This window comes from Pseudomonas sp. AC211, assembly GCF_979258055.1.
On record NZ_OZ409830.1, the window covers coordinates 286,176 to 342,582 of the forward strand.

A 56,407-nucleotide genomic window follows, 5' to 3' on the forward strand; every position below is an offset into this window, starting at 1 on the left:
AAGCGTAAATAGGCGTCTGCCCTGGCCCTCTCCCCCGGCCCCTCTCCCGCGCGCGGGCGAGGGGTGACGTCTCCCGGCGAACTTCGATCAGCTCCCTCTCCCGCCTGCGGGAGAGGGTTGGGGAGAGGGCAGCGGTTTAAAGCGTTACGTTCAAATCCAGCCGCTCCACCGCAACCCCACTCACCAACTCATCAAACCCGCCAGCCGCCACGCCATCCCCTTCCACCAACACCCCCTGCACACAAAACCCCTCCTGTTCGTCCACCACAATCAGCAGCGCCTGGCTAACCACGCCATCGGCCAGATCGGTGCGCGCCAGTCCGAGCAGTTGTGACCACACTCGCGGCCCGGCACCAATAAACAGGTTGGGTCCGTCCAGCCCCAGTTGCTGCGCCACGTGAAAGCCGGCGGCGTTGCTCACGCTGTTAACGAACTCGAAGGGTTTGGGTTGTTTGTGATGGGCGCAGACCGCTTCCAGCAACGCGATCATGGTCGGGCGCGCCGGGTGGCGAGAGGCCAGGTACAGGCCGCAATCGCGGCGCACGTGTTGCTTGATCGCGGCGGCGGCGAGCAGGGCCTGGAAGATCAGGCGGTCGATGCGCCGTGGTGGGGTGCTTAGCCATTGGCTTAGCGCGGCTTTCAGGTCTTTGTCAGTGACGCCCGACGAGCCGCGAATTTCACTGGCTGCAATTACGTTCATTGCGGTTCTCCAGCGGCGCAGCACTGCATAACAAGGGTGGCGTTGTTGCCGCCGAAGCCAAAGAAATTGGCCAGCACAATGGCGTCTTCCGCCAAGGCAATCGGCTCGCCGCTCAGGGGCAGGCTCGCCGCGTCGGCGTAGTCCAGACCGGGCAATGCCGCGTGTTGCAACGCGTGCATCAGCAGCAAGGTTTCGCTCACGCCGCAGGCGCCGAGGGTGTGGCCGAGCCAAGGTTTGAGCACGCACAGCGCCGGCATGTGTTCGCCATACAGGCTGAGCATGCCGTTGCCTTCGGCGTGGTCGTTGGCTTGGGTGGCGGTGCCGTGCAGTTTCACCAGGGCCACCTCGCTTGCGCTGCGGTCGGCGCTGCGCAAGGCCTGCTGCATTACCCAGTCGATATGGCTGCCGTCTTCGCGAGTGGTGGTCAGGCTGGTGGTGTCGCACGCGCTGAAGCCGCCGAGCAGACGAGCCAGCGGTGCGTCGCCAGGCTGCAACGCGAGCAGGGCGGCGGCGTAGGTTTCGCCGAGCACCAGGCCGTCGCGTTGCGGGTGGAACGGGCGGTAGTCGCCGCTGGGACTGAGCAAGTCGAGGGCGCCGAAGCCTTGCATGGCCAACGCGCTTGGGGTTTCAAAGGCGATGACGACGGCGCGGGAAAATTGCCCGCCTGCCAACAAGCGAGCACCGTACAGCAGGCCATTGGCCGCGCTGGTGCAGGCGGTGTTGAGGGTGAAGGCGTCGGCAAAACCCCAGCGCTCACGCAGCTGCTCGGCGACGCGGTCGAGCGAGGTGGAGTTGTCTGGCAGGAAGTCGCCTTGGGCGCTGGCCTGCGCTTCCAGTTCGGTGATGTCGAGGCTGGTGCTGGCGACGATCAGCAAACAATCGTCCAGCGCGCTATGGCCGTGGCCGAGGGTTTCGCTCAGCAGCCGATCCATCCGCGCGTCGAAATCTTCGGCGTTGCCGGCTACGTGCAGGTAGGTGCGCGGTTGCTGCAACTCATGCAGCAAAAACGGCTGGCCTTGCGGGTGCACGCCTTGGCTCAGGGCCTGGCTGGCGCTGGCCAAGGTGTCGCCGAGCGCGCATTGCAGGGCGCCGCGTTGCAGGTAAACCGGCGTCACTGCGCTTGCCTGATATAGGCGGCGATAGTGGCGATGGTGTTGAGAATGCGCCGGCCGTCTTTCGCCCCTTCAATGCGCACGCCGTAGTGCTGTTGCAGGGCAAGCGACACTTGCAGCGCATCAAGGCTGTCCATTTGAATGCGGCTTTTGGGGCCGAACAGCGGCTCATCGTCGGCAATGCTTTGCCAGTCGATATCGTCTTCCTTGTCGCATTCACGGATCAGCAATTGCTTGAGCTGTTGTTCTAGTAGTGTGTGGTCCATTGCGTGTGCTGCACTCGCTGCTTGAACAGATACAGCCCCACCGTTCCCAGCACTGCGGCAAGCAGCAGCAGGCGAAAGCAGTAAGGCGCGATGTCGGCCAGTGAGCCATGGCCCACCAGCAACGTGAGAAAGGCGTCCAGCGCCCAACTCATGGGTGAAACGTTGGCCACCTGGGCCATGGCCGCCGGCATCACGCTTTTGGGCACCATGATGCCGCCGATGGCCGCTAACAAAATATTCATACCGCCGCCTAGCAACAGCGCTTGTTCAGCACTGCGTGCCAACGCCGCCAGCAACAGGCCCAGGCAACTGGTGGTCAGCGCAATGCTAAGCGCGAGCACGCCATACGCCACGCCGTTGCCCGGCAAGCTCAGCGGCTCCAGGCCCAGCAGTGGCAAGCCGTACACGCCCAACGCCAGCAGCGCGGCGAATTGCAGCAGGTTCAGCGCCATATATGGCAGCACTTTGCTCAGCACCAACGTGCTCAGGCTTAACCCTAGACAGCGCAAGCGCAGCAGCGTGCCGCTTTGTTGTTCGCGCTGAAAGCCACCGGCCATCGGCAGCACGACGAAGAACATGCCGAAAATCAGCCACGCCGGCACGCTCATTTGCGTGGCGTTGGCCTGGGCACTGAGGTCGCCGTTGGCTAACTGCTGCTGCTCGTCGATCTGGCTTTGCGTGCGCTGCTGCACCAGCGCCAGGCGTTCGGCGGCGCTCAGTTGCGGGTCGATGGCGCCGCTGTCTTGCAGGTAGGCGAGCAGCCGGGTTTGCGCCAGCGCGATGCTCACGGCGCTGTGCAAACGCTGGCGCGACAAGCGATCAAACTGCGCTGGGAAACTAAGGCTCGGACCCTGGTGCGGCGCAGTCAGCAGCGTTTCGGAAAAATCGTCGGCCAACCGCACGGTCGCGACGCCCGTTGCCGGGCCGGAGCCGATCTGGCTATCCGGCAATTGCGCCTGCAAAGCGGTGCGAAAGAAGGCGCTGGCCTCGCTGGCTTGCGGGGCGTCCAGGCTCAGGTGCAACGGCGGCAGGCGGTCTTGCATATAGCTCGACATCGCGCCGGCCATCAGCAGCAGAAACAGCGCCGGCATGATGAACAGCACGGCCAGGGCGTGAGGGTCGCGTGCCAGCAGCAACGCCTCTTTACGAATCAGCGCGAGCAGTCTCATAGCTGGCCCCCGTTCAACCGCAGGTACAGCTGCTCCAGCGAGGGACGACCGAAACGCATCACAGTGGGCAGCGGAATTTGGCCGCTGACGAACTGGCTGATGGCGGCAAACTGCTCGGCATTCAGCGCCGCGATGCGCACGCCATGGGGCAGCACTTCGGCGCGCAAGTGCAGCGCGATCAGCAGCGCTTCGAAGCCTTCGGGAATGTGCTGCGGCCACTCCACCAGCAGGCCGTGGTCGGCGCCGAGCAGCGTGGAGGTGTCGAGGTCCAGGCGCACCTGGCCTTCGTGCAGCATCACAATACGCTGCGCCACGCGCTCGACTTCTTCCAAGTAATGGCTGGTGTAGATCACCGCTTTGCCGCTGGCGGTCAGTTGCTCCACGGCGGCCAAGAGTAGTTGCCGGCTCTGGGCATCGACGCCAACCGTGGCTTCGTCGAACAGATACACCTGGGCCGGTTGCAGCAAACCGATGGCGAAATTCAACCGTCGTTGTTCGCCGCCGGAAAGGCTATCGGCGCGGCGATTGAGCTTGTCGGCCAGGCCGGTGCATTCCACGCACATCGCCAATCGCTCACGACGCTCACTGCCGCGCAGGCGGTACAGGTCGGCAAACAGATGGAGGTTTTCGCCGACCTTCAGGCCCGCATAAAGCGCCAACTGCTGCGGCACCAGCGCCAGGCTGCGCGGGCCATCCCAAACGATTTCCCCTTGCTGCGTGGCAAGCACGTTGCTGAGCAGCGAGAGCAGGGTGGTTTTGCCGGCGCCGTTGCTGCCCAGCAGGCCCAGGCATTGGCCCGCTTGCAGTTGCAGGTCGATGCCGGACAAGGCCGCGCGGGTGGCGCCGGGGTAGCTATAACTGAGGGAGCGCAGTTCAAGCACGGACGAGCACCAGCAGCAGTTTGCCGTCCAGCAGCAGGTGGTCGCCCGCGTGAATGCTGAAGCCATACAAGGCGCCGGCCGGGCTGAGTGCTTCCTGGGTGGCTTCGACTAACAACTGGCCGTCGCGAGCACTCGGTTCATGGTGCAGGTGCAGCTGTGAGAGCTTGCCGACCAAGGCCATTTCGATGGCACTGTCGTCGCCGTATAAGGCACCATGCGCGCCGCACAATTGGGCGGCGGCTTCGAATAATAAGCACGGTGAAGCATCGGCACCGAACGCGGCCAGGTACTTCCATGCGCTCAAACCCTGAATGCGCTGAGCGTCATGGGCGAGCAGGCAATCCAGCCAGAGGGCGTTGCCCTGGTGGGGCAGCAGCGTGTGCAGTGCGGTGCGATCCATTGCCTGCCGGAGTCGAAATTTGGTGGGCCGGCAGTGTAACAGAGGGCCTGCAAGCGGCGCAGCGCCTGCGATAAGCGTGGCGCCGGGGCACGATAAAAGGAGAGGGATATGTGGCAACAATGGCTGGCGTTCGCCCTGGGGTCGGGCGTGCTGGTGGGCATTTCGTGGCGCTCTATGCGCCATCCGCAGTCACACGGTTTTTACCGTTTCTGGGCTTGGGAATTGATGCTGGCGCTGCTGGTGCTGAATGCGCCGGTGTGGTTCGTCGACCGGTTTTCCTGGAACCAGGATGTGTCTTGGGTACTGCTGTTTTTGTCGCTGTGGACGCTCGGGCTCGGCGTGTATCAGCTGCGCCGCGATGGCCGCCCGAGTACGGAAAAACGCACGGATGAAGAGCTGTTCACCTTCGAGCGCACGTCGCAGTTGGTCACCGGCGGCATTTACGCGCTCATCCGTCATCCGCTGTTTTGTTCGCTGCTGCTGCTGGCGTGGGGCATCTGCTTCAAACAGGTGACGGTGCTCACCGTGCTGCTGGCGCTGGGCGCGAGTGTGTTTTTGTACCTGGCGGCCCGGCGCGATGAAGCCGAATGCACCGAGTTTTTTGGGCCGGCGTATCGCGAATACATGCAGCGCACGAAGATGTTTGTGCCGTATGTGTTTTAGGCAAAAGGCAAAGGCCGCCTAGCCCTTGCCCTTGGTGCGCACCATGTTCGGCCCGCCGTTTTCCAGGTGCTGAATGATGATGCTGCCGACGTCTTTGCCGGTGGTTACTTCGATGCCTTCCAGCCCCGGCGAGGAGTTCACTTCCATCACCAGCGGCCCATGGTTGGAACGCAAAATATCTACACCCGCCACTGACAACCCCATCACCTTGGCCGCGCGGATGGCGGTCATGCGTTCTTCCGGGGTGATTTTGATCAGGCTGGCCGTGCCGCCACGGTGCAGGTTGGAGCGGAATTCGCCGGGCTTGGCCTGACGCTTCATCGAGGCGATCACTTTGTCGCCGACCACAAAACAGCGAATATCGGCGCCGCCGGCTTCCTTTATATATTCCTGCACCATGATGTTTTGCTTCAGGCCCATAAAGGCCTCGATCACCGACTCCGCCGCCTTTTCGGTTTCACACAACACCACGCCGATGCCTTGCGTGCCTTCGAGCACTTTGATTACCAACGGCGCGCCATTGACCATGCGGATCAGGTCGGGAATGTCATCGGGGGAGTGGGCAAACCCGGTCACCGGCAGGCCGATGCCTCGGCGTGAAAGCAATTGCAGCGAGCGCAGTTTGTCCCGCGAGCGGGCGATAGCCACCGACTCGTTAAGCGGGAATACACCCATCATCTCGAACTGGCGCAGCACTGCGCAGCCATAGAAAGTGACTGAAGCGCCGATGCGCGGGATCACCGCGTCGAAGCCTTCCAGCGGTTTGCCGCGGTAGTGAATCTGCGGCTTGTGGCTGGCGATGTTCATATAGGCGCGCAGGGTGTCGATCACCACCATTTCATGACCGCGCGCCTCTCCGGCTTCAACCAGGCGTCGGGTGGAATACAGACGCGGGTTACGCGACAGCACAGCGATCTTCATGCAGCACCTGTGGAAGTAGAGGAGGCCGGGAACGCCGGTTTGTCTTGGATGTAACTGAGGCCCGGATTGACCACCAGTTGGCCGTCAATCAGCGCTTTGGAACCGAGTAGCAAGCGATAGCGCATGGCCTTGCGACAGGCCAGGGTGAATTCCACCTGCCACACCCGATCGCCCAGTGCCAGGCTGGTGCGGATCACGTAGCGGCTTTGGGTCTGACCGTTGGAGCTCTTAATGGTTTTAACTGCTACAAGCGGCGCTTCGCAGCGTCGATGACGCAGCTGCACCAGCGTGCCCAGGTGCGCGGTAAACCGAACCCAGGGCTGGCCATCGCGTTCAAATGGCAGAATGTCGGTGGCGTGCAGGCTGGAGGTGCTGGCGCCGGTGTCGACCTTGGCGCGCAAGCCGGCAACGCCGAGGTCGGGCAGGGCAATCCATTCCCGCAGGCCGATTACCGTGAGTTGGTCGAACGTCTTCAAAGGCGGCATTCCCCAAGAGGTGATCGGATTCTAGCCGGGCAGTAGTGACAACCGCATCTGCCGATGCGGGTTACCGTAAGAGCGTCACGAAACCATAAGGCGATTCATGAAAGACAGCGACGACGACAACAAAGTACGCCTGGATAAATGGCTGTGGGCCGCGCGCTTTTTCAAAACCCGCGCGCAAGCCAAAGAAGCAATAGAAGGCGGCAAAGTGCATTGCCGGGGCGAACGCTGCAAGCCCGGCAAGGAGCCGAAGGTTGGCGATGAAATACAAATCCGCATTGGCTTCGATGAACGCACGGTGGTGGTGCAGGCATTGTCGGCCGTGCGCCGTGGTGCACCCGAAGCGCAGCTTTTATACAGCGAGACGGCCGAGAGCATCGCCCGTCGCGAAGAAGCCGCCGCGCAGCGCAAAGCCGGCAACATCGGCGTGGAAACCGATGGCCGGCCGAGCAAGAAACAGCGCCGTCAGCTATTCCAGTTCCGGGGTGATCGCGGCCTGTAGCCTACCGCCAATCGGCGCCTGTCAGTCATAGACGCGACCCGCACCCTGATAGAGAAGACGCGCTTGGTCGCCGTTGGGCTTTGCGCATAAAATCGCCGGCCCTGGCAAAGGTTGCGAATCCGCTATGTCTGATTTTTCCCAACGCTTTATGTTCGACGACAGCGATGTGCGCGGCGAACTGGTGTCCCTCGGTGAGAGCTACGCCCACGTGCTGGCCAAACACCCCTACCCGGAACCGGTCGCGCAATTGCTCGGCGAGCTGCTGGCTGCGGCCGCGCTGCTGGTTGGCACCATGAAGTTCGACGGCTTGCTGGTATTGCAGGCGCGCAGCTCCGGCGCCGTGCCGTTGCTGATGGTGGAATGTTCTAGCAACCGCGAGCTGCGCGGCATCGCCCGTTACCACGAAGAGCAGATAACTCCCGACGCCGGCCTGCGTGAGCTGATGCCCGAAGGCGTGCTTACGCTTATCGTCGATCCCGCCAAAGGGCAGCGTTATCAAGGGATTGTTGGTCTCGACGGAATCAATTTGTCGGAATGCCTGTCTGACTACTTCGCGACATCTGAGCAACTGCCGACACGCTTCTGGCTCAACGCTGATGGACGTCGTGCCCGGGGCCTGCTTTTGCAGCAACTGCCGGCCGAACGCCTCACCGATCCGGAAGACCGCGCCGCCAGCTGGCAGCACGTCACCGTGCTGGCCGATACCTTGAGTGCCGAGGAGCAGCTGGGGTTGGACAACCCGACCTTGCTGCACCGTCTCTACCACGAGGAAACCCTGCGCCTGTTCGACCCGCAACCGCTGCAATTCAAATGCAGCTGCTCGCGGGACCGCTCAGCCAACGCACTGGTCAGTCTGGGCGAGGCGGATGCCGAAGCACTGCTGGTGGAAAGTGGCGGCAGCATCGTCATCGACTGCCAGTTCTGCAACGAGCGCTATGCGTTCGATGCGGCAGATGTCGCGCAGCTGTTCGCCGGTGGCGGGGTGAAATCCCCCTCCGATACTCGGCACTGATAATGCAGGGCGTTTAACGCCCAGTGAAGTGATAGAGGCTGCACCTGAATTGTGCTTTCTGGCATAATCCGGCCACTTTTTTAGATGTAGTAGTTTTTTGATCGTTACTACAAAACGTTTGGAGGCTCGGCTTCAGGCCGACGGGGACCCCATATGACGCAAGCCAATAACGCCGTTTATACCGACATTTCCGCCGCACAACTGGTTGAAGAAGCCATCCGTCGTGGCGAAGGCGAACTTGCCGCCAACGGCTCGCTGGTTGTTCGTACTGGCCACCGCACTGGCCGCTCGCCGGTCGACCGTTTCATCGTTGACGAACCCAGCACTTCTTCGGCTATTGCCTGGGGCCCGATCAACCGCAAGTTCCCTGCTGACAAGTTCGACGCCCTGTGGGAGCGCGTTGAAGCGTTCGCCGGCGCGACCGACCGTTTTGTCTCGCACGTGCATGTAGGCGCTGATCCAGCTCACTACCTGCCGGTGAAAATGACCACCACCACCGCGTGGCACAACCTGTTCGGCCGCTGCCTGTTCATTGAACCGGCCGCCTACAACCCGAGCAGCAAAACCGAGTGGCAAGTGCTCAACGTTCCAGGCTTCGAATGCGTACCTGAGCGTGACGGCACCAACTCCGACGGTTGCGTGATCCTCAACTTCGCCGCCAAGAAAGTGCTGATCGCTGGCATGCGCTACGCCGGCGAAATGAAGAAAGCCATGTTCTCCGTGCAGAACTTCCTGCTGCCGGCCGTTGACGTGCTGCCCATGCACTGCGCCGCCAACATCGGCGAAGAAGGCGATGTGACCTTGTTCTTCGGTCTGTCGGGCACTGGTAAAACCACCCTGTCGGCCGATGAAAGCCGTTACCTGATCGGTGACGACGAACACGGCTGGGGCGTTGGCAGTGTGTTCAACATCGAAGGCGGCTGCTACGCCAAGTGCATCGACCTGTCGCAGAAGAACGAGCCAGTAATCTGGAAAGCCATTCAGTTCGGCGCCGTACTGGAAAACGTTGTTCTCGACCCGGTTACCCGTCTGCCGAACTACGCCGACGACAGCCTGACCCAGAACAGCCGTGCTGCTTACCCGATCGAACTGGTCGACAAGCGCTCCGAGAAAAACCTCGGCGGCGAGCCGAACGCTGTGATCTTCCTGACCTGCGACCTGACTGGCGTGCTGCCACCGGTGTCGATCCTCAACGAAGAGCAAGCGGCGTATCACTTCCTGTCCGGCTACACCGCACTGGTCGGCTCCACTGAAATGGGCTCGGGCGGCGGCATCAAGTCGACCTTCTCCACCTGCTTCGGCGCACCGTTCTTCCCGCGTCCGGCTGGCGAGTACGCTGAGCTGCTGATCAAACGCATCCGTGGCTTCGGCTCCAAGGTTTACCTGGTTAACACCGGCTGGACTGGCGGCGGCTACGGCGTTGGTAACCGCTTCAACATCCCCACCACCCGTGGCGTGATTGCAGCGATTCAAAGCGGCGCGTTGATTGGCACCGAAACCGAACACCTGCCGATCATCAACCTCAACGTACCGAAGTCGGTACCAGGCGTTGAAACCAAGCTGTTGAACCCGCGCAACACCTGGACCGATGGCAACGCTTACGACGAAGCGGCCAAAGGTCTGGCGCAACAGTTCATCGAGAACTTTAAGAAGTTTGAAGTTTCCGACGCCATCAAAAACGCTGGTCCTCAGTTGTAAGAGACCGCTGTTTTAAAAAGCCGCCTTCGGGCGGTTTTTTTATGGGCGCGGCAACCCTTGTGAGAGCACGCCCTCCATCAGAAACATCCCGCGCGACATACATCAGTGCTTTGCCTGAACCTTGCCTGTATACCTGGCCTCCAATACCTACAACCGTCGTAAACGAGGTAGCTATGCAAGTTCAAGTCAACAGTAACGATATGCAAGGCAGTGCCCGTCTCCAGGAGTGGGTAGGTGCAGCGGTAACGGATCGGCTGGAACGGTACGATGACTTTCTCACCCGGTTGGAAATTCACCTCAGCGATGAAAACGGCGCCAAGTCCGGTTCCGAAGACAAACGCTGCCAGATCGAGGCTCGCCCGAAAGGCCATCAGCCCATTTCGGTAACCCACAAAGCTGAATCGCTGGACCTGGCCGTTGAAGGCGCCGCCGAAAAAATGCGCCACGCTCTGGAACATTTGATGGGCCGCCTCGACGCGAAAACCGTGTCTACCGGCCACATGCCTACCGAACTCATCGAGGACACCGGCGAAGACCCCGACGCGTTGTTGCAGGAAGAATTCCTCTCCAAGCAGGACGCACTTGGCAAAGATTGATGAGTACCGGCCGCTATAAGCCGGCCATAAAAAAACCGCCTCAAGGGGCGGTTTTTTTGGCTCAACGAATCGGCATTAACGCTCGATCAGTTGACGCACTTGGGTCTGCGGAATCTGTTGCGAATTGCCTTCGGCATCTTCGTATTCCAGCAGGCCGGTTTCTTCATCCAGCTCCGGCTTGCCTTGAGCATTGATCATTTGGCCGTCGGTGGTGTTGATAATGTAGTCGCTGGCGCAGCCGGAAAGGGTCAGCAAGCAGCAGGCAGCAAAGATCCACTTTTTCATGGTTGGTACTCCTTTAGGTAGGTCTACAACCATTGACCGGACGCTGCGCTAAAGGGTCCATGTTTTTTCTGCGCGCATTCATCGAGGCTAAAGCCTCTCCTACAAAAGACGCTGCTCCTGTAGGAGAGGCTTTAGCCTCGATGGGGTTTAAGCCACCAATCCACGATTAAGCAGATCCGGCCCATTCTGCGTTTCCTGATAAACCGAAATCGCCTGGGTCGCCACGCGCGCGTCGTGACCTGATTGGGATCAAGCCCGAAGGACTGTGGATTGTTATCCACCTCCAACTGCTGACGTGCCAGGTTCTCGGGCGAGAAGGGGTTATTGATGTCGTCCTGCAATGCGTCAAACGCTGCCTGACGTGCCTGCGCTAACTGATCTTGCAGCTCTTCGATCTGCTGCTGCCGGGCATCTCGTAGTTCAGCCTGACGCTGTTGTTGCAGCTCCCGCTGCTCCTGCGCACGCAGCTCGCGCTGCTCTTGCAGTTCTTGCTGACGGGCCAGTGCGGCTTCGTTGTTCGCTGCCAACCGTTCCGCCAATGAAGTGGCTGCCGCCCCATCGGTTGGGGTGGTCTGGAACGGACTTCGCACTAACGGTGTGCTGGTGTAATAGGCGTTGTTCACGCTGTCGATGGCTAAGGGCATGACGTTCTCCCTGGTTTCATGGCCTGGGAATGTCAGTGTAAGTGCGGCTGGCGTGTGCCTTTAGGCGGATGTGGCATATGGCGCCAAAGCAGATGTTCTAGAACTTTTTCGCCGTATCGCTGACCGGGTTTTATGGCGCTGGCACGCCGTTACGCTTGATCGCCCATCATCTGCGGCCTGTAGCCAAACAGCAGAAAAAGGGCTGGAAGGGTGTCCGAGGCGACCTGACGCTTTCCCCAAACGCATTGCTAGCGTGAGAACCCGACGAAAGTCACCCGTGCGCCGCCTCGATTCATCGCGCTGGCTCACCAATTTGCATGATTTGCTCCACCAACCACTGCAACGCCGGGTCGCGCAGACGCTGGCCGAGATGAACGACCTCGAGGTGAAACGGCCCCAGCGGCATGGGCAAGTCCCATAGCGTTAACGGCAGCAGCTCGGCGAAATGTCTCGCCAGTTGGCTAGGAAGCACCGCCGCCAACTCGCTTGTCGCCACGATATGCGCCGCCTGCAAATAGTTCGGCGTGGTGTAGGTGATGGTGCGGGTCAGGCCCTGTTCGCCCAGCCACTGGTCGACCATGCCGCGCGTTTGCCCGCCGTGTACCCAGAGGTGACGTAGCGCCAGGAAGCGCTCTAGATCAAGCGGTGCCTCATCGACAAAAAGCGGGTGCCCGGTACGCACGGCCAGTTGCAGCGTTTCGCTCATCCAATGGCGGCGGGCGAAACGCGGGGGAATTTCTTCGAAGCGGCCGAGCACCAAGTCCAGCTCGCCTTTGTCCAGCGCCTCGCTGGGCAAGGTCGGGCTCAGGTGATGGATTTCGATGCGGATGCCCGGCGCCAGACGGCTAAGCTGCTCGATCAGGCGCGGCATGCAAATCAGCTCGACGTAGTCGGTCACGGCAATGTTGAACCGCTGTTTGCTGCGCGCCGGCTCGAAAATTTCGCCGGCGCTCAGGCTCTGCTCGATTTGCTGCAACGCCGCGCGAATCGGTCCGGCCAGCGCCTGCGCCCGGGGGCGTTGGCTGCATGGCGCGACCGACGCGCACCAACAGCGGATCGTCGAGCAGAATGCGCAGGCGATTCAGCGCATTACTCACAGCCGGTTGGCTCAGGGACAAGCGTTCCGCCGCGCGGGAGACATTGCATTCACGCAGCAACGCGTCCAGCACGCGCAGCAAGTTGAGGTCGAAGGTGGAGATATTCATTGGGTGAATGCCAAATATCACAAGACTAAATTTCAAAAATAGTAGCGCTTTCCTTATGGTGTTGGGCGTTTTGTATTTGCGTGAGCGGCGCCCGCTACCTGCCCGCACCTGAACAATAAGGAGTCCAAAATGACCCAGAGCACCTACGATATTCAGCGCGCCGCCGTCATCGGCGCGGGCACCATGGGCCGTGGCATTGTCATGAGCCTGGCCAACGCCGGCATTCGCGTGCTGTGGCTGGACAACAACGCGCAGATGCTCGAACAGGCCATGGGTGTGGTTGCCGACACGAACGCGCACAACGTCAAACTCGGTCGCATCACCGAGGAACAATCCGCCGCTCGCCTGGCATGCGTCACGCCCGTAGGCGACTACGCCGCGCTGGCCGAAGCCGATCTGGTGATCGAAGCGGTGTACGAAAACCTCGAACTCAAGCAGCAAATTTTCCGCACCCTGGACGAAACCGTGAAGCAGGGCGCGATCCTGGCCAGCAACACCTCGGCGCTCGACATCGACGCCATCGCCGCCGTCACCCAGCGCCCCGACCACGTACTGGGCCTGCACTTCTTCAGCCCGGCGCACATCATGAAATTGCTGGAAATTGTGCGTGGCGAGAAAACCGCCAAGGCCGTGCTCGATGCCGCCGTCGACCTCGGCAAACGCATCGGCAAAGTCAGCGTCGTGGCCGGCAACTGCGACGGCTTTATCGGCAACCGCATGCTCGCCACCTACGTGCGTGAGGCGCGCATGTTGCTGCTCGAAGGCGCGTATCCGCATCAAGTGGACGCCGCACTGCAAGGCTTCGGTTTCGCCATGGGCCCGTTTCGCATGTACGACGTGGTCGGCATCGACCTGGAATGGCGCGCCCGTGGTTTGGCCGGCAAGGGCCAGGATGACCCAGCCGTGCAAGTGGACAACCACCTGTGCGAACTGGGCCGCTTCGGGCAGAAGTCGCGCATGGGTTACTACCGCTACGCCGAAGGCAGCCGCCAGGCCGAGCACGACCCGGAAGTAGACGCGCTGGTGCTGCAGGTGTCCGAAGGGCTGGGCTTTAAACGCCGCTCCATCGGCCAAGAAGAAATCCTCGAGCGCTGCCTGCTGGCGCTGGTGAACGAAGGCGCGAAAATTCTCGAAGAAAACATCGCCGCCAACAGCCATGACGTCGACCTGGTGTACCTCAACGGCTACGGCTTCCCGCAAGACAAAGGCGGCCCCATGACCTGGGCCGACAGCCAGGGCGTGGACGACATTCTTGCGCGCCTGCACGCCCTGCAAAGCCACTTTGGCAACCACTGGCAGCCGGCTGCGCTGATTGAAAAGCTGGCCACCAGCGGCAAACGTTTCTCCGATGTTAAAAAGGGTTCGCTATGAGCTACCAAGCCCCCCTGCGCGACATGCGCTTTGTACTGCATGAAATGTTCGACGTCGGCGCCCACTGCGAACTGCTCGACAACGGCCTGGACCGCGAACTGGTCGATGGCGTGCTGGAAGAAGCCGCGCGCTACACCGGCGAAGTGATCGCGCCGCTCAACCGCAACAGCGACGAAGAAGGCGTCACCCTGATTAACGGCGCGGTCACCACGCCCACCGGTTTCCGCGACGCTTACCAGCAATACGTCGACAACGGTTGGGCCAGCATGACCGGCCCAACCCAATACGGCGGCCAGGGCTTTCCACAAATGGTCGCGGCCAGCTTCCACGAAATGCTGATGGCCGCGAGCCTGTCGTTTCGCGTGTACTCGGGCCTTACCGAAGGCGCGGTGCTGGCGCTGTACAAACACGGCAGCGAAGAACTGAAAAGCGCGTACCTGGGCAAGATGGTCAACGGCAGCTGGACCGGCACCATGTGCCTCACCGAACCGCAAGCCGGCACCGACCTGGCGCTGCTGCGCACCAAGGCCGAGCCGCAGGCCGATGGCAGCTATGCGATCACCGGCAGCAAGATTTTTATCAGCGGCGGCGAGCAGGACATGTCGGAAAACATCGTCCACTTGGTGCTCGCCCGTCTGCCCGATGCACCGGCTGGCGTGAAAGGCATCAGCCTGTTTCTGGTGCCCAAATACATCGCCAAATCCAATGGCGCGCCGGGTGAGAAAAACACCCTGAGCTGCGGCGCCATCGAACACAAGATGGGCATCAAAGGCGCCGCCACCTGCGTGATGAACTTCGACGGCGCCAAAGGCTGGCTGGTGGGCTCGGCCAACCAGGGCCTGGCGTGCATGTTCACCATGATGAACGACGCCCGTTTCCAGGTCGGCCTGCAAGGTCTCGGCGTGGCCGAACGCTCCTACCAGGGCGCCTTGGCTTACGCCCGTGAGCGCCTGCAATCGCGCGCCCTTACTGGCGCGGCGGCACCGGACAAAGCAGCCGACCCGATCATCGTGCACCCCGACGTGCGCCGCATGCTGCTGACCCAGAAAACCCTGGTGGAGGGCAGCCGCATGCTCGCCGCCTACACCGCGCGCCAGCTCGACCTGGAACACGGCCATCCCGATCCGGCCGAGCGCAAAGTGGCCAGCAAGCGCGTGGCGCTGCTGATTCCCATCGTCAAATCGTTCTTTACCGACATGGGCCAGGAAGTGGCCAGCCTCGGCGTGCAGATTTACGGCGGTCACGGCTACATCCGCGAGTGGGGCATGGAGCAACTGATGCGCGACAGCCGCATCACGCAAATCTACGAAGGCACCAACGGCATCCAAGCGCTGGACTTCATTCGCCGCAAACTGATGGGCGACGGCGGTGCGGAACTGAACGCCCTGCAAGACGAATTCGCCGCCCTGTGCGACGCGCAAGCCAGCCGCAGCCAGCTCGCCGACCTGGTGCAACCGCTGCAAGAACGCCTGCACGAATGGCGCGACCTGACCGCACAAGTGCTCGCCGCCAGCAACCGCGACCCGCAAGAGATCGGCGCCTGCTCGGTCGACTTCCTGCAATACAGCTCGTACCTGCTGCTGGCCGGCCTGTGGCTACAAGCCGCCGCCCGCGCCCAAGATGCATTGGACGCCGGTGCCGGCGAGGCCGAGTTCTACCAAGCCAAACTGCACAGCGCCCGCTTCTACATGCGCCGCGTATTGCCGCGCGTGAGCAGCCACCGCGAAATGGTACTGGGCGGCGCGGATTGCCTGATGGCGTTGCCGGAGGCGCATTTCGCGTTCTAAGCGTACGGCTCGAGATTCTGGATTCCGATTCGTCGGATCCAGAATCTTCAGTCGATCATCCATAACAATAAAAAAGAGGGTGCCGATTGAAAAAGCGCTTCCGTGTACTAATCGTGCTGCTAGGCCTGTTGGCCTGCCTATACGCCTACTTCGCCTACGCCCCCCGGCCCAACCCGCCGGCCCTGAGCGCCACCGTGCAACACGACCACATCCAGGTCGGCGCGCTGGACCGCCAGTTCAGCTACTACATTCCCAAAAACCTGAAAGCCAACTCACCGCTGGTATTCGTGCTGCACGGCTCGTTGCAGACCAGCGACGACATCCGCGTGTACACCGGCTACGAATTTGAACGCCTGGCCGACGCCCACGGTTTCGTGGTGGTTTATCCGCAAGGATTTGAGAAAAACTGGAACGACTGCCGCCTGGTCGCCGACTACGCCGCGCGTCAGCAGAACATCGACGACAAAGGCTTTATCGCCGCGCTGATTCAACGCTTCGCCCAGCAACACCAGATCGACCGCTCGCGGGCATTTCTCACCGGTTACTCCAGCGGCGGGCACCTGGGTTTCCGCTTTGCCCTGGAGCAGCCGAATCTGCTTGCGGGCGTGGCGGCAGTGGCGGCGAACTTGCCGACGGGCGACAACCTGGCGTGCGAAACCAGCGGGCAGCCGGCATCGGTGCTGGTAGTCAACGGCACAGACGACCCGATCAACCCGTTTAACGGCGGCAAGGTCACCCTGTTTGGGCTGGGCAACCGAGGCACGGTGCGGTCGGCGGGCGACACCGCCGCCTACTTCGCCGGCTTGAACGGTTACCCTGCGAAGGCCACGCAAGAACAACACCCGAGCGAGTCGGTGCGTTTGCAGCAATGGCAAGCACCGGGTAAACACGAAGTGGCGCTTTACGCGTTGGTCGGTGGCGGCCATTTGGTGCCGCAGCCCATGTACCGCGCCCCCCGTTTGCTCGGCCGCAACACCGAGGGCTTCAATGCCCCCGAGGCCATCTGGAATTTCTTTGCCCGCCAGCCTTCCGTATCGCCTGGCGGCGCCACACCGACAGCTGCCGCTCAACCGTGAGTGCGCTATTAACCTGAGGAGAACGCCATGCATCCTTTCAGCTTTGCCACCACCGCGCAGATCATCTGCGAATCCGGCTCGGCACGCCGCCTGGCCGCCTTGTGCCGCGAGCGCGGGGCCCAGTCGGTGCTGGTCGTGACGGACCCGGGCATCACCAAGTTCGGTTTGCTCAACGAGGTTCTCCCGGGCTTTGCCGACGAAGGCCTGAGCGTGGCCGTGTTCGACCAAGTGGTCGCCGACCCGCCCGAAGCCATCGTGCTGCAAGCCGTTCAGCAAGCCCGCGAACTGGGCGCAGAGCTGATCATCGGCTTTGGCGGCGGCAGCTCCATGGACGTGGCCAAGCTCGTCGCGCTGCTGGCGCACCCGGCGTGCAAGCAAACGCTGAAAGACATCTACGGCGTGGGCAACGCACGCGGTCAGCGCTTGCCGCTGATTCAGGTGCCGACCACCGCCGGCACCGGTTCCGAAGTGACTCAGATCGCCATTATCACCACCGGCGAAACCACCAAAATGGGTGTGGTTTCGCCGCTGCTGTTGCCCGATCTGGCGCTGCTGGACGCCGACCTGACCCTCGGCCTGCCGCCCGCAGTCACCGCCGCCACGGGTATCGACGCCATGGTGCACGCGATCGAGTCGTACACCAGCGCCCTGAAGAAAAACCCGCTTTCGGATTTGCTCGCACGCGAAGCTTTGCGCCTGCTCGCCGCCAACCTGCACGAAGCCGTGCACAACGGCCAGAACCGCAGCGCCCGCCAAGCCATGTTGCTGGGTGCGTTGCTGGCCGGTCAGGCGTTTGCCAACGCCCCGGTTGCGGCCGTGCATGCGCTGGCCTATCCGCTGGGTGGGCACTTCCACATTCCTCATGGCCTGAGCAACGCGCTGGTGCTGCCGCACGTGCTGCGCTTCAACGCCTCGGCGGCCAGCGCGCTGTACGCCGAGCTGGCGCCGCTGTTGCTGGGTGACAAGCTGCGAGCCGGCGATGCCGCCAGCCTGACCGAACAATTCATCACCGAACTGTCAGCGCTGAACGAACGCCACGGCCTGCCAAGCCGCCTGCGCGATGCCGGTGTGCCTCAGGAAATGCTCGCGCAACTGGCCAGCGACGCCATGCTGCAACAGCGCTTGCTGGTGAATAACCCGCGCGAAATTACCGAAGCCGATGCCCTGGCGATTTACCACGCCGCCTACTGATTACCTTGATGCGAGCACGCCCATGACCGACCGCCAACACCTGCGCAGCGACTACGCCCACTTCCAGCCGATTACCACGCGCTGGCACGACAACGATGTGTATGGCCATGTGAACAACGTGACCTACTACAGCTTCTTCGACAGCGCGGTGAACACCTACCTAATCGAAGTCGGCGGCCTGGATATTCACAGCGGGCCAGTGGTGGGTTTTGTGGTCAGCTCCTCGTGCGACTACTTCGCCTCCATCGCCTTTCCCGACCGCATCGACATTGGTTTGCGGGTAGGGAAACTGGGCAACAGTTCGGTGCAATACGAGCTGGCGGTGTTCAAGGCCGGCGAGCAGGAAGCCTGCGCGGCGGGGCGCTTTGTGCATGTGTTTGTCGATCGCGAAACCAACCGGCCGGTGAGTATTCCGGATGGGCTGCGCAAGGCGATGGGGGAGTTGGTAGTGGCTTCGTAGGGGTTGGGTTCGGCGTTTGCAGGAATCGCGGCTAAAGCCGCTCCTACAGATTTGCGAATGCGGTGGGGCTATCGCGGCTAAAGCCGCTCCTACAGATTTGCGAATGCGGTGGGGCTATCGCGGCTAAAGCCGCTCCTACAGGTTGGCGGTTACTGTGGGAGCGGCTTTAGCCGCGATGGGCCGCCCCGCAATCCTCGAAAAAAACCGCCCATCCGGGCGGTTTTTTTGTTCAGTCGTGACGACGATGTTTGTGTTTTTTATGGCCGTAGTGATGGCCATTGTCGTGCCGATAATTACGACGCTTGCCGTGGCTCTCACGTTCATCGTCGGCCCGGCTGGCGCTGCCGTAGTTGTTACCCAGCGCGCCACCTGCTGCGCCGCCCAAACCAGCGCCGACGATGCCGCCGGTGCTGCCACCGATCTTGTTGCCGATCACGTTACCGCCGGCAGCGCCCAAGCCACCGCCGATGGCCGCTTCGGTCTTGTTGCCTTTGCGCGCGCCCACTGCGCCGCCAGCCGCACCGCCAACGCCGGCACCAATCGCGGCACCGGTGGAACCGCCCACCTGTTCGCCCACCACCGACCCCAACACACCGCCCAATGCGCCGCCAATACCGGCTTCGGTATTGCCTTCGGCTGCAAACGCCTGGCTGCCAAGCAAGCCAAGGGACAACAGGAACATGCGCGAGTACTTCATGCAGGAACGAGCCTATGTAGGAAAGACGCGCCGATCGTGTATGCGCTTGGGTACACAAACAAGCGGCAAACGACGTGCGGTAGGGGGTTTATCACGTTTCGTAAATATATGTTTTCGCTCGGAAACTTTTGCATTTTCGGTCGAGTCTTAGTGCTCTTGTAGAGCAGGTTTCGGCGCGCCGAATCGAAAGCGTGATGCCTATTTGACCGATTCTGTGGGAGAGGCTTCAGCCTCGATTCATACAAGCGATCTCACTGCCAGAGCCTGTGTTCCCCTCAGCATCTTTCTGCCAGAATCGCCTGCACTTTCCCTCGCCAAGGAGCAGGCATGAACGCCGAACAGGCACAGCAACGACTCGGGCAAATCGAAGCGTTCCGCCAGGAACTCAAGCAACTGCAAACCGAGCAGGTGCTTACCCTCGACGCCGAACAGCGGCAGCGAGTCGATGACCACCATCGGCAGTTGCTGAACCACTTCTCCGCCACCCTGAATATCGATGCCGACGAGCGTTCGCGTCAGCTGTCGCTTGGCATGCGCGTCGCCTCGTTGTTCGGTGCGTTGGCGCTGGCGGCCAGTTTGTTTTTCCTCTTCCACCAGTTCTGGGGCGTGTTCAGCGAAGGCCAACAAGTGGCCATGTTGCTGGGCACCACGCTCGGCACCTTTGCCCTCACGGTATGGCTGCACGGCCACGACCGTAGCGGCTACTACACCAAGTTGGCGGCGCTGATCTGCTTCGTGGCGTTTGTGCTGAACCTGTCCCTGGCCGGGCAGATTTTCAATATCACGCCCTCAGACAAAGCCCTGATCCCCTGGGCCGCGCTCGCGTTTCTGTTGGCCTATCAATGCAACCTGCGCTTGTTGCTGGCGGCGGGACTGATCTGCGTGGGCGGTTATATCGCTGCGCGGGTCGGCGCGTTTGGCGGCGGCTATTGGTTGTCGGTGGGGCGGCGTCCAGAGAATTTCTTCCCCTCGGCGCTGGTGCTGTTCTGCTTGCCGCTGGTGATCAATCACGCGCGCTTCCATGGCTTTGCCGCGTTGTACCGCGTGTTTGCGCTGCTGTTCGTGTTTCTGCCGGTGCTGGTGCTGTCGTTCTGGGGCGAGGGCAGTTACCTGCCGCTGGAAGCCAGCGCGGTGGAGTCGCTGTATCAATACCTGGGCTTTGTTCTCGCCGGACTCGGCGTATGGCTGGGCATTCGCGCCGGTTGGCGCGAGGTGAGCATCACCAGCGTGGTGTTCGGCGTGCTGTTTCTGTACACCAAGCTGTTCGACTGGTGGTGGGAAACGCTGCCCAAATACCTGTTCTTCCTCGCCATCGGCGTGATTGCGGTGTTGCTGCTGGTGCTGTTGCAACGGTTGCGACTTTACGGCGTGAAAACCCGCGGAGGTGCGCTATGAGCCCGTTGAAACGAACCTTCTGGCTCGGCGCCGGGCTGATTCTGCTGAGCAACGCCGTGGCGCTTGGCGGCGTGTATTACAACCGCAGTGGCGAGCCAGACAGCATGTTGCGCTTGTCGGAACGTGAGTTGTCGGTGGCCTACAACAGCGTGATGAACAACAACGACGCCGCTGGCCAGATGCTGCAGCTGGATGCACGCCTGGCGGACGGCTGGGTAAACCGCGACAAACTGCGCGAGTTGGGTTTTGAGATCGGCGAGCACGGCGAAACGTACAGGCGCGACCGTTGGGAGCGCGAGGCGCTGGTGGTGCTGGAGCTGAACGGCGAGCAATACCAGACCGAACTGACAGCCGCAGAAGCCGAGCTGAAACAGGCGCAAATCCAGTTTGCCGCTGCGCCAGACAGCCCGGAGGCAAAACAGGCGCTAGACAACGCCGACTACCAATTGAGTCGCTTCAAGGCCAATAACACGCGGCTGTATGTGGTCGACGCCGGCCTGGACGCCGACAGCTTGCGCCAGCGTTATCCGGACCGCAGTCGCTACAGCCTGGCCCGCGCCAGCGTGCGCGCAGGCTTCAAATGGAGTGCCGGTGTGCCGACGCCAGACGACTACACACTGTATTTCGAGCTGGCTGAAGTCAGTGTGCCGAGTCGCTGGCGCACGGTGTTCAGTGCCTGGAATCCGTACGACCGGGCGGCCGAAGAGCGCAACAAGGTCAGCGTGGACGTGACCTTCGGCAAGCGCTTCGAGCCGTGGATTACCAGCGCCAAAGCGCAATAGCAGCGGTCAGATGATCCGGCCGTTATCCCGAGCCGGTTCCAGGCGGATGGCCACAAACTTCGAGGTCGGCGTAAAGCTGCCCTCGCCGACGCTCTCCAGCGGCACCAGCGGATTGGTCTCGGGGTAGTAAGCCGCCGCTTGCCCGGCCGGAATATCGAATGCCAGCAAGGTAAAGCCGCTGATGCGCCGCTCGCGGCCATCGCCCCACAGCGACAACACGTCGACCTTCTGCCCCGGTTTGTAGCCAAGCCGAATGATGTCCGCCTCGTTGGCAAAGACCACGTCGCGCTGACCTTTGACGCCACGATAGCGGTCGTCGAGGCCGTAAATCGTAGTGTTGTACTGGTCGTGCGAGCGCAGGGTTTGCAGGATTAGGTCCGGCACTTCGCCACGGGCGCGAATGCCTTCGTGAATCAGGTCTTCCGGCAACAGGTTGGCCTTGAACACGGCCAGGCCAGACGCCGTGTTCCAGCGCCGCTGGCCAGCAGCGTTGCCCAAGTAGAAACCGCCTGGGTCGCGGGCGCGTTGGTTGAAGCCCTGGAAGCCCGGCACGACGTCGGCGATCAGCTCGCGGATGCGGTCGTAGTCCTCAATCAGCCAGTTCCAGTTCACTGGCTTGTTGCCCAGCGTGGCGGCGGCGATGCCGGCGACAATGGCGGGCTCCGAGCGCATCTGCTTACTCAGCGGCTGCAACTGGCCGTTGGAGGCATGCACCATGCTGAAGGAGTCTTCCACGGTAACGGCTTGTGGGCCGCCGGCTTGCTGGTCGATATCGGTACGGCCCAGGCACGGCAGAATTAGCGCCTGCTTGCCGATGGTCAGGTGGCTGCGGTTGAGCTTGGTGCTGATCTGCACGGTGAGGTCGCAGTTCTGCAGCGCTTGGTGCGCGCGCGGCGTGTCGGGTGTGGCTTGGGCGAAGTTGCCGCCCAGGCCGATAAATACCTTGGCGTCGCCGTCGAGCATGGCGTGAATGGCTTCCACGGTGTTGTGGCCGAATTCACGCGGCACTTTGAAGTCGAAGCGGCGCTCCAGGGCGTCGAGGAAAAACGCCGGCGGGCGATCATTGATGCCCATGGTGCGGTCGCCCTGCACGTTGCTGTGGCCGCGCACCGGACACAGGCCGGCGCCTGGTTTGCCGATGTTGCCGCGCAGCAGCATCAGGTTGGCGATTTCCTGAATGGTCGGCACCGAATGGCGATGCTGGGTAATGCCCATGGCCCAGCACATGATCACGCGGTCGGCCTGGCGATAGGTGTGCGCCATGGCCTCGATCTCGGCTTTGCTCAAGCCGGACTGGGCAATGATGTGCTCCCAGCTAGTGGCTTCGACCACCTCTAAATACGCTTCAACTTGCGTGGTGTGCTGGGCAATAAACGCCTGATCGAACACCGTAGAATTGCCCTTGGCTTGCGCCTCGCGCTGCCACTTGAGCAGAAATTTCGCTATGCCGCGAAGCGCCGCCATATCGCCGCCCAATGCGGGGCGATAGAACGCCGTGTTGGTCGGACGGTCGCCGTTGCTGAGCATTTCCAGAGCGTGTTGCGGGTTCTGGAAACGCTCCAGGCCGCGCTCTTTCAGCGGGTTCAAACACACCACCTGGGCGCCGCGTTTTACCGCTTCGCGCAGCGGTTCAAGCATGCGCGGGTGGTTGGTGCCGGGGTTTTGGCCGATGACGAAAATGGCGTCGGCATGCTCGAAGTCGTCAAAGGTCACCGTGCCCTTGCCCACGCCGACGCTTTGCCCCAAGGCCACGCCACTGGCTTCGTGGCACATGTTCGAGCAGTCGGGGAAATTGTTCGTGCCGTAGGCGCGCACGAACAATTGATAGAGAAACGCCGCCTCGTTGCTGGCGCGGCCCGAGGTGTAGAACTCGGCCTGATTGGGGCTGGCCAACTGGTTGAGGTGCTGGGCGATGAGCTCGAACGCGGCGTCCCAGGCAATCGGCTTGTAGTGATCGCTGGCGGGGTCGTACACCATCGGCTCGGTCAGGCGGCCTTGGTATTCGAGCCAGTAATCGCTTTGCTCACGCAGCGTGGTGACGCTGTGTTTGGCGAAGAACGCGGCGTCCACGCGGCGCTTGGTGGCTTCCCAGTTCACCGCCTTGGCGCCGTTCTCACAGAACTTGACCATGCCGCTTTCCGCCGACTCGCCCCACGCGCAGCCGGGGCAATCGAAGCCCCCGTGCTGGTTGGTTTTCAGCAGGGTGCGGATGTTTTTCAGCGCGTTGTCACTGTCCAGCCAGAAGTGCGCCACGCTTTTCAGCGCGCCCCAACCGCCGGCGGCGCCTTTGTAGGGCTTGTAGCGCTGGGTGGGGTGGGTGTCGACTTGATGGGTCATTGCGCGAACTCCGGGCTGTACACCCGCGGCGCATTGTTATGCGGCAGGTGAATCAAATTAAGGTGGTGCCGACGTGCCCATTGCACGGCCAGGCCGGTGGGTGCCGAAAGGCTAACGAGGGTGGTAATGCCGGCGCGCAGCACTTTCTGAATGAGTTCCAGGCTGCAACGGCTGGTCACCAGGGCCAGGCCGCCGGCGGTGGAAATCTGCTGGCGCAGGAGGGCGCCGATGAGTTTGTCCAACGCGTTGTGCCGGCCGATGTCTTCACGGCCTAGCAGCAGCTCGCCCTGACCGTTCATAAACACCGCCGCGTGCACCGCGCCGCAGTGCTGGCCCAGCGGTTGGAAAACAGTGATGCGCTGGCGTAAGTCGATGAGCCAGGCAGCGGGCGGCAAGGGGGCACGCTTTAAAGGACTGAGCGATGGCAGCGCTTGTTCAACGGCCTCGACGCCACACAAACCGCAGCCGCTGGTGCCGGTGAGCTGGCGGCGTTGCTGCTTGAGTTCCCAGAAGGCGCGGCTGCTGACTTGCACATCGGCCTGACGGGCAGAACCGGTGCCGCTGAGGACGACGTCATAAATCTCGTCAATCGACTCAACGATACCGTTGGCGAGGCTAAACCCTACAACGAAGTCTTCCAGATCAGTGGGCGACACCAGCATCACCGCCTGGTTGATACCGTTGAACGAAATGGCCAGCGCCACTTCCTCTGCCAATTCCACAGACGCAGCAGTGCCGTGCTCCAGCTCGTAAAAGCGGTAGCCCTGGCTGGCTTGTTCAGACGTGGTGGAGGAATCGCAGGCGGAAGCCGCCGCAAGAGGCTGGCGTTTGCTGTTCATTGTCGTCACCGAGTTGCACGAGGTTCGGTTGATCGTTATTTGAACAGCCTAGGCCGCCCGTCGGTCGGCGTCTAATCGCTAGTTCTGATGCGGTGATAGAGGGCGTCGATGGGTACTGAATTGCAGGTTTTGTGGCGCGGCTTGGCGGCATTCCGATTAGCTGCGATTTTCAAGTGCCGAGGTTTCCAGGAATCGCGGCTAAAGCCGCTCCCACAGAGAGCGGTGCGTGTTGGCTACGATTCGAGCAGCATGGCGCCGGCTTCTTGGAAGCAGGCTTCGGCGAGTGCGGAGCGCGGGGCGCTTTTGCGCATGATCAGGCCCAGCGGCGCCAGGGTTTGGGCGTTTTCGATGGGCTGAAGGCGCAGGTGTTTGGTGAGCATGTCGACGCCGCCATAGAGCGGCATGATCGCGCAGCACAGGCCGCCGTGAACGGCCTGCACCAATTGATGCACCACGTCGGTTTCCAGCAGCGGGGTGGGCGTCAGGCCCCGGCTGCGGAAGTTGTGGTTGATCGATTGGCGAAAGTGCATGCCGCTGGATAACAGTCCCAGCGGCAGATTGATCAACGCTTCCCAGGTCAGTTCAGCCGCGTCGAAACGGAAGAAGCGCTGGTCGTACAGCAGGCCCATGCGCGTTTGCATCAAGTTGAGGCTGTCGAAGTGTTCGGCGTTCAGGCGGTCCAGGTACGACACACCGATGTCGAGTCGGTTACTCGCCAAGTGCTCAAGAATTTGCTCGGAGCTGAGCGCCGACAATTCGAAACGCAAGCTGGGGTGCTGCGTGTGCAAGCGCTGCAACAGCGGCACCGGGTCGTAACTGGACAGCGGTACTACACCCATACGCAAGGTGCCGATCAAGCTGCCGCGACAGGCCGCCGCCTCGGCATTCAACCCGTCATACGCCGCCAGTACGGTGCGCGCCCAGGCCAGCACGCGCTCGCCCGCTTCGGTGAACCCTTCGAAGCGCTGACCGCGTACCACCAGCGGCAGCTGCAGTTCCTCTTCGAGGCTGCGCAAGCGCATCGACAGGGTCGGTTGGGTGACGTGGCAGCGCGCCGCCGCCTGGCCGAAGTGCCGGGTTTCATCGAGGGCGATGAGGAATTTCAGCTGCTTGATGTCCATCGGTACCTCAACTGGCGGGCGTATGGCTTAAAGCAGGCCGTCGATTAGCAGACGGTAGTCTTCCACTGCGCTGAATTCTTCGGTGTCTTTGGGGCCCATGCGGCTATCGGGCTCGCGCACGGCCAGCAGGTGCGCGACGCCGTACTCCCGAGCGCTGCGCAAAATCGGCAGGCTGTCGTCGATAAACAGGCTGCGCTCAGGCTCGAAGGCGAAGTCGTTTTGCAGGGCCGCCCAAAAGCGTTGGTCTTCTTTTCGGAAAACCATAGTCGTGGGAGCTGATCAGGCGGTCGAAATTGGGGGCTAATTCGATGCGCTCCATTTTCAGCGACAGCGAGTCGCGGTGCGCATTGGTGATGAGCACCACACGCTTACCGGCCTGGCGCAGGGCAACGAGAAATTTGTCGGCGTCGGGGCGCAGGGAAATTAGGTGCGCCACTTCCCGTTTCAGCTCGCGAATCGGCAGGTTGAGTTGAGCGGTCCAGAAGTCGGTGCAGTACCAATTGAGCTGGCCGGCGTGATCGCGAAACAGCGGCAGCATGTGAGCATTCGCCTGCTCGCGGCTGAGGCCGTGCACGTCGGCGTAGCGCTGGGGCAAGTGCTCAAGCCAGAAGTGGTTGTCGAAGTGCAGATCCAGCAACGTGCCGTCCATGTCGAGCAGAACGGTGTCGATGGAAGACCATGGCAGGTGGGACATAACGATAGCTCTGCAGGGGAAGTGGCGTTTTTCACACACGCTGTAAGGAAAAGAGGCGTGATCTGGTCAGCAAGCGTAATCCGGCGCGGCGACAATCCGAAAAGCCGCGTTATGATAACCCGCCAGGTCACGCCAAGGAGCCGTCCCATGCGTCAGAAACCCACCGTCCTCAACCGCGAAATAGTGGCCAGTAGCCGCCTGTTTCGCGTCGAGGAGTTGCAGCTGCGTTTCAGCAATGGCGTCGAACGCACCTACGAAAGACTGGTGGGCAAGGGCGTTGGCTACGGTGCGGTAATGATCGTGGCAATGGCCGACGCCGAGCACGTACTGCTGGTGGAAGAGTTCTGCGCCGGTACGGACGATTACCAGCTCTCATGCCCTAAAGGGCTGATCGAGCCGGGCGAAGACGTGCTGGACGCTGCCAACCGCGAACTCAAGGAAGAGGCCGGTTTTGGCGCCCATAAATTGGAGCGGCTGACCGAGCTGTCGCTGTCGCCCGGTTATATGAGCCAGGTGATTCAGGTGGTGCTGGCGCGTGATCTTTACCCCGAAACGCTGCCCGGCGATGAGCCTGAGCCAATGGGAGTTGAGCGCTTCAGCCTGCACGAGCTGTCGAGCCTGGCGCAGCATCCACAATTCAGCGAAGGCCGCGCGCTGGCTGCGCTGTACTTGGCGCGTGACGTGCTGACTCAGCGCGGCGAATTCACCCCGGCGGTGCGCTCGTGAGCCTGCTGCCACTGATGGAACAAGTGGTCGCCCTGGCCCGAGAGGCGGGCGCGGCCATTCTTCCGTATTGGCGCAGTGGCGTGGCGGTAACCGCCAAGGCCGATGACTCCCCGGTGACTGCTGCCGACCTGGCCGCGCACCACATTCTGGCGGCCGGCCTCACGGCCCTGGATCCAAGCATTCCGGTGTTATCTGAAGAAGCGGCCGACATTCCTCTGAGCGAACGCGCCGGCTGGACGCGCTGGTGGGTGGTCGATCCGTTGGACGGCACCAAGGAATTTATCAGCGGCAGCGACGAGTTCACCGTCAACGTCGCGCTGGTAGAAAACGGCAAGGTGCTGTTCGGCGTAGTCGGCATGCCCACCACCGGCCGTTACTTCTACGGCGGCGCCGGCCTCGGTGCCTGGCGCTGCGATGCCCATGGTCAACCGCAAGCGGTGCATGTGCGCAACGCGCCGGAGCAGGGGTTCACCGTGGTGGCCAGTCGGCGCCATTCCAGCCCTGAGCAAGAGCAATTGCTGGCCGGGCTGAGCCTGCTGTTCGGCGACTTGCAACTGGCCAATGTGGGCAGCTCGCTGAAGTTCTGCTTGCTCGCCGAGGGCGCGGCGGATTGCTATCCACGGCTGGCGCCTACGTCGCAGTGGGACACCGCCGCCGCGCAAGGCGTGCTGGAAGGTGCCGGTGGCGAGGTGCTGGATATTCACGGCGAGGTGCTCACGTACGAAGCCCGTGAATCGTTCCTTAATCCGTTCTTTTTGGCCCTGCCGGCGGGTGCGGCGTGGCGCGGGGACTTGTTGCGCTTGGCGAAGGGCTTGAGTGCCTGAGCACCTGGAAGTGAAAGCCTCTCCATCCGCACGCGGTTGATGGGGAGAGGCTTTAGCCGCGATTGCCCTTAAAGCATGTCCTTGAAACGCTCATCTTTCTTGAATACCAACGGCTGGCTAAAGCCGGGGATGCGCATCTGCTCGGCGGTAATCTCGATGGCCTGGTCTTCGATCATGTCCTGGCCAAAGTTGTAGATGATGTCGAGTTGGCCATGCAGCGCACGCTGGTCGTAGGCTTTGGCGTTGGCGCGGGTTTGCTCGCGACGAGCCACATAATCAGCAAAAGCCGTTTCGCCATGGCGCTTTTTCAGCATGCGCTCGGCGACATGGGGCGCGAGAATCACGCCGCTGGCGTTGTTGCCGCCAAAGCCCTTGGAATTGATAAAGCACACCTCCAACTGCTCAGCGCCCACGTCGCGGTCCTGCGTGGCGATCGCCAGGTGCTGCTGGTGCACGTCCGGGGCAACGGCGTCGATGGTTTTGATGCCGGGAATAATGCCGTACTTGAACGAGCCCAGCGCCGAGATCAATTGATCGCCGCTGGCCGTGGCGAGGGAATGGCCGACGAAGGCTTTCACCGCCGTGACCGGCCAGCTCTTGATATCGAAGGCGGCGGCGACGCGGTCCAGCAATTCCGATTCAGTCACGCGGTTGGCCGGTGTGCTGGAGCCGTGGGCGTGAATAAAGCTGCGTTTTTGCACGCTTTCCAAACCGACAATTTGTACCGCGCTGGCGACAGCCTTGGCGACGGTGAGGTAGTTGCCCGGGCCGGGTGCAGAAATGGATTTCTTGAAGCCGTCGGCGTTGATGAACACATCGGCAACCGCACCGTGGATATCGGCGCCCAACTCCAGCGCCAAGGCGTCGTCCATCAGCACCACGTATTGCGCGGATTCGGCCAAGGTAAAGCCGCAGTTTTCGCCGAACGGGCGGCTCGCGCGGCGGAAATTGACGTCGTCACGGCCTTCGATCAGGCGTAAGCCTTCTTCGGTAGCCAGGGCGCCCATGGCGCTATAACCCTCAATGCACTCCGACAAAATCGGCGCTTCGCTGTTGCCAACGATGGCCACGCGAACCTGGCCGGCGGCAATTACATCAATGGCTTTTTGCAGGTTGTAGAGGAAGGTGGCGCAGGCGCCGGTCACGCTGCCCGTCGTGCCCACGCTGCCCAGCACGTACGCGTTGATAAAGTCAGTCGGCATGCTGTTGAAGCCCAGCGGTAACTGCTTGGCTGACACGCGCTGGCCCTTGAGGCGCGACTGCATCAGGCCGCCAAAGCCGTTTTCGTCGAGCTGGCTCATGATGCTGCCGGAGAACACCGCGACTTCATCGGGCTGAACGTGGCTGACAATGGTTTGCCAGTCCAAGCCGGTAGAGCGCAGGGCATCCGTCGCGGCGACAACCGACATCTGCAGGCCGCGCGGGTGGAAGCGGGAGTTGTACAGCTCGCTCGGCTCGAAACCGGTCGGCAACTGGCCGGCGGACTTCACGCTCAGCGCCCGATAGCTGTCGACTTTGAATTCGCAGCTGCCGTGTAGCGTGACTTGCACCTGGTTGCCTTCGAGAGTTTCCACCGCCCAGTTGGCGGGCAGCGGTTCGGGCAATTGTTTGCGTTGGGCAATAAAGGTCAGCGGCTGGGTGGGGCTGGTGTCGACCTCAAGGTTTTTTTGCCAGTGCACGGCGTCGGGGTCCAGGTGCTGCTTTTCGATCCGGCGAACCAACGTGGACTGCAAAATCTGCGGGCCGAAACGTGCTTCGATATCAGCTGCAGCCAAGCTTTTGCCAGCAGCGTCCTGATAAGCGCCGTTTACATAGCTAACCAACTTCATCATCACCGCCAGGCCGACCAGGGTTTCGAGCCGGGCGGCGGCGTCCATCGACTCCAGCACGGTGCGACGAAAACCGTGGTGGAAGGAGCTACGGCCTGCGGCGTTATACCCACCAAACCCTACGATGACTGGAAGTCGAGACATCTAGCGCAAACTCCTTAAAAAGTACCAGGGCAAGCCGGCTAGGCTGAAAAAGGCTTGCCGATTGTCGATCAATTGAAATGATGATGACGGCCCCGTTAAGTGGGCACGCTTGATCGAGAGACTATGCTGACGCGAGCTGTGACTAATGAGTCACTGTCAACGGCAAGGTTGTTGGCCGTCAAGGCTGCTCGTCTGGCTGTAAGGAAGGGCTGATTGATTGCAGCGAAACGGCTGAAGCGCTGATATTTGCAGGGGCGTTTGGCTAGGTTTGAAGCAGGGGCGTAGGAGGGATTTTTGCGGGGTTTGTTAAGGGCGGTCGTTGTAAGGCTCGTGACGGTCGGATGGGCCTTGCCCGAGGCGCGGCCCATCCAGCACGTTGTTAGCGGTAGATCACTTCGGTGCTTGCAGTGGAAACGCGAGTACCTGCTTTGCCTTGAACGATGGCTTCGATGTCGGCGAGCGAACCAATCACCGCGACCTTGCCGGTGTTGCGCGCAAACTCGCAAGCGGCCTGCACTTTTGGCCCCATGGAACCAGCGGCAAAACCTAAGCGTTCAAGCTCATCGGGGTGCGCCTCAGCAATGGCTTTTTGGGTGGGCTTGCCCCAGTCGATGTATGTGGCGTCGACGTCGGTGGCAATTACCAACAGGTCGGAAGTCAGTTGCTCAGCCAGCAGTGCCGAGCACAAATCTTTGTCGATTACCGCTTCCACGCCTTCAAGTTTGCCATCGGCGTTGTAACGAGTGGGAATACCGCCGCCGCCAGCGCAGATCACGATGGTGCCGTGGTCCAACAGCCACTTAACGGGGCGAATTTCAAAGATTTGCTTAGGACGAGGGCTGGCCACTACGCGACGGAACTTATCGCCGTCTGGCGCGATGTTCCAGCCTTTTTCGGCGGCAAGGCGTTCGGCATCTTCTTTCGAATAAACCGGGCCGATTGGCTTGGTCGGGTTGCTGAAAGCGGGGTCGTTGGAATCAACTTCCACTTGAGTAAGCAGCGTGGCAAACGGCACTTCAAACGGCAGCAGGTTGCCCAGCTCCTGTTCAATCATGTAGCCGATCATGCCTTCGGTTTCGGCGCCGAGCACGTCCAGCGGGTAAGGATTCACTGAGGTGTACGCCGCCGCTTGCAGCGCCAACAGCCCTACTTGCGGGCCGTTGCCGTGGGCGATCACGAGTTGGTTGCCCGGAGCGATTTTGGCAATTTGTTCAACAGCAATACGGACGTTTTCACGTTGGTTATCAGCAGTCATGGGTTCACCACGACGCAATAGGGCGTTCCCACCCAAAGCGACGACAATGCGCATGAGCGTTCTCCTGAAAGAATAAAAAGGGGGGCGGCGTGGCAACGGATGCCACGCCGCTGAGGGTCAGATGTCGGCCATAGCCGCGACGAGAATTGCTTTGATGGTGTGCATGCGGTTTTCGGCTTGCTCGAACGCAATGTTGTAGGGCGACTCGAAGACGTCTTCAGTGACCTCAACGCCATTGGCCAAATGCGGATAACGGCTGGCGATGTCCTTGCCCACTTTGGTTTCGCTGTTGTGGAAAGCCGGCAGGCAGTGCATGAACTTCACGCGGGGATTGCCAGCAGCTTTCATCAGGTCGGCGTTTACCTGGTAAGGCAGCAACTGCTTGATGCGCTCGTCCCAAGCTTCCAGCGGTTCACCCATGGATACCCACACGTCGGTGTGAATGAAATCCACGCCTTTAACCGCTTCCTGTGGGTCTTCAGTGAGGGTAATGCGAGCGCCGCTCTCTTTGGCGAAGCCTTGGCACTGCGCGACCAGCTCATCGGTTGGCCACAGCGCTTTTGGTGCGCCGATGCGTACATCCATGCCCAGCTTGGCGCCGATCAGCAGCAGCGAGTTACCCATGTTGTTGCGGGCGTCGCCCAGGTACGCGTAGCTGATGTCGTGCAGCGGTTTGTCGCTGTTTTCACGCATGGTGAGAACGTCAGCGATCATTTGGGTGGGGTGAAACTCGGCGGTCAAGCCGTTGAACACTGGGACACCGGCGTACGCCGCCAGCTCTTCGACAATTTCCTGACCATAACCACGGTATTCAATGGCATCAAACATGCGACCCAGCACGCGGGCAGTGTCTTTCATGCTTTCTTTGTGGCCAATTTGCGAAGATTGCGGATCAATGTAGGTGACGTTGGCGCCCTGGTCATAGGCGGCCACTTCAAATGCGCAGCGGGTGCGGGTGGAGGTTTTTTCGAAAATCAGCGCGATGTTTTTACGCTTCAGGTGTTGCTGCTCGGTGCCGGTGTACTTGGCGCGTTTGAGGTCGCGGGACAAGTCCAGCAGGAAGCGCAGCTCGCGTTGAGTGTGGTGCATCAAGCTGAGCAGGCTGCGGTTGTGCATGTTAAACGCCATTTTTCATACTCCTACTAAATTGGATTCGGTATCGGTGCTGCCCGGCTGGCAGCACCTTTTCAATCAGGGCACTTAGTAATCGATAGGGTCGCGAATGATTGGGCAGGTCATGCAGTGACCACCGCCGCGGCCGCGGCCAAGCTCACCGGCACTGATGGTGATGACTTCAACGCCTGCTTTGCGCAGCAACGTATTGGTGTAGGTATTTCTGGTCATAGCCGACCACCACGCCCGGTTCGAGCGCGACGACGTTGTTGCCGTCATCCCACTGTTCGCGTTCGGCTTCGAACGAGTTACCGCCAGTAGGAACCACACGCAGTTTTTTAAGGTTCAGCGCTTCGCCTACAACTTCGATGAAATGTTTGTCTTCTCGTCGCGCATCCAGGCCATCGGAGCGGCTTTCATCGGGACGGATGCTGAACGGAACGATGGCGTCTACCGCCTCGGCGAATACGGTTACCAGGTCGCGATCGCAGAAACTAAAGACCGTGTCCAGGTGCATGGCAGCACGGGATTTAGGCAAGCCTGCAACGATGACGCGTTCGGCCGCTTTGTTTGCGAACAACGACTGCGCTAACTGCGCTACGGCCTGGTGGGTGGTGCGCTCGCCCATGCCGACCAGCACGACGCCATTCCCGATTGGCATCACGTCGCCGCCTTCCAGCGAGGCCGCGCCATGGTCTTTGTCAGGGTCGCCGTACCAGACCTTGAAGTCTTCGTTGGCAAAGTCTGGGTGGAATTTGTAAATGGCCGTCACGAGCAGTGTTTCCTGGCGACGAGCTGGCCAGTACATGGGGTTCAGGCTGACGCCGCCGTAAATCCAGCAACTGTTGTCGCGGGTGAACTGAGTATTGGGCAGTGGCGGCAGAATGAAGCTCGAGCTGCCTAGGTAGTCGCGGAACATCTCGATGGCTTTACCACCGAAGCTACCCGGAAGATCACTGCCAGCGACGCCGCCGATGAGGTACTGGGCCAGCGCGCGCGGCTCAAGGCTCTCCAGCCAGGAGCGCAGTTCGTTGACCAGGCCCAAACCAACGTGATTGGCAGTGACCTTGCGGTCCAGGATCCAATTACGAGCTTCGGGAATCGAGACGGTTTCGGTGAGCAAATTGTGCATTTCCACTACTTCGACGCCGCGCTCGCGCATCTTGGTGACGAAGTCGAAATGGTCGCGCTTGGCCTGGCTTACCCAGAGCACGTCATCGAAAAGCAGCTCATCGCAATTGGTAGGTGTGAGGCGTTGATGCGCCAGGCCGGGTGAGCAAACCATCACTTTGTGCAATTTGCCGGCTTCGGAATGAACGCCGAGTTTTACTTGAGACATGGCAGGTTCCTTCGATTTTCGTAATTACAAAGTCAGGAAGCCGTCGTAGAGCCCGTAGGCCGCTACAAGGGCGCCGATTACCACCAGAGCGAAAATGCATTTCTCGATCTGGGTAAAAATGGGTTGGCCTACTTCACGCTTGGCCTTGGCGAACAGAATTGCTCCTGGGGCATAAAGAAGTGCAGAAAGCAGGAGGTATTTGGTGCCACCGGCGTACACCAGCCATACCGCGTAGATCACTGCGATGATGGCGATTGCGAAATCTTTGCGGCGCTCTTTGGCAGCTTGCTCGTAGGTTTCACCACGAACGGCCAACAGCAATGCATACGCGGCTGACCACAGGTACGGCACCAGAATCATTGAGGTGGCGAGGTAGATGAGCGACAGGTAGGTGCTAGCCGAAAACAGCGTGATGATCAGGAATATCTGCACCATGGCGTTGGTCAGCCACAGCGCGTTGATAGGCGCTTTGTTAGCGTTTTCTTTGCGTAAAAAGGCCGGCATGGTGTGGTCGTTTGCTGCGGCGAAAAGAATCTCTGCACACAGAAGCACCCAAGAGAGCAGCGCACCGAGCAAGGAGATAATGAGGCCGACGCTGATCAGCACTGCGCCCCAATGTCCGACCACGTGCTCAAGCACGGCAGCCATCGAAGGGTTCTGCAGTTTGGCCAATTCCGGTTGGGTCATGATGCCCAGGGAGAGAACGTTCACCAGCACCAGAATCAGTAGCACGCTGATAAAACCGATGATGGTCGCCTTGCCGACATCTGAGCGTTTCTCGGCGCGGGCTGAGAAAATGCTCGCGCCTTCAATGCCGATGAATACCCAGACGGTGACGAGCATCATGTTGCGTACTTGATCCATCACGCTGCCGAGGTCTGGGTTTTTCAAGCCCCAAATATCAGCGGTGAAGATGTCGAGCTTGAATGCGAAGAAGGCGATAAGAATGAAGAGAACAAGGGGCACGATCTTGGCGACGGTAGTTACCAGATTGATAAATGCCGCCTCTTTCACGCCGCGTAGAACCAGAAAGTGAACTGCCCAGAGTAGGGCGGAAGCACCGATGATTGCAGCGGGTGTATTGCCTTCTCCGAAGACGGGAAAGAAATAACCCAGGGTGCTGAACAGCAAAACGAAATAACCAACGTTTCCGAGCCAGGCACTGATCCAGTAACCCCAGGCTGAGGAAAAGCCCATGTAGTCGCCGAAACCAGCTTTGGCGTAGGCGTAAACGCCGCCGTCCAGGTTGGGTTTTCGGTTGGCGAGGGTTTGGAAGACGAAGGCCAGGGTGAGCATGCCGACCGCGGTGATCGCCCAGCCGATCAAAACGGCTCCGACGTCGGCGCTAGCGGCCATATTTTGCGGCAGGGAGAAGATCCCGCCGCCGATCATTGAACCGACGACCAGGGCAACCAGCGCGCCGAGTCGAAGTTTGTGGGCTGAGTCAGACATGACGATCATCCATTCAGAAGGGTTACCGTGAATCTACGCGCGGTCGAGCGGGTAGAGGGCTGACCTAAATCAATAGCTAGCTAACTTTCCATGTTGGCATTCCTGACTTCTGAGATGAGGGGACTACCACAGTTTGTTGTGTCGAGACGTAGCCCACTTGTGGGCGACAAGCACGTCAGTACCACTGCCAGAACCAAACGCTAGACGGGAATCGAAAATGCGCAAGGGCTACGGGTGGCGGGTGATATAGGGTGGCGAACAGCCACTGCGAAGGAAGGAAATAGCAGGCGCAGCAGTGATTTCGAACGGGTCTAAAACGGCCATGTACCTGTAACGCAAGAAAGGCAGGCAGCAGGTGGCCAGCCCTTGACTACACAGACCAAGGGAGCGCTGAAACGGAGACGTTTGGGGTTTACTCGAGGTCGTCCTGACTGGCACTCAACCCGTGTTTACGCAGCTTGTCGTGCAATGTTTTGCGAGGAAGCCCGAGGGCTTCTGCCAGGCTGCGCAACGAGTTATGGGGCCGGGCCAGTTCGGCACTAATCAACGCCCGTTCGAATGCTTCCACCTGTTCGCTGAGGCCTCCGCTGGCGGTCACGGCAGGCGCTGGCGTGGCGCTTTCCAGCGATAGCTCCAGGCCTAAGGCAAAGCGCTCAGCCGCGTTCTGCAATTCACGCACATTGCCCGGCCAGGTATGGCACATCAGCGTGGCGCGTTGGCTGGGTTGCAACTCGCGAACCGGCAACTGGTGCCGTGAGCTGGCTGCTTCGGCGAAGTGTTGAAAGAGCAGTAGCGCGTCTTCGCCCCGTTCGCGCAATGGCGGAATGCGCAAGGGCGCCACGTTCAAACGGTAATAAAGATCGGCGCGGAAACGGCCTTGGTCTGCGCTTTGGCGCAGGTCTTCCTTGCTGGCGGCGATTACGCGGATGTCCAATGGTATCAATTGGTTTCCGCCCAGCCGCTCAACGACACGCTCTTGCAGCAAGCGCAGCAATTTCACCTGCACGTCCAAACTCATGCTTTCGATTTCATCGAGAAACAACGTGCCGCCGTTAGCGAATTCAAACTTGCCGATGCGCCGCTTTTGCGCGCCGGTAAAGGCGCCCGGTTCATGGCCAAACAACTCGCTTTCGACCACCGATTCCGCCAGGGCACCGGCGTTGATGGCGACAAATGGCCCGTTACGCCGGTGGGATAAATCGTGCAGCGCGCGGGCAACGACTTCTTTACCCGTGCCGGTTTCGCCAAGAATCAGTACGTCGGCATGAATGGCTGCCAGGGCGCCGATTTGCTCGCGCAAGCGCTGGATGCTGGGCGACTGGCCCACCAACCGCGCAGACAATTCGCTGCGATCAGCCAATGCCAACCGCAAGCTACGATTTTCCAGCACCAGGCGGCGCACCGCCAGCGCGCGGCGTACGCTGTCGAGCAAGTCGTCACTGGCAAACGGTTTTTCCAGAAAGTCGTAAAGCGCCCGCGCGCATGGCTTGCACCGCCAGCGGCACGTCGCCGTGACCGGTGATCAGCAGCACGGGCAAATCGCTGTCCTGTTCATGCAGCTGCGCGAGCAATTCGAGCCCATCAACGCCTGGCATCCGAATATCGCTCACCACCACCCCGGGCCAGTCGCGCGAAATATTCCCGGCCAGTCCTTTAGCGCTCGCCAGGCTGCACACCTTCAAGCCGGCCAGATCCAACGTTTGGCTGAGGGCTTGGCGCAGGTGTGGGTCGTCGTCGATCAACAGAACCTGAGCACGGCTATCGAAGGCGCTGTCGATCATACGGTGGGATCCTCTGAGGGTTGCTGGGTTACGCCGGGCGCGGCGGTTTTCAGGTGCAGCACAATGTCGGCGCCGCCTTGTGGGTGGTTGGCCAGGTGCAGCTCACCATCTAGCGCGCGCATCAATGTCTCGCAAATCGCCAAGCCCAACCCCAAGCCTTGCGCACTGGTTTTGGTGGTGAAAAAAGGTTCTCGTGCATGCGTGAGGGCGTCGTTGGAAAACCCTGGGCCATTGTCGCGAATGCTCAGGTGCACGCCCTGTTCGTCGCTCACCGCACTGAGCCAAATACGGCGTGGCGGCGCTTTCTCAACCAGCGCATCCAAGGCATTGGCGAGCACATTGCCGAGCACCTGGCGCAACCGGGTTTCGCCAGCTTGCACCCACAGGGTCGCATCGGGCAGGTCGCGAATTAGCTCAACATCCATGGCGCGTCGGCGCTTGGCCAACAGGGCCAAGGCATCGTCTAAAGCCGGTTGTAAGGCAACGCTTTCCGGGGCGTGGCGGTCGCGTCGGGCGAATGCGCGTAGGTGGGCAATGATCGAGGACATCCGCCCCGTCAGCTCGCCGATCAGTTTTAGATTGCCGCGTGCATCATCGGTGCGCTGGTGGTCGAGTAACACCGAGGCGTTCTCGGCGTAACTGCGGATAGCGGCCAGCGGCTGGTTGAGTTCGTGGCTGATGCTCGCCGACATAGTGCCCAATGCCGACAGCTTGCCCGCTTGCACCAATTCATCTTGGGCGCGCAGCAGTTCCTGTTGCGCGTGTTCGCGCTCCAGCACTTCGCTTTTCAAGCGCGTGTTCAAGGTTTCCAGATCCCGCGTGCGGTCGAGCACGCGGATCTCCAGCTCTCGACGAGCCCGCGCGTCGATGGCGATTCGCTCCAGATAATGACGGCGGCGCTGCATCATCAGCCCCAGCAGCAGAATCAGCACTAGCAGGGTCGCGCCGCCCACGGCCACGGCGGTTTGAACCGGCCGTGAAATCTGCTCGGCAGGCGCCAGAATGCTCACCGTCCAGCCGGTTTCTTCCAAGCTGCGGCTTTGAATAATCCAGGCGTTGCCGTTGAGTTTGAGCGCTTGCGGTTCGAGGGTCGGATACGGCTTGTTGGCTGCGATTTCACGCCGTTCCTGCTCGGATAGATCGCGGCTGGCGCGAAAGCGCCAATCGGCCCGAGAGGTCAGAATCACGACGCCGTTGCTGTCGGTGACCAGCAACTGCTCGGGCGTGTTGCCCCAGAGGGTTTCGGTGGTGTCTAGGTCGACCTTTACCACCAGCGCGCCAATCACGTTATCGCCTTCTTTTACCGCCGCGGCGAAGTAGTAACCGCGTTTTCCGGAGGTAGTGCCCAGGCCGAAGAATCGTCCAAGGTGGCCGGTGACCGCTTCGCGAAAGTACGGACGAAACGCAAAGTTACGGCCGACAAAACTGTCGCTTTGCCGCCAGTTGGACGCGGCCAGCGTGGTGCCTTCGGCGTCCATCAAATAAATGGAGTCGGCACCGGTCTGTCCGCGCACCTCTTCGAGCAACTGATTGGCGTGCACTTGCGCGTCCAGATTCTGCGGGTGCGATAACACACCGCGCAGCGCCGGTAGGTCACCTAGAATCGGAGGCAGCACTTCATAACGCCGCAGGCTGCCCAGCAGGTTCGCCACATAGAGGTCTAAGGTCTGGCGATTCTGCTCAACCAATTCGCTGCTGTAGTAACGCTCGGCCAGTTGTTGCAGCGGCCACAGCAGCGGCGCCAGCAGCGCGGCGAGCAGCAATAGACTGCGCCAGCGCGGGCGCCGCAAGGGCGAATTAGTCGGCATCGTGCAAGCAATCGGCAAGCGCGGTTTGCCAGTGCGGCAGGTGCAGATCCCACGCCGATTGCAGCCTCGAACACGCCAGCCGGGAATTAAGCGGGCGCTGCGCTGGCGTCGGGTATTCGCTACTGGCGATGGGCACCAGGCGAGCGCACGGCTTACCCGCATTTTTAAGCTGTTCGCCGATAGCGCTGGCAAAACCGAACCACGACGTTTCACCCAGCGCCGTCAGGTGGTACGTGCCCCACGGCCCAGGCGTACCGCGTTGCCAGCGATCAATCAGGGCGCGCGTCGTGGTGGCGACGGTGCCGGCCCAGGTCGGCGCGCCGATCTGATCGCTGACCACGCGCACCTCGTCGCGCTCTTGCAAGAGGCGCTTCATGGTCAGCAGAAAGTTGCGGCCGTATCGTGAATACACCCAGCTGGTGCGCAGAATCAGAAAGTCGCCTCCAGCGGCGACCACCGCTTGCTCACCGGCGAGTTTGCTCTGGCCATAAATGCTGAGCGGATGGGGCGCGTCTTCCTCCACATACGGCGCGTCCTTGGTGCCGTCGAACACATAGTCGGTGGAATAGTGAATCAACGGCACGCCCAAGGCCTTGGCTTCTTCTGCCAGCACGCCGGGAGCGGTGGCGTTGATCGCAAAGGCTTGCGCGGCGTCCGTCTCGGCGGCGTCAACAGCGGTGTATGCCGCAGCATTGATGATCAGGTCCGGCCGCAGGGCGCGAATGTTAGCGCGCACCGCGTGCACATCCGCCAGGTCCAGCTCGGCGCGACCCAGGCACGTGAGCTCGCCAACACCTTGCAGGCTGCTGAGTAGCGCCTGGGCAAGCTGGCCGTTACGGCCGGTGATGAGCACCCTCATGGAAACAGTTCCGCGTCCTGGAACGGCGTGCCTGCTTGGTCTTTACCGGACAGCTGTGGCGCCTCGCTCAATTCCCAGTCGATGGCCAGCGTCGGGTCGTTCCAGCGGATGCAGCGCTCAAAAGCCGGCGCGTAGTAATCGGTGGTTTTGTACAGGAATTCCGCGAAGTCACTGACCACCAGAAAGCCATGGGCGTAGCCGGTGGGAATCCACAGCTGACGTTTGTTTTCGGCCGACAGGCGCACGCCCACCCACCGACCAAAGGTTGGCGAACTGCGGCGGATGTCGACGGCGATGTCCAGCACCTCGCCGGCGGTCACGCGAACCAGTTTTCCTTGCGCCTGCTCAATTTGATAATGCAGGCCGCGCAACACGCCGCGTTGGGAGCGCGAGTGGTTGTCTTGCACGAATTGGCAGTCGATGCCGGTGGCTGCATTGAACGCAAGGGCGTTGAAACTCTCGTAGAAAAAACCGCGCGCATCACTGAACACTTTCGGCTCGATGATCAGCACGTCAGGCAGTTCGGTCGGGGTAACCTTCACACCTGTTCTCCGGCCAAACGATAGAGGTACTGACCGTAGCCGGTTTTGCCGAATGCCTTGGCCTGCATCAGCAGTCCGTCGCGGTCGATCCAGCCATTCTGGAACGCAATCTCTTCAAGGCACGCCACCTTCAGGCCTTGCCGGTGCTCGATGGTTTGCACGTATTGCGATGCGTCGAGCAGGCTGTCGTGGGTGCCGGTGTCCAGCCAGGCAAAACCGCGACCGAAACGTTCGACGCGAAGATCACCGCGCTGCATGTACGCGTTGTTCACGTCGGTAATTTCTAATTCGCCACGGTGCGAAGGTTTCACGGCTCTGGCAATTTCGATCACGTCGTTGTCGTAAAAATACAGGCCAGTCACGGCATAACTGGACTTGGGCTGGGCGGGTTTTTCCTCAATGGAAACCGCCGTGCCGTCAGCGTCGAATTCGATGACGCCGAAGCGCTCCGGGTCTTTTACCCAATAACCAAACACCGTTGCACCGCTGGCGTGGCTGGCGGCGCGCTGAAGCTGCTCGGTGAATCGATGACCATGGAAAATGTTATCGCCCAGAATCAGACACACCGAGTCGTCGCCAATGAACTGTTCGCCAATCAAAAACGCCTGGGCCAAACCGTCGGGCGAGGGTTGCGCGGCGTAGCTGAAATTGACGCCGAACTGGCTGCCGTCGCCGAGCATTTTTTCAAATTGCGGTAAGTCGTGGGGCGTGGAAATAAGCAGGATGTCCTTGATGCCGGCCAACATCAGCACGGAGATCGGGTAGTACACCATCGGCTTGTCATAAATTGGCAGCAACTGCTTGGAGACGCCGAGCGTGATGGGGTGCAAGCGCGTGCCTGAACCGCCGGCCAAGATGATTCCTTTCATTGTGCAGTGCTCCGCATGATTGCTACTCCGATGTGGCGCCGAGGCGTTCGCGCTGATAGCTGCCGTCTTGCACATGGCGACACCAGTCGAGGTTATTCAAGTACCACTGCACGGTTTTGCGCAGTCCGGTGGCAAATGTTTCTTGCGGCACCCACCCCAGTTCGCGTTCGATCTTGCTGGCATCGATGGCGTAGCGCAGGTCATGCCCGGGGCGATCTTTTACGAACGTAATCAAGTGTTCGTAGCGTTCCACGCCGCTCGGTTTTCCCGGCGCCAACTCCTCGAGCAGGGCGCAAAATGGCGCGCACCACGTCGATGTTTTTTTGCTCGTTGTGGCCGCCAATATTGTACGTCTCGCCAACCTTTCCCTCCGTCACCACTTTAAGCAGTGCGCGGGCGTGGTCTTCAACGAACAGCCAGTCTCGAACCTGCGCTCCGTTGCCGTAAACCGGCAGTGGTTTGCCTTCCAACGCGTTGAGGATTACCAGCGGAATCAGCTTCTCTGGGAAATGATACGGACCGTAGTTGTTGGAGCAGTTGGTGACCAATACAGGCAGGTTGTAGGTGCGCTGCCAGGCGCGTACCAGGTGGTCCGACGCCGCTTTGCTGGCGGAGTACGGCGAGCTGGGCGCGTAAGGCGTGGTTTCTGTGAACAGGTCGTCGACGCCATGCAGATCGCCGAACACTTCATCCGTGGAAATATGGTGGAAGCGAAACGCCTGTTTCGCACCGTCTGCCAGACCTTGCCAGTAGCTGCGAGTGGCTTCGAGCAGGGCGTAGGTGCCGACGATGTTGGTTTGAATAAAGGCCGATGGGCCGTCAATGGAGCGGTCGACATGCGACTCCGCCGCCAAGTGCATGACCGCTTCTGGCTGGAACTCATCGAGCAGGGCGCGTACGCCGGGTTGATCTGCGATGTCGAGCTGCGCGAAACGATAGCGCGAGTGACTGGCAATGCTGGCGAGGGACTCGAGATTGCCGGCGTAGGTCAGCTTGTCGAGATTGAGCACCTGGTGCTCAGTGTGGTGCAGCAGATGGCGAATCAACGCTGAGCCAATGAAGCCCGCGCCGCCCGTAATCAGAATTCGCATGCCGGAAGGCCTAGTGAGTTCGCAGGCGCCTAGCTTGTCGGCACGTTGCGCAAGAAGCAAGCCTGACGGGCACTGGAGCGCAGACGGCAAAACGCCGCCGCGGGTGAGGCGGCGGCGTTTCGTCTTCCTACTTGGCCTGTGCTTTTTTCGCGGCGGCCGTGGCGGTGGCTTTCGCTGCCGCACGTGCGGTTACGTTCGACGCCGGCACCTGGATGATGATCGGGTGGTCGGTAACGCTGACTCGCACCGAGTTCACGTTGCGCAAGGTTTGAATCGGCTCCTTGCCAATGATCGGGTCATAAATGTTCACCGTCGTCTGCACTTCACCCAGGTTTACCCCAACCAACGTTGGCGCGCCGGGCACGCCTTCCGGCTCAGCCCAGACAATAATGTTGGTTTCGGTGTTGGCCTTGATGATCGCCATGCTGTTGCCGGTGCTGGGAATGCCCACCGTCGAGTACTGCAAGATTTTCAACGGCTCGAACGTGGCCGCATCGGGCGCCGGGTCGGCCAGAATGCTGTTCATGTTATGCAGCGCGGTGGCGGCGGACGTTGGCGCATTGTCAGCCTTGCTAAACAGGCCGTAACCGTCGTTTTCGTCCATCAATTGATACACGTAAGTGCGGTAGATATCGTTGAACGCACCGCTGACAAAAATGTTCAGCAACCAGGCAGCGCTCTGCTGCGAATTGGTTTTCGGCGACTGATAACCCGTTTCCGTATACACCGCAGGCCCCTTGCCGCCGGGTGTATTGCCCAGCGCTACGCTGCGTTTCATCCAGCGGGTTGGCGGCTTGGCAGGGCCCGGGTAGGGATGCTGGTTGTTGTAATCGGCAAGGCCGGGCGTCACGGCTGGGTCCGGCCCCTTCGGAATGCCGCCCGCGTTAAAGCCGGTGAAATAAAAGACTTTGACGTTTTGCAGCAGCGGATGTGATTTGGTCTGCTTGTACAGCTCGGCCTGATAAGACAGCGCCGCCGGCAAACCTTTGGTGCCATCCGGCGCCCATGTCAGCGGAAAGTTGTTGATCTCGTTAGGACCTTCAACCGCCAGGGTGGAACCCGGCACCGCCGTTTCGACCTTGGCCACGTTACTTAGAAATGTGGAGATGGTTTGCGGCGAGCGGGTGCTGCCCACGGCGCTGATGTAGTTCCACTTGATGCCCGCCTTGGCGAGCACGGTGTAGTACTGGTAGGGCGGATTGCCCCAGAAACTATTCAAGCTGTCGCGGGCATTTTTGATGCCCAGGTAATTCATATCCGCGATAACCATGGACGGTTTCGAGTAATTCGAGGACCCCTGACTGACGTGCAAATTCACGCCTTGCGAATCAATAAAATCAGCCGCGCGCATCAGTGTCGCCGCGTGCGTCGCTTGCATCGTACATGCGCCTGCGCTGAGCAGGAGCAGCAGGGTTGTAGAGCGAACAGTCGTTTTCATGAGCTACCCCCTTTCAATGAAATTCAGCGATGGTAAGAAAAACGCTAGTTGGCCTGTCGGGCACTGTCGAAACTGTCGTGCCAAAAGCCGTAAGGTATCCGCTGAACGGCTCGTTTTAGACGCCTTTGGCAATAAAGTTTATTGCCAAAAAATACCGGAACTCGATGACTGTTTCGCTGACGCGCCCGGGACCGCCAACCTGGTAGCACTCACTTGCAATGAAGCGGCCAAGACCCCGTTCCGGCCGCCACGCTCAGACGAGCTGCGCATCGTCACGCATCCGGCGTCAGCGCCCGCATAAGCAAACCGAAGTGCACATCCGTTGCCGGCGGCACGGCAAGGTACATCACATGACCATCGCCCGGCGCGACGCTCGCCTGTTCGCCGAGCTGCGTCTGCAGCGCTGTCAGAGTGAAGTGTTGGTTGCCACGCGGCGTCATCAGTTCCAATTGATCGCCAATGGCGAAGCGATTTTTGACCCGCACCTGAGCCAGTTCCCCGCGCCATTCTCCGGTGAGCTCGCCGACGAACTGTTGGCGCTCGGCCCGCGAGTTGCCGCTCTGATAATTCTGATATTCATCATGCACATGGCGGCGCAGGAAGCCTTCGGTGTAACCGCGGTTTGCCAGCGACTCCAGTTCGGTAAACAGCTGCGCATCGAACGGCTTGCCCGCCACTGCGTCGTCGATTGCGCGGCGATAAACCTGGGCGGTGCGGGCCACATAAAAGTGGCTTTTGGTGCGGCCCTCGATCTTCAGCGAGTGCACGCCCATTTGCACAAGGCGCGGCACATGCTGCACGGCGCGCAGGTCTTTGGAATTCATGATGTAGGTGCCGTGCTCGTCTTCAGACGCCTCCATCAACTCCCCGGGACGGCTATCGTCCTCGAGTAAAAACAGCCGGTCGGTACTCGCACCTTCGCCCAAGGTGGGTGTGCAGGTCCGCACGGTTTGTCCCAGCTCATTCGCCTGGCCCTCATGCGCTTGGTACTTCCAACGACACGCGTTGGTGCAGGTGCCCTGATTTGGGTCGCGATGATTGATATAGCCCGACAGCAAACAGCGTCCCGAATACGCCATGCACAGCGCTCCGTGCACGAACACCTCCAGCGCCATGGTCGGTACCTGACGACGGATTTCTTCGATCTCGTCCAGCGACAACTCGCGCGACAGAATCACGCGGCTCAGCCCCTGCTGCTGCCAGAACTTCACGCTGGCCCAATTCACCGCGTTGGCCTGAACGGACAGATGAATCGGAATCTCCGGGAAGTGACCGCGCGCCAGCATTATCAGGCCGGGGTCGGACATGATCAGCGCATCCGGCCCCATCGCCACCACGGGCGCCAGGTCTTTGAGAAAGGTGCGTAATTTGGCGTTATGCGGAGCAATGTTCACCACCACATAGAAGCGCTTGCCCTGGGCGTGGGCCTCGGCAATACCGAGTGCCAGGTTGGCGTGATCGAACTCGTTATTGCGAACCCGCAAGCTGTAACGGGGCTGACCGGCGTAAACGGCGTCGGCGCCATAGGCGAAGGCGTAGCGCATGGCCTTTAACGTACCGGCAGGGCACAGCAATTCAGGAGAATGGGAAGAGTGCATAGAGAATCGCCTGACAGAGTTAGGGCGCGCGATTCTAAAAAGGGTGGAGGGACCGGGTATTGATATACGTCTACGGGCGTGAGCCGGAAGGTACGTTCGCCGGTCCGAAAACAAAAAAGGCCTTCGATTTCTCGAAGGCCTTTCTTTTATATGGTGCCGGCACCAGGAATCGAACCCGGGACCTACTGATTACAAGTCAGTTGCTCTACCAGCTGAGCTATACCGGCATTTCAGGGCCGCCATTATATCCATTAGAAGCGGCGAGTAAAGGCCTGATCTACGGTGATTTTTTGCTTGGATTTGAACGTGTCGGCATGGGCTTATGCACAATTGCGATGAGACGTAGCGCAAGCCAGCCCATTTAATGTGAGTACTTGACAAGCGCCGCTAACTTACTGGTTTTGTTGATGTTTTACGTCTGATTAAAAAATAATCACGTTTTGCGAGCCCTAGTAGCACCGGGCTTTGCCGAGGTTGCCCAGAAACTATCAACAAAGTTATCCACAGATTGTGTGGGCAACTTTTAGCGTTCTGCCAGAAGCATCAGGTTGCGTGGGCTGACATGCCCTACGCAGAACTGTCCGAGGTGAACGCCGTAGCCGCGCTGTTGCAAAAACAGGGCGCGGTCTAGCAATAGCCAGATTTCGAGCGGTCGTCGAAACAGGCCGCGCACCAGTTCCAAATTGCGCACCTCGGCCAGGCGCGCCCAGCCTTTCTGTTCGAGGGCTTTCCAGTCGCGCGGGGCGGGAGCGGGCAGTGCTTTGAGTTGGGCAAGGTCGCGGCAGTAGTCGGCGAAGTCTTTGTGTAGCCAGGCGACTGGCAACGACGGTGTCGGCAGGTAGTCGTCCACTGCGCGCAGTTCACGTTGCAACAGGTCGAAGGCCAGGCGGCGGGCCATGGAGGTGTCGCGTTGGCGTCGCACGCGCGCACCTGCGGTGACGGTTTCGCTTAGCGGCAGGCCGAGGTCGTCGATGGATAGTTGCAATGCCGAAGCCTGGCCCGCTGTGGATAACGCCTGGTAGTGCGTGGCCGCGATGCGGTTGTAGCAGCATGGCGCGACGGCCAGTTGCCGGCAGCTGGCGTTGCTCGCCAGGCGAAGCAGACGCACGTGCAGGTCGCCGCATGCATGCAGGGCAACCGGTGTTTGCTCTGGGTGAACGTGCTGGTTGGCGGTTTCGGCGAGCACGTCTTGTTCGATGTGCTGGCTGTTTATCCCGCGGCGACGTGCCAGTTGGATGCCCGCTTCTACCAGCGTCGCGTCGTGTTCCAGGCAGGTAAGCGGCTGGCCTTCGAGGGCCAGCAAATGGCCCAGGTGTCCTTTGCCGGCGCACCAGTCCAGCCAGTGCTGGGGTGGTTCAGCAAAATTCAAGCAACTGGCGAAGGCCTGAATCTGCTCCCATTTGCGGCCCGGAATGTCGACTGAGAAATGGGCCGACGGTGCGGCTCGGTCCGCGGTTGGCAATGCACCGACGTTAGCCAATGCGGCGGACTGCGCGGCCAACTCACCGAACGGTGCGGGCGCTTGCAGCTGCTGCGGGTGATTGTGCGCCGCCTCGGCCTCGGCCAGTGAGCGGCCGCGCAACCAGGCCGCAAGCTCGGGGTGATCCGCCTCCCACGGCAGTTGCAGGTGGGTAAACGGTCGCGGTCGCCAGAGCGGTTGATAGCGCAGCAGAAAATCATCCAGCGCGTGAAAGCGCTGCAGCAAGGCGGAGCCTGTGAGTACGGCGGAGTCGGTCATGGCGAACAGCTTGAGGGTGGCGATTGCCCATGGCCGAGGCGGCGCATGGGCGGGCGCCTATTCTAACGGCCTTGCGTGGCGTCGACGCGCAGCCAGTGTTCAAGCAGTTTGAAACCTTTCACCAGCACGAAGGCGATGGCGAGGTAGAAGAGGCCGGCGGCGAAGAAAATCTCTACCGGCAAGTAGGTGCGGGCGATGATGGTGCGCGCCATGCCGGTGAGTTCGAGCAGGGTAATGGTGCTGGCCAGGGCGCTGGCTTTGAGCATCAGGATCACTTCGTTGCTGTAGGCCGGCAGGCCGATGCGCGCGGCGCGGGGAAGAATAATGTGCAGCATGGCTTGCGCGCGCGACATGCCCAGCGCGCGCGCGGCTTCGACTTCGCCCGGCGGCACGGCTTGGATGGCGCCGCGAAGAATTTCCGCGATGTAGGCAGCGGTGTGCAGGGTCATGGTCAGTACCGCGCACCAGTACGGATCGCGCAAATACGGCCACAACGGGCCTTGGCGCACAACGTCGAATTGCGCGGCGCCGTAATACACGAGGAACAACTGCACCAACAGCGGCGTACCGCGAAAGAAGAAAATGTAGCCGTAGGGCAGGGCGCGCACATACCAATGCCGCGAAGCGCGAGCGATGCCCATGGGCAGCGCCAAGATCAGGCCGGCGATCACGGCAAAGGCGACCAGCTCCAGCGTTAGGATGGCGCCGTCGAACAGGCGCGGCAGGTACTTGATGATTACGTTCCAGTCCATCACGCGCTCCGAACGAAGCCGCGGCTGGCGCGTCTTTCGATGAAATACAGGGCGGTCATGGCGACCACCGTCAGGCCGAGGTAGATGAATGCCGCCACCAGAAAGAAGGTGAACGGTTCTTTGCTGGACGTGACCGCGATCTGCGAGCGGCGCATCAACTCTTCCAGGCCGATGACCGACACCAGCGCGGTGTCTTTCATCAAAATCATAAAGAGGTTGCCCAGGCCCGGCAGGGCGATGCGCCACATCTGCGGAAGGATAATCCGCCAGAACGTGCGGCCCTTGGACAAGCCCAATGCCTGCCCGGCCTCACTGTGACCGCGCGGGATTGCCAAAAATGGCGCCGCGGAACACTTCCGTGGCGTACGAACCGAAGCACAAGCCCAAGGCGATGGTGCCAGCGGCAAACGCGCTCAGCTCCAGGCTTTCCATGCCAATGGCTTCGCCGACGCTGCGCATCAGATTGACCGTGCCGAAATAAATCAGCAGCACCCACAGCAGCTCGGGAATGCCGCGCACCAGGGTTGAATACGTGCCGCCGAGCCACTGCAATGGCTTGTGCGGGGATATTTTGGCCAGCGCGCCCAGCAGGCCGAGCACCAGACCCAAACATAGCGCGCTAAGCGCGAGTTTTATGGTCATCAACGTGCCGGCTAAGAGAGCGGGGCCAAATCCATGAAGATCAAAGATCATATGTTCGCCTGCGATCCTCTGGTCGTCGGCCATGCGGCGTTGAAACCGCGACTCACATGCTCACGTACCTAAGTACGCTGCGCTGTTCGCCACGATTTCGCCTTGCCTGGCTCTAGCCCAGAGAGTCTTGAATTGCGGGATTGCAGAAGCCGCTCTGAGAGCGGCTGCAACAGATCAATAAATGCTGAAGGGAAAGTACTTGTCGTTAATTTTCTTATAGGTCCCGTCCGCAATGATTTCCTTCAGCGCGGCATTCAACTTCTCGCGCAGCGGGTCTTTTTTGCGGACGGCGATGGCGATTTTGTCGTTGTCGAAGACTGGGTCGCCTTTGAATTCGAAGCCTTTGCCGGTTTCGCTTTTCAGCCATTCCCAGTTCACGAATTTGTCGGCGAGCACGCCATCCACACGGCCGGATGCCAGGTCGAGGTAGGCGTTTTCCTGGGTGTCGTAGAGCTTGATGTCGACGACGTCAGCCATGTTGTCTTCCAGCCAGGTGCCGGCGATGGTCGCGCGCTGGGCGCCGATGACTTTGCCTTTGAGGCTGGCTTTGTCGGTTTTGAACGGTTTGTCTTTGGCGGCAATGAATTGCAGCTTGTTGGTGTAGTACGCGTCGGTGAAATCGACGGCGTTTTTACGCTCTTCGGTGATCGACATGGAGGCGGCGAGGAAGTCGAACTTCTTGGCGTTCAGGGCGGGAATGATGCCGTCCCAATCGGAGGTGACCACTTCGCACTCGGCCTTCATTTTTGCGCACAAGGCCTGGGCGATCTCCACGTCGAAGCCGCCGACCTGGCCGCTCGCGTCGATCAGGTTGAACGGTGGGTAGGCGCCTTCGGTGCCGATTTTCAGTTTGTCAGCGGCGACGGCACCAGTGCCGAACGCCAGGGTAGCGGCCGCGGCCAGCAGTATCTTTTTGTAGTTCTGCATGGGGTTGTTGCTCCGTGTTAGCGATTGCTGGACATGAATTGCTTGCAGCGCGCCGAGTTCGGATTGCTGAACACCTGCTCGGGCGATCCTTGTTCCTCCACCAGACCCTGGTGCAGAAACACCACTTCACTGGACACCTGGCGGGCGAAATTCATTTCGTGGGTGACCAGCAGCATGGTCCGGCCTTCCTCGGCGAGCGCGCGAATAACGTTAAGCACTTCCTGGACCATTTCCGGGTCGAGTGCCGAGGTGGGCTCGTCGAACAGAATCACTTTAGGTTGCATGGCCAGGGTGCGGGCGATGGCGGCGCGCTGCTGTTGGCCGCCGGACAATTGCGCCGGGTACACGTGGCGTTTGTCGCCGATGCCCACTTTGGCCAGCAGCGCTTCGGCTCTTTCGGTGGCTTCGGCTTTGCTCAAACCCAGTACGCGACGCGGCGCCTCGATGATGTTGTCGAGCACCGTCATGTGCGGCCACAGGTTGAAGTTCTGGAACACAAAGCCAATTTCGCTGCGCAGGCGGTTGATCTGCTTGTTGTCCGCCGCGACCAGTTCGCCGTGCTTGCCCGCTTTGAGCTTGAGCGCTTCGCCGGCCACTAGGATTTCGCCCTTGTGTGGGTTTTCCAGCAGGTTGATGCAGCGCAGAAAAGTGGATTTGCCAGAACCGGAAGAGCCGAGGATCGAGATCACGTCGCCGTCACGGGCGGTAAGCGAGATGCCCTTGAGCACCTCGAGGTCGCCGTAGCGTTTGTGCAGATTACGGATTTCGAGCGCGGGCGTTGCCTCGGCCATGGGGTGTCCTCTTGTTCTTGGGTGCGCTGAATGCGGCGACTTTCCTGGCGAGGCTGCAACCTAGCATAGCGTCGGAAGAGCAGCCAAGACCGCCCAAGTGGCTATTTGGCTGCCTGCCGAAATGGTGTCGCATCGGCGCAAGTGGCTGGCGCGAGGATGCAAAACGAGGCGGCATTTCGTAATGCGGTGTGGGAAAAGGCGTTGCGGTGATCGTTGGGCTTCGCTGCGCTCAACCCAACCTACGCCAGGCTCGTAGGTTGAGTTGAGCAGCGCGAAGCCCAACGATCGTCCACATGTGTAGTCATTTAAGACATATCCATGTTAATTACGCAGCGTCGTTCAACGCTGTGAGGCTGCCATGAAACGCAAGCAATCGATCGAGCAGGTCCGTTGGGACCTGGCCCTGCGTTATCGCCTGATCGAAACCGTGGCGTGGTGGGAGGGGCGGCTAACCACGGGGCATCTGATGCAAAGCTTTGGCATCAGCCGGCAGCAGGCCTCGAAAGATATCAACAGTTACCTCAGCGAATACGCGCCGAATAACCTCGACTACGACAAGCACCTGAAGGGCTACGTGCCCAGCGCAACGTTCAAACCACTGTTTATTGACGACAGCGCCAGCGCCTATTTGCACCTGCTTAACCAAAACCACGAGCGGGCGCCGCACATCGAGGGCTTGGCATTGGCCTATGCCCATACCGAAGTGCTGACCGTGCCCGACCGCTCGGTGCGCCCACAGGTGCTACGCCCGCTGTTGCGCGCCTGCCGCGAAGGGCTGCGTTTGGAGTGTGAATACGTGTCGCTGGCCAATCCGCTCGCCGAGACGCGCCTGATCGCGCCGCACACGTTGGTGTACACCGGAATGCGCTGGCACGTGCGCGCCTATTGCGAGAAGAACCGCGACTACCGCGATTTTGTATTGAGCCGCCTGCGCGGCGTGCCTGATGTGCTGGATGAGTCCGAACACGGCATTGAGTCCGACGCCGGCTGGGCGACCCAGGTCGACGTGATTATCGAGCCGGACTCACGCCTTAGCGCCGAGCAGAAAGCGATCATCGAAATCGACTACGGCATGCACGAGGGCCAGCTTCGGGTCGCCAGCCGTGGCGCGCTGGTGCAGTACGTGCTGCAGCGCTACCAACTCGACGCGACCAAGGTGCAAAGCAAAGCCAGCGCCCAGCAAATTGTGGTGGCCAATATCGATGCCTTGCAGCCTTGGCTTTACTAACGCGCCCACTTACTCGGCCGAGCCGTAAGCCAGATGCGCCGTCAGCCAAAAGAAGGCGGCAACGGCCAGCAGAATGTGTGCGTTGTTTAGGACAGCATTGAGCAACCACATGATCAAACCTCCAACGAAACGGTGTGGCTAAACCCTAAGCCGGCGACGTTGAGCGGTCGATCTGTCTACTTTTCGTGCGTAATGTTTTCGCACAGGTCGGCTCGCATTTCTCTAGCGTCCCTCCACAGGCGCTCATGCCGCTCGTCTACCCCAACCAAAATACTTGTACGAAGGCATTCGGTTTGTACAAGTATTTTGATAATGTCGTGCTGATGTCAGCCGGCCATCCTTTCCCTACGCCGCCGTCCGACTCCATGAATGAGGTCATGTGATGTTTTCCAAGAATTTGAAGCTTGAGCTGACAGCCAGGACGGCTGAAGTGGAGGGATTCAAAGGACTGATGGCTGCGCTGGAGCGCTCGATGGCGGTGATTGAATTTGATCTGGACGGCCGGGTCATTCGGGCCAATCAGAACTTTCTTAACGTAATGGGTTATCGCGCTGAACAAGTCGTGGGCAAGGCGCATCGCGAGTTCTGCACGCCTGCCCATGTCGGCAGCAAGCAATACAGTGATTTCTGGGCGGCGTTGCGGGCAGGTGAATTTGTTTCCGGCACCTTTCAACGTCTGGATAGCAAAGGCCAGAACGTGTGGCTGGAAGCCAGCTACAACCCCGTGCTGGATGCCAATGGCCGCGTGCTGAAGGTGGTGAAGTACGCCATGGACGTCACGGAGAAACTCATTCGCGAGCGCGATGCCCGCGCCAAACTGGTGGCGATTGACCGGGCCATGGCGATTGTGGAATTCGATCTGCACGGCAACATTCTCACGGCCAACGAAAACTTCGTGCACACCATGGGCTATGGCCTCGGCGAGATTGTCGGCAAGCCGCACAAAATGTTTTGCGAAGCGGTGCTGGTCAACAGCGCGGAATATGCCGACCTGTGGCGCGGGCTGAATCGCGGCGAAATTCGCGGTGGGCAGTTCAAACGATTGGCCAAACATGGCCGGGTGGTGTGGTTGGAAGCGACCTACAACCCGGTGTACGACGCCGAGGGCAAGCTGTGCAAAATCGTCAAGTTCGCCAGCGACATTACCGAGCGTGTCGAAAAGCAACAGAACGACGCCCGCAGCGCCTCGCGTGCTTATCACATCTCCACCGAGACAGAAAAAACCGCCGAACACGGCACGCAAGTGATTCAAGAAACCGCGCGGGAAATGCGTCAGATCGCCGAAAACATCGGCGCATCGGCCAAGCTCATCACCCAGCTGGGCGCACGTTCCGAGCAGATCACCGCCATCGTTAACACCATTCGCGGCATCGCCGACCAAACCAACCTGCTCGCGCTTAACGCCGCTATTGAAGCAGCACGGGCGGGCGATCAGGGCCGAGGTTTTGCCGTGGTGGCCGACGAAGTGCGGCAACTGGCCGGGCGCACCAGCGGCTCCACCGCCGAGATCGCCGAACTGATCGGGCAGATTCTCAAAGAAACCCGCGAAGCCGTGACCAGCATGAACCTGACCCAGGAAGTGGCAAACCACGGCGTCACCCTCGCCGACCAGGCCGGCGCCGTAATCGTACAAATCCGCGATGGCGCCAGTGGGGCAGTGGAAGCCGTGAGTATGTTTGCGGCTACGCAGGAAAATGCGGAACGGGTGGGGGCGTTTGCTTAGAGGAATGGGGCGCGGCTTAGAGCATCGCGGCTGAAGGCGCTCCCACAGAGAAAACGGCAATCTAGCTTCTAAAAAATTGCCGCCGCAACACATCTCCAGATCGAGCGAGCTAGGTGTGGCAAGGCAAAAAAGGCTTTTGAAGCGCAGTGGGCTGGTGCCCATGAGCATTCAAAAGCCTTTTTTAACGCAGCCAGACCGACGCGCAGCCGATCGCTTCAAAAACGCATAAAAAAGCCGGCTTGTGGCCGGCTTTTTGTGGGCTGTTTTGGCTTATTTTTGGTAAGCCGCAACCGCCTTCAAAATCTCGGCACGGGCCGCTTCCGCGTTGCCCCAGCCTTCAACCTTGACCCATTTGCCTTTCTCGAGATCTTTGTAGTTCTCGAAGAAGTGCTTGATTTGCTCAAGCAACAGCGGGGGCAGGTCGGTGTATTCCTTGATGTCGACATACAGCTGCGACAGCTTGTCGTGTGGTACGGCGATCAGTTTGGCGTCGCCGCCGGCTTCGTCGGTCATGTGCAGAACGCCGACTGGGCGCGCGCGAATCACTGCGCCTGGGGAAACTGGGTACGGGGTAACGACCAATACGTCGAGGGGGTCGCCGTCATCCGCCAGGGTGTTGGGGATGTAGCCGTAGTTGGCTGGGTAGAACATGGGGGTGGCCATGAAACGGTCGACGAACAGGCAGTCGCTGTCTTTGTCGATTTCGTATTTGATCGGCGCGTGGTTGGCCGGAATCTCGATGGCGACGTAGATGTCGTTCGGCAGGTCTTTGCCGGCCGGGATCTTGCTGTAGCTCATGGGTTCGCTTCCCTAGGTTGGCCAATCAAACTTGGCCGGTTACCGGCCAAAAAGTGGGCGCGATTATAGGCATATTCGCCCGCCGTTACCATGCTTGGCGACTCAGCCGTTGGTCTCGTTCTGCCCTGAAACGGCGTGCTGTTCGAGGCGGCGCAGTCGTTGAAGCGGGTCTTGTCGGTAGAACGCTTGCAGTTGCACGTACACATTTGGGTAGGCCTGCATCAGCAGATCCGGGGCGCTAAAGAAGTATTCGCTGGTGACGGCAAAGAACTCAGCCGGGTTTTCGGCCGCGTAAGGGTCGATGGCGGTTTCGGCGTCGGGGTTGTCATCCAGTTGGCGGTTCAGGTCGTCGTACGCGCTTTGCATGGCGCTCGACCATTCTTCCAGGCGCATCGAGCGGTGCAGCGGCGGCAGGCCATTGGCGTCGCCATTAAGCATGTCGAGCTTGTGCGCCAACTCGTGAATTACCAGGTTATAGCCGTCCCAGTTGCCGCTGCTGAGCACGCCCGGCCAGGCGAGAATCACCGGGCCTTGCAGCCAGGCTTCACCGCTGTGCTCGCCGTCCCACTCGTGCTCGATGCCGTTGGGGTCGCGATGGCGTTGCGGGCTGACGAAGTCGCCGGGGTACAGCACGATCTCATGGAAGCCCTGATACCAGTCGAGGTCCGGCAAGTGCAGCAACGGCAGCTGGGCGAGGGCGGCGAGGTGCAGGCGATCGTCACCGTGCAGCTCGACGCCGGGCAGGGCGGTCAGGCGTTTGGCGTGAATGAACAGCACGGCGCGACGCTTCAGTCGCTGCAATTCCTCGTCACTCAAGCCTTCGAGTATCGGCAACCGCCGCACCACCCGCGCCCAGCTTTGGGGCGGGACCGGGTGCTTTTCAAGAATCCGACGCTCACGCCAGCCGCGAAGAAACCACATGGCGCGGGCTGATCAGTTGGCCGAGTCGGGCGCAGTTTCCGGGCGCAGGCGATGGTGCAGCCAGCCAATCACCATGGGCAGCAAGCTCAAGCCGATCACCACGAGAATCATCAGTGACAGATTGTCTTTCACAAACGGCGCGTTGCCGAAGAAGTAGCCCAACGTCACCAAGCCGCCTACCCACGCCACGGTACCTAAGGCGCTGAAGCCGAGGAAACGCAGATACGGCATACGGCCGATGCCCGCAACGAAAGGCGCGAAGGTACGGACGATGGGCAGGAAGCGCGCCAGGGTTACGGTTTTGCCGCCGTGGCGGTCGTAGAAGTCGTGGGTGCGTTGCAGGTAGTCGCGGCGGAAGATTTTCGATTTGGGGTTGCTGAACAGCCGTTCCCCGACGTTTCGCCCGATCACATAGTTGGTGCTATCGCCGAGCACGGCGGCAAACATCAGCAGGCCGGCGAGTAGCACGGGGTCCATGCTGCCGGTGGCGCACATGGCGCCGGCAATAAACAGCAGCGAGTCGCCTGGCAGAAACGGCATCACCACCAGGCCGGTTTCGCAAAAAATAACCAGGAACAAAATGGCGTAAATCCACACGCCATAGTTGGCCACCAGCACGGCCAAGTAATTGTCCAGGTGCAGAATCAGATCAATCGGGTTGAATTCCATATGACGCCTATTGCGCTGAGGGAAAAGAGCACTGGCGTTCGATAGCCGGTAGGTCGGTCGGCATTATAAGAGCAAGGTCTGGGGGTCGCGCTGCAGATTGTTGCAACAGATGTCTGTCGAAACGACCGATGGCCAACCCGCCTAATTCACTGCCCTGCGTTGGTGCGCCCCACATTGCAGCGCCCACGCTTGACGCCGCGCTTGAGCCTAGCGCGGCCGTATGAACGGTTTAAGTCAGTCGCTGTTGATGGGCAGCACGTAGTTTTTGAATTGGCTGTCTTCGCGAAAACCGATGGACTCGTACACCTTCTGCGCCACCTCGTTGTTGCTGCTGGTGGACACGCGCATGCGCACGGCGTTGGTTTCCTTGGCCATTTTCTTCGCCGTTTGCAGCAGACGATCCGCCACCAACTGCCGGCGCGCGTCTTCGGCCACATAGATGTCGTTGAGAATCCACACACGTTTGAGCGACAGCGAGGAATAGCTCGGGTACAGCTGGCAAAAGCCCATCAGCTTGTCTTCGTCGTCCGCTAGGGCCAGGTAAATCACCGACTCTTTACGGCGCAGGCGCACTTCCAGAAATTTGCGCGAGGAGTCCGGGAACGGCAGCTCACCATAGAACTCGCGGTATTTGACGAACAGCGGCGTCAACAGATCCAGGTGTTCCAGAGTGGCTTGGACAATGCGCATGGTGGCCTCGACTGCAATGAATAAGGGCTGCGCTGGCGGCGCGGGGCACGGCCAGGGTTGCCGAGATGCTGCCTGTGGTGGCTAGAAAGCGCAATCCAAGCAAGCGTTTGAATCTGACGGTGGCGGTTATGACTTCGGTGCGTCGAGTAAGAAGTTGTGGCGCATGTCCTGAGGGCTTTCCGAATCCAGGCTATGCACTTCGGCTTCGTCCTTAAGGTGCACGCCAGACAATTGCCGCCGACACGCCTCACGCATCAAGTACAGCAGGCGATGAGCCGCCATGCCATAACTCAGGCCTTCGAGGCGCACATTGGAAATGCAATTGCGGTACGCGTCGGTTAAGCCGACCTTGGGCGCATAGGTGAAATACAGGCCCAGGCTGTCGGGCGAGCTCAACCCCGGCCGTTCGCCGATTAGGATCACCACCATCTTGGCGCCCAGCAGCTGCCCCACTTCGTCGGCCACCGCCACGCGTCCCTGTTCCACCAGCACCACCGGCGACAGGCTCCAGTTATCGGCCGCC

49 protein-coding genes, 1 tRNA gene and 8 pseudogenes (2 of these 58 only partly in view) are annotated in these 56,407 nt (G+C 60.5%); 18 read left to right on the forward strand and 40 right to left on the reverse strand.

The genetic code is table 11. The features are described from left to right. Positions 1–12 carry the final stretch of a BtrH-related acyltransferase DarH gene (gene darH / locus ACZZZP_RS01425; RefSeq protein ID WP_463384593.1) on the forward strand. It extends 987 nt beyond the left edge of the window, so only the last 12 of its 999 coding nucleotides appear in the window; the start codon falls outside the window, past its left edge; its stop codon occupies positions 10–12. 124 nt (positions 13–136) lie between these two features. On the opposite strand, the gene ACZZZP_RS01430 is transcribed toward darH, so the two are convergent. The 6 genes from ACZZZP_RS01430 to ACZZZP_RS01455 are packed head-to-tail and all read right to left on the reverse strand — an operon-like array spanning position 137 to position 4,528. Beyond that, positions 137–700, reverse strand: coding sequence for a hypothetical protein (locus ACZZZP_RS01430; protein WP_463384594.1), 564 nt, complete (start codon positions 698–700; stop codon positions 137–139). Next, positions 697–1,815 carry a beta-ketoacyl synthase N-terminal-like domain-containing protein gene (locus ACZZZP_RS01435; protein WP_463384595.1) on the reverse strand — a complete coding sequence of 373 codons (1,119 nt, stop codon included), beginning with the start codon at positions 1,813–1,815 and terminating at the stop codon, positions 697–699. The genes ACZZZP_RS01430 and ACZZZP_RS01435 overlap by 4 nt, the downstream gene beginning before the upstream one ends. Continuing rightward, positions 1,812–2,078: an acyl carrier protein gene (locus tag ACZZZP_RS01440; protein ID WP_122453878.1), complete on the reverse strand. Its 267-nt coding sequence runs from the start codon at positions 2,076–2,078 to the stop codon at positions 1,812–1,814. The genes ACZZZP_RS01435 and ACZZZP_RS01440 overlap by 4 nt, the downstream gene beginning before the upstream one ends. Further along, positions 2,060–3,247 carry an ABC transporter permease gene (locus tag ACZZZP_RS01445; protein WP_122493511.1) on the reverse strand — a complete coding sequence of 396 codons (1,188 nt, stop codon included), beginning with the start codon at positions 3,245–3,247 and terminating at the stop codon, positions 2,060–2,062. The genes ACZZZP_RS01440 and ACZZZP_RS01445 overlap by 19 nt, the downstream gene beginning before the upstream one ends. After that, positions 3,244–4,128, reverse strand: coding sequence for an ABC transporter ATP-binding protein (locus ACZZZP_RS01450; protein WP_463384596.1), 885 nt, complete (start codon positions 4,126–4,128; stop codon positions 3,244–3,246). Before ACZZZP_RS01450 ends, ACZZZP_RS01445 begins: the two co-directional genes overlap by 4 nt. Continuing rightward, positions 4,121–4,528 (reverse strand): beta-hydroxyacyl-ACP dehydratase, encoded by a 408-nt coding sequence (locus ACZZZP_RS01455; protein WP_463384597.1) that lies wholly within the window; start codon positions 4,526–4,528, stop codon positions 4,121–4,123. The genes ACZZZP_RS01450 and ACZZZP_RS01455 overlap by 8 nt, the downstream gene beginning before the upstream one ends. A gap of 108 nt (positions 4,529–4,636) precedes the next feature. Between ACZZZP_RS01455 and ACZZZP_RS01460 the strand changes: the two genes are divergently transcribed. Continuing rightward, complete coding sequence (locus ACZZZP_RS01460; protein ID WP_463384598.1) at positions 4,637–5,191, forward strand: methyltransferase family protein; 555 nt, start codon at positions 4,637–4,639, stop codon at positions 5,189–5,191. Positions 5,192–5,209: 18 nt separating this feature from the next. Here the strand turns inward: ACZZZP_RS01460 and rimK are convergent, their stop codons facing one another. After that, complete coding sequence (gene rimK, locus ACZZZP_RS01465; protein ID WP_122493507.1) at positions 5,210–6,112, reverse strand: 30S ribosomal protein S6--L-glutamate ligase; 903 nt, start codon at positions 6,110–6,112, stop codon at positions 5,210–5,212. Next, the gene (gene rimB / locus ACZZZP_RS01470; RefSeq protein WP_122454126.1) at positions 6,109–6,588 is read right to left on the reverse strand and encodes a retropepsin-like aspartic endopeptidase RimB; all 480 of its coding nucleotides are present in this window, start codon (positions 6,586–6,588) and stop codon (positions 6,109–6,111) included. Before rimB ends, rimK begins: the two co-directional genes overlap by 4 nt. A gap of 106 nt (positions 6,589–6,694) precedes the next feature. Here rimB and ACZZZP_RS01475 point away from each other — a divergent pair, with 106 nt between their 5' ends. The 4 genes from ACZZZP_RS01475 (at position 6,695) to ACZZZP_RS01490 (ending at position 10,402) form a co-directional block, all read left to right on the forward strand. Further along, a complete protein-coding gene (locus tag ACZZZP_RS01475) occupies positions 6,695–7,096 on the forward strand; it encodes a S4 domain-containing protein (RefSeq protein ID WP_122493506.1) in 402 nt (133 codons plus the stop codon). Positions 7,097–7,220: 124 nt separating this feature from the next. Further along, positions 7,221–8,108, forward strand: coding sequence for an Hsp33 family molecular chaperone HslO (gene hslO, locus ACZZZP_RS01480; protein WP_463384599.1), 888 nt, complete (start codon positions 7,221–7,223; stop codon positions 8,106–8,108). A gap of 153 nt (positions 8,109–8,261) precedes the next feature. Further along, positions 8,262–9,806 (forward strand): phosphoenolpyruvate carboxykinase, encoded by a 1,545-nt coding sequence (locus tag ACZZZP_RS01485; RefSeq protein WP_463384600.1) that lies wholly within the window; start codon positions 8,262–8,264, stop codon positions 9,804–9,806. Positions 9,807–9,979: 173 nt separating this feature from the next. Then, a complete protein-coding gene (locus ACZZZP_RS01490; RefSeq protein ID WP_463384601.1) occupies positions 9,980–10,402 on the forward strand; it encodes an HPF/RaiA family ribosome-associated protein in 423 nt (140 codons plus the stop codon). 75 nt (positions 10,403–10,477) lie between these two features. Here ACZZZP_RS01490 and ACZZZP_RS01495 read toward each other — a convergent pair whose 3' ends face one another. The 3 genes and pseudogenes from ACZZZP_RS01495 to ACZZZP_RS01505 all read right to left on the reverse strand — a co-directional run bounded on the left by ACZZZP_RS01495 (position 10,478) and on the right by ACZZZP_RS01505 (position 12,536). After that, positions 10,478–10,687: a YgdI/YgdR family lipoprotein gene (locus ACZZZP_RS01495; protein WP_122453887.1), complete on the reverse strand. Its 210-nt coding sequence runs from the start codon at positions 10,685–10,687 to the stop codon at positions 10,478–10,480. Positions 10,688–10,818: 131 nt separating this feature from the next. Then, positions 10,819–11,331 carry a hypothetical protein gene (locus tag ACZZZP_RS01500; protein WP_463536207.1) on the reverse strand — a complete coding sequence of 171 codons (513 nt, stop codon included), beginning with the start codon at positions 11,329–11,331 and terminating at the stop codon, positions 10,819–10,821. A gap of 292 nt (positions 11,332–11,623) precedes the next feature. Beyond that, positions 11,624–12,536: pseudogene (locus tag ACZZZP_RS01505) on the reverse strand (LysR family transcriptional regulator). Between the two features lie 129 nt (positions 12,537–12,665). On the opposite strand from ACZZZP_RS01505, the gene ACZZZP_RS01510 reads away from it, so the two are divergent. The 5 genes from ACZZZP_RS01510 to ACZZZP_RS01530 all read left to right on the forward strand — a co-directional run bounded on the left by ACZZZP_RS01510 (position 12,666) and on the right by ACZZZP_RS01530 (position 18,421). After that, positions 12,666–13,907 (forward strand): 3-hydroxyacyl-CoA dehydrogenase, encoded by a 1,242-nt coding sequence (locus tag ACZZZP_RS01510; protein WP_463384604.1) that lies wholly within the window; start codon positions 12,666–12,668, stop codon positions 13,905–13,907. Next, positions 13,904–15,694, forward strand: coding sequence for an acyl-CoA dehydrogenase C-terminal domain-containing protein (locus ACZZZP_RS01515; protein ID WP_122493500.1), 1,791 nt, complete (start codon positions 13,904–13,906; stop codon positions 15,692–15,694). The genes ACZZZP_RS01510 and ACZZZP_RS01515 overlap by 4 nt, the downstream gene beginning before the upstream one ends. Positions 15,695–15,780: 86 nt before the next feature. Beyond that, a complete protein-coding gene (locus ACZZZP_RS01520) occupies positions 15,781–16,770 on the forward strand; it encodes a CE1 family esterase (RefSeq protein ID WP_463384605.1) in 990 nt (329 codons plus the stop codon). A gap of 27 nt (positions 16,771–16,797) precedes the next feature. Next, positions 16,798–17,961, forward strand: a complete 1,164-nt coding sequence (locus ACZZZP_RS01525) for an iron-containing alcohol dehydrogenase (RefSeq protein WP_463384606.1) — start codon at positions 16,798–16,800, stop codon at positions 17,959–17,961. Between the two features lie 22 nt (positions 17,962–17,983). Continuing rightward, entirely contained in the window at positions 17,984–18,421 is a 438-nt protein-coding gene (locus tag ACZZZP_RS01530; protein WP_463384607.1) for an acyl-CoA thioesterase, read from the forward strand. Positions 18,422–18,650: 229 nt separating this feature from the next. Here the strand turns inward: ACZZZP_RS01530 and ACZZZP_RS01535 are convergent, their stop codons facing one another. Next, positions 18,651–19,118, reverse strand: a complete 468-nt coding sequence (locus ACZZZP_RS01535; RefSeq protein WP_122453895.1) for a glycine zipper domain-containing protein — start codon at positions 19,116–19,118, stop codon at positions 18,651–18,653. A gap of 327 nt (positions 19,119–19,445) precedes the next feature. Between ACZZZP_RS01535 and ACZZZP_RS01540 the strand changes: the two genes are divergently transcribed. Further along, a complete protein-coding gene (locus tag ACZZZP_RS01540) occupies positions 19,446–20,513 on the forward strand; it encodes a DUF2157 domain-containing protein (RefSeq protein ID WP_463384608.1) in 1,068 nt (355 codons plus the stop codon). Next, complete coding sequence (locus ACZZZP_RS01545; protein WP_463384609.1) at positions 20,510–21,295, forward strand: DUF4824 family protein; 786 nt, start codon at positions 20,510–20,512, stop codon at positions 21,293–21,295. The genes ACZZZP_RS01540 and ACZZZP_RS01545 overlap by 4 nt, the downstream gene beginning before the upstream one ends. Before the next feature lie 6 nt (positions 21,296–21,301). Here ACZZZP_RS01545 and ACZZZP_RS01550 read toward each other — a convergent pair whose 3' ends face one another. The 4 genes and pseudogenes from ACZZZP_RS01550 to yrfG form a co-directional block, all read right to left on the reverse strand. Next, positions 21,302–23,632 (reverse strand): FdhF/YdeP family oxidoreductase, encoded by a 2,331-nt coding sequence (locus tag ACZZZP_RS01550; RefSeq protein ID WP_463384610.1) that lies wholly within the window; start codon positions 23,630–23,632, stop codon positions 21,302–21,304. Continuing rightward, positions 23,629–24,471 carry a formate dehydrogenase accessory sulfurtransferase FdhD gene (gene fdhD, locus ACZZZP_RS01555; protein ID WP_463536208.1) on the reverse strand — a complete coding sequence of 281 codons (843 nt, stop codon included), beginning with the start codon at positions 24,469–24,471 and terminating at the stop codon, positions 23,629–23,631. Before fdhD ends, ACZZZP_RS01550 begins: the two co-directional genes overlap by 4 nt. 233 nt (positions 24,472–24,704) lie before the next feature. Continuing rightward, positions 24,705–25,592 carry a LysR family transcriptional regulator gene (locus ACZZZP_RS01560; protein WP_463384611.1) on the reverse strand — a complete coding sequence of 296 codons (888 nt, stop codon included), beginning with the start codon at positions 25,590–25,592 and terminating at the stop codon, positions 24,705–24,707. Between the two features lie 27 nt (positions 25,593–25,619). Beyond that, positions 25,620–26,286 (reverse strand): annotated as a pseudogene (yrfG, locus tag ACZZZP_RS01565) (GMP/IMP nucleotidase). 147 nt (positions 26,287–26,433) lie between these two features. On the opposite strand from yrfG, the gene nudE reads away from it, so the two are divergent. Together nudE and cysQ are read left to right on the forward strand one after the other, a co-directional pair. Next, positions 26,434–27,012: an ADP compounds hydrolase NudE gene (nudE, locus tag ACZZZP_RS01570; RefSeq protein WP_463384613.1), complete on the forward strand. Its 579-nt coding sequence runs from the start codon at positions 26,434–26,436 to the stop codon at positions 27,010–27,012. 14 nt (positions 27,013–27,026) lie between these two features. Next, positions 27,027–27,836, forward strand: a complete 810-nt coding sequence (gene cysQ, locus ACZZZP_RS01575) for a 3'(2'),5'-bisphosphate nucleotidase CysQ (RefSeq protein WP_463384785.1) — start codon at positions 27,027–27,029, stop codon at positions 27,834–27,836. Positions 27,837–27,904: 68 nt separating this feature from the next. Here cysQ and ACZZZP_RS01580 read toward each other — a convergent pair whose 3' ends face one another. From ACZZZP_RS01580 to ACZZZP_RS01670, 19 genes and pseudogenes are all read right to left on the reverse strand, one after another. Beyond that, complete coding sequence (locus tag ACZZZP_RS01580) at positions 27,905–29,809, reverse strand: beta-ketoacyl synthase (RefSeq protein ID WP_463384614.1); 1,905 nt, start codon at positions 29,807–29,809, stop codon at positions 27,905–27,907. A 379-nt stretch (positions 29,810–30,188) separates the two neighbouring features. Next, a complete protein-coding gene (gene arcC, locus ACZZZP_RS01585) occupies positions 30,189–31,118 on the reverse strand; it encodes a carbamate kinase (protein WP_463384615.1) in 930 nt (309 codons plus the stop codon). Between the two features lie 63 nt (positions 31,119–31,181). After that, positions 31,182–32,192, reverse strand: a complete 1,011-nt coding sequence (locus tag ACZZZP_RS01590; protein ID WP_122493488.1) for an ornithine carbamoyltransferase — start codon at positions 32,190–32,192, stop codon at positions 31,182–31,184. 72 nt (positions 32,193–32,264) lie between these two features. Next, a pseudogene (gene arcA, locus ACZZZP_RS01595) lies at positions 32,265–33,516 on the reverse strand (arginine deiminase). A gap of 24 nt (positions 33,517–33,540) precedes the next feature. Continuing rightward, on the reverse strand, positions 33,541–34,968 hold the full coding sequence (gene arcD, locus ACZZZP_RS01600) for an arginine-ornithine antiporter (protein ID WP_463384616.1): 1,428 nt from the start codon (positions 34,966–34,968) through the stop codon (positions 33,541–33,543). A gap of 412 nt (positions 34,969–35,380) precedes the next feature. Continuing rightward, positions 35,381–36,749: pseudogene (dctD, locus tag ACZZZP_RS01605) on the reverse strand (two-component system response regulator DctD). After that, complete coding sequence (locus ACZZZP_RS01610; RefSeq protein ID WP_463384618.1) at positions 36,746–38,557, reverse strand: sensor histidine kinase; 1,812 nt, start codon at positions 38,555–38,557, stop codon at positions 36,746–36,748. The pseudogene dctD and the gene ACZZZP_RS01610 overlap by 4 nt, the downstream one beginning before the upstream one ends. Beyond that, entirely contained in the window at positions 38,547–39,416 is an 870-nt protein-coding gene (rfbD, locus tag ACZZZP_RS01615; RefSeq protein ID WP_463384619.1) for a dTDP-4-dehydrorhamnose reductase, read from the reverse strand. The genes ACZZZP_RS01610 and rfbD overlap by 11 nt, the downstream gene beginning before the upstream one ends. Then, positions 39,413–39,958 carry a dTDP-4-dehydrorhamnose 3,5-epimerase gene (gene rfbC, locus ACZZZP_RS01620; protein WP_122493482.1) on the reverse strand — a complete coding sequence of 182 codons (546 nt, stop codon included), beginning with the start codon at positions 39,956–39,958 and terminating at the stop codon, positions 39,413–39,415. Before rfbC ends, rfbD begins: the two co-directional genes overlap by 4 nt. Further along, positions 39,955–40,827 carry a glucose-1-phosphate thymidylyltransferase RfbA gene (gene rfbA, locus ACZZZP_RS01625; RefSeq protein WP_463384620.1) on the reverse strand — a complete coding sequence of 291 codons (873 nt, stop codon included), beginning with the start codon at positions 40,825–40,827 and terminating at the stop codon, positions 39,955–39,957. Before rfbA ends, rfbC begins: the two co-directional genes overlap by 4 nt. Positions 40,828–40,849: 22 nt before the next feature. Continuing rightward, positions 40,850–41,918, reverse strand: a pseudogene (gene rfbB / locus ACZZZP_RS01630) (dTDP-glucose 4,6-dehydratase). A gap of 127 nt (positions 41,919–42,045) precedes the next feature. After that, a complete protein-coding gene (locus ACZZZP_RS01635; protein ID WP_463384622.1) occupies positions 42,046–43,296 on the reverse strand; it encodes a hypothetical protein in 1,251 nt (416 codons plus the stop codon). A gap of 332 nt (positions 43,297–43,628) precedes the next feature. Further along, complete coding sequence (trhP, locus tag ACZZZP_RS01640) at positions 43,629–44,954, reverse strand: prephenate-dependent tRNA uridine(34) hydroxylase TrhP (RefSeq protein WP_463384623.1); 1,326 nt, start codon at positions 44,952–44,954, stop codon at positions 43,629–43,631. A gap of 151 nt (positions 44,955–45,105) precedes the next feature. Then, a tRNA-Thr gene (locus ACZZZP_RS01645) sits at positions 45,106–45,181 on the reverse strand. A 296-nt stretch (positions 45,182–45,477) separates the two neighbouring features. Continuing rightward, positions 45,478–46,692, reverse strand: a complete 1,215-nt coding sequence (locus tag ACZZZP_RS01650) for a methyltransferase (protein WP_463384624.1) — start codon at positions 46,690–46,692, stop codon at positions 45,478–45,480. Between the two features lie 62 nt (positions 46,693–46,754). Continuing rightward, the gene (locus ACZZZP_RS01655; RefSeq protein WP_463384625.1) at positions 46,755–47,444 is read right to left on the reverse strand and encodes an ABC transporter permease; all 690 of its coding nucleotides are present in this window, start codon (positions 47,442–47,444) and stop codon (positions 46,755–46,757) included. Next, a pseudogene (locus tag ACZZZP_RS01660) lies at positions 47,444–48,137 on the reverse strand (ABC transporter permease). The gene ACZZZP_RS01655 and the pseudogene ACZZZP_RS01660 overlap by 1 nt, the downstream one beginning before the upstream one ends. Before the next feature lie 174 nt (positions 48,138–48,311). Continuing rightward, positions 48,312–49,064 (reverse strand): ABC transporter substrate-binding protein, encoded by a 753-nt coding sequence (locus ACZZZP_RS01665; protein WP_463536209.1) that lies wholly within the window; start codon positions 49,062–49,064, stop codon positions 48,312–48,314. A gap of 17 nt (positions 49,065–49,081) precedes the next feature. Beyond that, positions 49,082–49,855 (reverse strand): ABC transporter ATP-binding protein, encoded by a 774-nt coding sequence (locus ACZZZP_RS01670; RefSeq protein ID WP_122493474.1) that lies wholly within the window; start codon positions 49,853–49,855, stop codon positions 49,082–49,084. Between the two features lie 358 nt (positions 49,856–50,213). On the opposite strand from ACZZZP_RS01670, the gene ACZZZP_RS01675 reads away from it, so the two are divergent. The 3 genes and pseudogenes from ACZZZP_RS01675 to ACZZZP_RS01685 form a co-directional block, all read left to right on the forward strand. Beyond that, positions 50,214–51,083: a helix-turn-helix transcriptional regulator gene (locus tag ACZZZP_RS01675; RefSeq protein WP_463381594.1), complete on the forward strand. Its 870-nt coding sequence runs from the start codon at positions 50,214–50,216 to the stop codon at positions 51,081–51,083. A 451-nt stretch (positions 51,084–51,534) separates the two neighbouring features. After that, positions 51,535–52,239 (forward strand): annotated as a pseudogene (locus tag ACZZZP_RS01680) (PAS domain-containing protein); the annotation flags it as partial. Positions 52,240–52,344: 105 nt separating this feature from the next. Continuing rightward, a pseudogene (locus ACZZZP_RS01685) lies at positions 52,345–52,806 on the forward strand (methyl-accepting chemotaxis protein); the annotation flags it as partial. Positions 52,807–53,076: 270 nt separating this feature from the next. Here ACZZZP_RS01685 and ppa read toward each other — a convergent pair. The 5 genes from ppa to eutC form a co-directional block, all read right to left on the reverse strand. After that, a complete protein-coding gene (gene ppa, locus ACZZZP_RS01690; RefSeq protein WP_122453923.1) occupies positions 53,077–53,604 on the reverse strand; it encodes an inorganic diphosphatase in 528 nt (175 codons plus the stop codon). Between the two features lie 102 nt (positions 53,605–53,706). Next, positions 53,707–54,525, reverse strand: coding sequence for a M90 family metallopeptidase (locus ACZZZP_RS01695; protein WP_463381595.1), 819 nt, complete (start codon positions 54,523–54,525; stop codon positions 53,707–53,709). A gap of 12 nt (positions 54,526–54,537) precedes the next feature. Then, positions 54,538–55,194, reverse strand: a complete 657-nt coding sequence (locus ACZZZP_RS01700; RefSeq protein WP_463381596.1) for a DedA family protein — start codon at positions 55,192–55,194, stop codon at positions 54,538–54,540. A 234-nt stretch (positions 55,195–55,428) separates the two neighbouring features. Continuing rightward, positions 55,429–55,884, reverse strand: a complete 456-nt coding sequence (locus ACZZZP_RS01705; RefSeq protein WP_122453926.1) for a GNAT family N-acetyltransferase — start codon at positions 55,882–55,884, stop codon at positions 55,429–55,431. Positions 55,885–56,010: 126 nt separating this feature from the next. Next, positions 56,011–56,407, reverse strand: partial view of an ethanolamine ammonia-lyase subunit EutC gene (gene eutC / locus ACZZZP_RS01710; protein WP_463381597.1) — the 3' end only. Its footprint extends 437 nt past the window's final position; the window shows 397 of its 834 coding nt (coding positions 438–834); the start codon falls outside the window, past its right edge; the stop codon is at positions 56,011–56,013.

Excerpts from the sequence above, each read along its gene's own strand:
- ACZZZP_RS01430 (WP_463384594.1), bottom strand. The coding sequence starts at position 700 with ATGAACGTAATTGCAGCCAGTGAAATTCGCGGCTCGTCGGGCGTCACT.
- ACZZZP_RS01440 (WP_122453878.1), bottom strand. The coding sequence starts at position 2,078 with ATGGACCACACACTACTAGAACAACAGCTCAAGCAATTGCTGATCCGT.
- ACZZZP_RS01445 (WP_122493511.1), bottom strand. The coding sequence starts at position 3,247 with ATGAGACTGCTCGCGCTGATTCGTAAAGAGGCGTTGCTGCTGGCACGC.
- ACZZZP_RS01455 (WP_463384597.1), bottom strand. The coding sequence starts at position 4,528 with ATGGATCGCACCGCACTGCACACGCTGCTGCCCCACCAGGGCAACGCC.
- ACZZZP_RS01460 (WP_463384598.1), top strand. The coding sequence starts at position 4,637 with ATGTGGCAACAATGGCTGGCGTTCGCCCTGGGGTCGGGCGTGCTGGTG.
- rimK (WP_122493507.1), bottom strand. The coding sequence starts at position 6,112 with ATGAAGATCGCTGTGCTGTCGCGTAACCCGCGTCTGTATTCCACCCGA.
- ACZZZP_RS01475 (WP_122493506.1), top strand. The coding sequence starts at position 6,695 with ATGAAAGACAGCGACGACGACAACAAAGTACGCCTGGATAAATGGCTG.
- hslO (WP_463384599.1), top strand. The coding sequence starts at position 7,221 with ATGTCTGATTTTTCCCAACGCTTTATGTTCGACGACAGCGATGTGCGC.
- ACZZZP_RS01485 (WP_463384600.1), top strand. The coding sequence starts at position 8,262 with ATGACGCAAGCCAATAACGCCGTTTATACCGACATTTCCGCCGCACAA.
- ACZZZP_RS01490 (WP_463384601.1), top strand. The coding sequence starts at position 9,980 with ATGCAAGTTCAAGTCAACAGTAACGATATGCAAGGCAGTGCCCGTCTC.
- ACZZZP_RS01495 (WP_122453887.1), bottom strand. The coding sequence starts at position 10,687 with ATGAAAAAGTGGATCTTTGCTGCCTGCTGCTTGCTGACCCTTTCCGGC.
- ACZZZP_RS01500 (WP_463536207.1), bottom strand. The coding sequence starts at position 11,331 with ATGCCCTTAGCCATCGACAGCGTGAACAACGCCTATTACACCAGCACA.
- ACZZZP_RS01510 (WP_463384604.1), top strand. The coding sequence starts at position 12,666 with ATGACCCAGAGCACCTACGATATTCAGCGCGCCGCCGTCATCGGCGCG.
- ACZZZP_RS01515 (WP_122493500.1), top strand. The coding sequence starts at position 13,904 with ATGAGCTACCAAGCCCCCCTGCGCGACATGCGCTTTGTACTGCATGAA.
- ACZZZP_RS01525 (WP_463384606.1), top strand. The coding sequence starts at position 16,798 with ATGCATCCTTTCAGCTTTGCCACCACCGCGCAGATCATCTGCGAATCC.
- ACZZZP_RS01530 (WP_463384607.1), top strand. The coding sequence starts at position 17,984 with ATGACCGACCGCCAACACCTGCGCAGCGACTACGCCCACTTCCAGCCG.
- ACZZZP_RS01535 (WP_122453895.1), bottom strand. The coding sequence starts at position 19,118 with ATGAAGTACTCGCGCATGTTCCTGTTGTCCCTTGGCTTGCTTGGCAGC.
- ACZZZP_RS01540 (WP_463384608.1), top strand. The coding sequence starts at position 19,446 with ATGAACGCCGAACAGGCACAGCAACGACTCGGGCAAATCGAAGCGTTC.
- ACZZZP_RS01545 (WP_463384609.1), top strand. The coding sequence starts at position 20,510 with ATGAGCCCGTTGAAACGAACCTTCTGGCTCGGCGCCGGGCTGATTCTG.
- ACZZZP_RS01550 (WP_463384610.1), bottom strand. The coding sequence starts at position 23,632 with ATGACCCATCAAGTCGACACCCACCCCACCCAGCGCTACAAGCCCTAC.
- fdhD (WP_463536208.1), bottom strand. The coding sequence starts at position 24,471 with ATGAACAGCAAACGCCAGCCTCTTGCGGCGGCTTCCGCCTGCGATTCC.
- ACZZZP_RS01560 (WP_463384611.1), bottom strand. The coding sequence starts at position 25,592 with ATGGACATCAAGCAGCTGAAATTCCTCATCGCCCTCGATGAAACCCGG.
- nudE (WP_463384613.1), top strand. The coding sequence starts at position 26,434 with ATGCGTCAGAAACCCACCGTCCTCAACCGCGAAATAGTGGCCAGTAGC.
- cysQ (WP_463384785.1), top strand. The coding sequence starts at position 27,027 with ATGGAACAAGTGGTCGCCCTGGCCCGAGAGGCGGGCGCGGCCATTCTT.
- ACZZZP_RS01580 (WP_463384614.1), bottom strand. The coding sequence starts at position 29,809 with ATGTCTCGACTTCCAGTCATCGTAGGGTTTGGTGGGTATAACGCCGCA.
- arcC (WP_463384615.1), bottom strand. The coding sequence starts at position 31,118 with ATGCGCATTGTCGTCGCTTTGGGTGGGAACGCCCTATTGCGTCGTGGT.
- ACZZZP_RS01590 (WP_122493488.1), bottom strand. The coding sequence starts at position 32,192 with ATGGCGTTTAACATGCACAACCGCAGCCTGCTCAGCTTGATGCACCAC.
- arcD (WP_463384616.1), bottom strand. The coding sequence starts at position 34,968 with ATGTCTGACTCAGCCCACAAACTTCGACTCGGCGCGCTGGTTGCCCTG.
- ACZZZP_RS01610 (WP_463384618.1), bottom strand. The coding sequence starts at position 38,557 with ATGCCGACTAATTCGCCCTTGCGGCGCCCGCGCTGGCGCAGTCTATTG.
- rfbD (WP_463384619.1), bottom strand. The coding sequence starts at position 39,416 with ATGAGGGTGCTCATCACCGGCCGTAACGGCCAGCTTGCCCAGGCGCTA.
- rfbA (WP_463384620.1), bottom strand. The coding sequence starts at position 40,827 with ATGAAAGGAATCATCTTGGCCGGCGGTTCAGGCACGCGCTTGCACCCC.
- ACZZZP_RS01635 (WP_463384622.1), bottom strand. The coding sequence starts at position 43,296 with ATGCAAGCGACGCACGCGGCGACACTGATGCGCGCGGCTGATTTTATT.
- trhP (WP_463384623.1), bottom strand. The coding sequence starts at position 44,954 with ATGCACTCTTCCCATTCTCCTGAATTGCTGTGCCCTGCCGGTACGTTA.
- ACZZZP_RS01650 (WP_463384624.1), bottom strand. The coding sequence starts at position 46,692 with ATGACCGACTCCGCCGTACTCACAGGCTCCGCCTTGCTGCAGCGCTTT.
- ACZZZP_RS01655 (WP_463384625.1), bottom strand. The coding sequence starts at position 47,444 with ATGGACTGGAACGTAATCATCAAGTACCTGCCGCGCCTGTTCGACGGC.
- ACZZZP_RS01665 (WP_463536209.1), bottom strand. The coding sequence starts at position 49,064 with ATGCAGAACTACAAAAAGATACTGCTGGCCGCGGCCGCTACCCTGGCG.
- ACZZZP_RS01670 (WP_122493474.1), bottom strand. The coding sequence starts at position 49,855 with ATGGCCGAGGCAACGCCCGCGCTCGAAATCCGTAATCTGCACAAACGC.
- ACZZZP_RS01675 (WP_463381594.1), top strand. The coding sequence starts at position 50,214 with ATGAAACGCAAGCAATCGATCGAGCAGGTCCGTTGGGACCTGGCCCTG.
- ppa (WP_122453923.1), bottom strand. The coding sequence starts at position 53,604 with ATGAGCTACAGCAAGATCCCGGCCGGCAAAGACCTGCCGAACGACATC.
- ACZZZP_RS01695 (WP_463381595.1), bottom strand. The coding sequence starts at position 54,525 with ATGTGGTTTCTTCGCGGCTGGCGTGAGCGTCGGATTCTTGAAAAGCAC.
- ACZZZP_RS01700 (WP_463381596.1), bottom strand. The coding sequence starts at position 55,194 with ATGGAATTCAACCCGATTGATCTGATTCTGCACCTGGACAATTACTTG.
- ACZZZP_RS01705 (WP_122453926.1), bottom strand. The coding sequence starts at position 55,884 with ATGCGCATTGTCCAAGCCACTCTGGAACACCTGGATCTGTTGACGCCG.